This is a genomic window from Paenibacillus sp. FSL R5-192 (genome assembly GCF_000517845.1).
GTDB classification, from domain to species: Bacteria; Bacillota; Bacilli; order Paenibacillales; family Paenibacillaceae; genus Paenibacillus; species Paenibacillus amylolyticus.
In genome coordinates, this window is record NZ_ASPR01000012.1 from 57,672 (window position 1) to 115,342 (window position 57,671).

Below are 57,671 nucleotides of genomic sequence, written 5' to 3' on the forward strand. Positions count from 1 at the left end.
AAGGTTTTTGGCCTTTTCCTCGGGAATAGCGTTGCTCAGATTCTTTAGATTGGGAAACCGGCAGTATTCGTTCAAATAAGTGCTGTCATGTTCGTTAGCGCAAGATAACGTCTTATAAGGGCGATGCTGCCACGTAAGGATTGGATCTAATATAGAATAAAAAGTGGACACCTGTTGATGTATTTTTACTCTTCACTACCGTTTTCTTTCGCCCAGATATTCAGTAATTTATCGGATGGAAGCAGGAATGTGAAGATCCCGAGCAGTGGCAGGAAGCTGCACATCTGCATTACCGGTGATACGCCGAAGACATCAATCCAGTTGCCCAGAACAAGTGCGCCCAGACCTCCCATACCAAATGCCAGACCTGTGATCAGGCCGGAGACCGTTCCGATTTTGCCCGGAATCAGCATCTGTGCGTACACAACCGTAACTGAGAAGCTGGATAACATGATAAAACCAATAATGGTTAGCAGTACGCCTGTCCAGAACAGATTCGCATAGGGCAGCAACAGAGCCAGCGGAGCAGCTCCAGCCATGGACAGGAAGATCAGGTTACGTTTGCCGAATCGGTCCGCCAAGGGGCCTCCGAAGAACGTACCAAGTGCTCCAGCAGCCAGGAACAAGAAGATATAGATCTGCGCGTCTTCTGTGGACAATCCAAAAGTATCTTTCAGATTAAACGCATAGAAGCTGCCAATGGAAGCGATATACCAGGAACGAACAAAGACAAGCAAAATCAATAGCGTAATGGCGGCAGTAATCTTTTTGCGCAAAGCAGGATTGGGTGCACGACGGGCAGCAGCCTGTCTACGCAGGTATCCTCCCGATTGCAGCATGCGTCCATACCAACGGGCGATGTAGATCTGAACTGCAATTCCCATAGCAGCAATGCCTGTAAATCCAATGGCACCGAACAGTCCAAACGGGATAAAGATCCAGCGTGTAAGCAATGGGGCAAGGGACTGCCCGGCGTTACCACCAACTTGGAAGATGGACTGTGCCAGTCCACGGCGTTGACCAGCAGCCATATGGGATACCCGTGAACCTTCCGGATGGAAAGCGGCGGAACCCAGACCGACAAAGATAACGGAGATCAGGACAGCCATATAACTGTCGGCGAAGGCCAACAGCAACATGCCGGTAAATGTAAAACCCATGCCAATGGGCAGGATAGATGGTGTCGGTTTTTTATCAGCAAACCAGCCTACGACAGGCTGCATAATGGATGCGGTAAAGTTAATAGCAAATGAGATCCATCCGATCTGAGTATACGTGAGATGCATGGAATCTTTTAGAATCGGAAAAATGGCTGGAATAACCGACTGGATCGAATCATTGAAGAGATGAACCAAACTGATGGCAATGAGTATCCGGTAAACGGTGCTTTGGGCATCCGATCCGGGTGGGGCTTTCGAACGCGCTGTGGCGTCCTTGGTTAAAGTGGATTGAGTAGACATGTACAATTCTCCTTTGGTCGCGGTCACGAGGGATCAGCGCCTGATGTTGTAATATATGCGTGTAAGCATATTGTTACATAATAGGATAGATTGATTGGACCGACAAGGGGAACAAGAGAAAACGTTGAGAGATGAAGTTTGTGTGTCACATCAGTACATATAATTTCACAAAAGAGGATTCATAGATCAACCTTGCACTTGTTGTACTTTCTGGATTCTAACAGCTATAAAAAGCTTTGAACACAGGAGTAGACCTTATAAAGATAGCCGCAGAAGTCGCAGCTACATTGTAAATGATGGAATCGTTCAATATGCAAATAGATATCATTCCAAAGTGTACGCGGTCACTATGATTATAGATTTTGAGCCTGATGCCTTGAAACCTAAATACAGTTAGGTGACTCTTTCTTTGTATACAAAGTAAAAACTACTTAATATAATTGGTTTTTAAAGTGATATCATAAATATTTGAAGAGGGGATTAGAATTTGAGAAGACACAAACATAATAGAGCGCCTAATAAGAGGCATTCAGGTATTAAAGAAGCAGAAAGCGAATTGAGTTTTTCAAATCGTGCAACTAGACTGGTAATAGTTTTAACGGTGATGGGAACAATACTAGGAGTGGGATTAAAAGTCTATTTTAATATTTTTGTTTCTTTTTTTTCCTCGTCTATATATTTAGAATTGTACATTAGGCAGAAACACATATTAATTCTGTGTATCGGATCGTATATAACATGCATTGTTCTACATTTAGTTCTTTATGTTGTAGCAGAGTTTCAAAGTTTTAATATTATCCCCACAGAATATATGAAAAATCAGACTAAACTCAAGAAATCTGTGAAACGGTATGATGAGATATTTAAATCCTTAATTATCTATTTTGTAATTGCAATTCTTATTTTTGTATCTTACTTTTTAATAGAAGCAATTTACTTTAAAAACCGTATTGTTATTATTGCTTCAGTGATTTTTGTTTTAGTGTTTGTGTTAGCTGCCTTAGTAAGTTTCTTAATTTCAAAGAGAAAGAGCTTAGATTGGATAATTACCCTAAAAAAAATTCCATATAAACATGTAGGATTTTTTTTAATCAGTTTGTTTATTTGGTTCCTTGTTGGTGCGGCTTCCATGTTCCAAGAAGGGCCAGTAAATGTAGAAATTCAAAATGATTTAATTGTGATTGAAAGTGAAATGACTGTTCCACGAAATGTGGAAATTTCCTTTTTACATAGGAATAACAAGAAACAGATGGAGACTATTAAAACTATTAAAGTAATTAAAGAAGATTTTAATGTCTCTTTTCAAGAAACGATTAGTGATGATAATCCCGGAAATGATTTCTTTACAAAATTAAGTAAATTACCTCCTGAAAGTAGGAAATCAATTCAGATAAAAAACTCCAAATATAGATACATGTATCAAACAAGTATTACAGATTATTTTAAAGAAGGACAAAATTATATTATTCTTTCTTTCAGTAGAGATAGCTTTGTTGGGGAAACTAATACGAAAATTGTTATTCCAGCATTATTGGAAAAAGGGGAAATCAAGGCTCAACAAAATGAGTTTCATGTCAAATAATGATAAAATAGATGGACTAAAAAAGAGGCCGCAGCTTATTAATGTGCGGCCTCTTTTTTAGAGTGTTATTTATAATTAACGATTATCAATCGTCTCCGGATACATATCATGATTCATCATGCGGTGGTCGGCCATCTGCTCGTACTTTGTTCCCGGCTTACCATAGTTCGTATACGGGTCAATGGAGATGCCGCCGCGCGGTGTGAATTTGCCCCATACTTCGATGTAGCGGGGGTCCATCAGCTTGATGAGGTCGTTCATGATAATATTTACACAATCCTCGTGGAAATCACCATGGTTACGGAAGCTGAACAGGTACAGCTTGAGTGATTTGCTCTCGACCATCTTCACATCAGGAATGTAACTGATATAGATCGTTGCAAAGTCCGGCTGACCTGTAATTGGGCACAGGCTAGTGAACTCCGGGCAGTTGAATTTCACAAAATAATCGCGGTACGGATGTTTGTTATCAAAGTTCTCCAGGATTCCCGGATCATATTCAAACGTATATTTTACGTTCTGGTTGCCCAGCAACGTCACATCTTGCATCTCATCAGGTTGTCTCATCGGTTATTAAACGCTCCTTGTTTCCGTCAAAGCCCAAAGCCTCGCGGTATATATGAATAGGCAATTTCGCCTGTTTAATTCTCTTGTTTTCTAAGGACATTTCGTCCTCATCCTTACATCATGCCGCCCATTCCACCCATACTACCCATCACACGCCGCGTTTGTTGCCCCATACCAATGTATGAAGCTGTGGAAGCACACGAACATCATTCAGGTCATTGGAGGCACTGACTTGGTCAATCAGCCACTCATAACGAGCAAGCAGCGAGGACGCCAGATCTGGCGTATCAGCGGAAGTCACATCCGGGTTCCCGGTTTGTAAAAATAGATCCGTGCCCGGATACCGTGCATGCACACGGCGGGCATAGTCCAAGTCTGTCTCATCGAAGATCACGATCTTCAGACTGTGACTTCGTTCTACCGGGCCAGCGGCCAGCCGTTCGATCAGATCATCCAGCACGGCCCAATCGGTGTCCATGCCGGAGCTCGGTGGCTTGGGCGAGACGGTGACTTCGTCAATGTTCGCCAGCCAAGGCTGCCAGCGGGAGCCCTGTGTCTCCACCGCAGTGCGGATGCCGTTCTCCCGCAGCAGGGCAACCAAACCGCCCAGCGAAGCGAGCAGGGCGGGATTACCGCCAGAGATTGTAACATGGGAGAAACGGGTGCCGCCAACGCGGCGCAATTCTTCCCATACATCCTCTGGCGTAATCATTCGAATCAGGTCCTTGCCACTGCCGTCCCAGGTAAAGGCCGAGTCGCACCAAGAGCAGCGATAATCGCAGCCGGCGGTACGAACAAACATCGTTTTTTGTCCGATGACCATACCTTCGCCTTGAACCGTCGGACCAAAAATCTCCATCACGGGAATACGAGCCTCTTTGCGAGAGCCCGTCTCATTCACCTGGTGTGTCACACTACTCATCGATCATCCACTCCCGTCTCACTTCCGCGTAACTGGTGGGTGTCTCGAAGAGTCGGACAAACTCCGTCCGCCCACCATCGGTCAGCCCGGCATAGGGTTCCGTATGGAGCGCATGTTCCATCTGTTCGAACAGCCAAACGACCATATTTTCAGCCGTTGTGTTCATTAAAGGAAGTGTCTCGTTGAGGTACTGATGATCCAGATATCCCTCAATCTGAGTTTTCCATATATCTTTGATATGTCCAAAATCAACTGTCAGCCCGGTTTCACCCGGATAACCGCTGATACCAAAAATAACTTTATACGTATGACCGTGCAGGTTCTTGCACTTGCCTTCATAACAATGCAGGTGATGTGCTGCGTCAAAGGTGAATTCTTTGCTTACAAGCACACGTTTGCGGTGATAGCGCAGCTGGGTGGGTAGAATATCTTCTCCGATACGTTGCAGATGCTCAACAATACGGAATGTTCCCGGCTCTCTCATCGTACATCCACTCCCGCCGATTCAGCAGCAGTACGTTGCTGTACATAGCGATCCAGTCCGGCTTTGCGCAGTTTGCAAGCGGGGCAATCTCCGCATCCATCGCCGATCACGCCGTTATAACAGGTCAGAGTACGCTCACGGACATAATCAAAAGCACCAAGGTCATCGGCCATCTTCCACGTTTGGGCTTTGTCCAGCCACATGAGCGGGGTATGAATGACAAATGGATAGTCCATCGACAGGTTAAGTGTCACATTCATCGATTTCACAAATGAATCCCGGCAATCCGGGTATCCGCTGAAATCCGTCTCACATACACCTGTAACCAGGTGACGTGCTCCTTTTTGCTTGGCCATAATGGCTGCAAAACTGAGGAACAGCAGATTCCGTCCATCCACAAATGTACTCGGCAGTTCACCTTCTTCATGCGTAATCTCCACATCCGTGCGAGTGAGCGCATTGGGGGCAAGCTGATTTAACAGACTCATATCCAGTACCGTTTGCTGTACGCCCAGATCACGTGCGATCTCTATTGCACATTCAATCTCTAACTTGTGGCGCTGACCATAATCAAACGTAACGACCTCTACTTCGGCAAACTGTTGTTTGGCCCAGAACAGACACGTGGTACTATCCTGACCGCCGCTGAATACAACGACTGCTTTTTCTTCGTTCAACATAAAAAAACCTCTCTATCTTCTTGAGATCAAACCATGCACATAGGCATAGAGTGTCGGAAGAACAGAGAAGTTCATGAACTGGCATCCATCAAAAAACACACCTTCTCAATAACCGCTTCAAAAAAGCAGGCAAGAGTAAGTGTCCTTAGTTTTTTACGTACATTCCGTTAAACAAAGTGTACGCAAGACTTATACTCACCATCACATGGTCAAGTCTTATAGAGGGAGTTCGCGAACCTCTCCCATGCCACAGGCATGGATTTTCTTCTTCAATTGTCTGAACCATTATAACATGAAACGGTGTGGTGACCACCCCACTGGAGCATAGTGGCAGCTAATTGGTCGGCTCCATCAACTAACAGCTTATTTGATCAATACATTGCCGAAAGGGATCACTTCTTTCAGAATTCGTTTGAACAGTCCCTCATCGTTAAGATCCTGTTCCAAGCGGTGATTCTCACGTCCAGCCTGAAAGAGTACAGATCCATGTCCTGTCATCTTCCAATGATAATTCATATGCTGACTGGCAAGGTTGTTACCATATACGGTGAGTTCCAGATGTGCATTTTCAGGATAGGCAATAATACTGCCAGCATCCACATAGAGTGGCGCTGTTGGATGAAGTTCCTGTTGGCAGACCTGGCCTTGAGTGAGCAATCCGATTTTGCCTTTGCCGGAAAATTTCATTTTGACTGCATCACGGGTGATCAGCATGTTTTTGATTTTCTGGATTTTGGTATGCATGGTTACACCATCAGAGTAGAAGAACAGGTGGCGGAAGTCATAGAGCAGATCACTGTCCTCCGTGAGCTCCACTTCCTTCATCGTGAATCCGGGAGGCAGGGCAGCCACAAATTGGCAAGGTCCGGTGATTTCGGATTTAATCAGCTTTTTTTTGCGATATATGCCCGTGATATTCATGAATTTATCATTGCGACTCCCACTTGGACCGCGGAAGGCCACAATTTGCTGCGGATGCAAAATATGAAGGCGGTCATCTTTAATGAGTGAAAATGTGACGACTTGTCCTGCTCCGCCTGCTTCAGCATTGTTCAGGTGTATGTTCATGCAGTTGCTCCTGTTCTTTTATACTCGGCCCGAACGGCGACGCATTCCCCAGCGCATCACACGAATCAGAACAAAGTAACCCAATATGAGAGAAACGACAGTGATGATCGTCGTCTGAATTCGTTTGGTGGTAGCTGCTTTGGCATTCTGGTCGTCCTGTAATTTACTTACCATTTCAGTGAGTTTCTGGTTCTGAGCCAGCAGTTGTTCGTTCTGGGTCTTAAATGCTTCGACATTGGCCTGGGCTTGTCCCAACTGAGCAGACGTTTGATTTAATTGCTCCATCGTTTGCTTATAACTTTCCTGCAGAGCGTTCACTTCTCCGGGCAATTCGGAGACTCGCTCCCATCCGCTGTATATATCCGTAAAAATATTGGCACTGGCTGCACTTACTGTCGAAGCGATCGAAACGGTAAATAGAATGCATGTGGTGAATAACACCCGAATGAAATAACCCTGAATGGATTTTGGCATCGTTAACACCTCTTTCTTCGGTTAGATAGATCAATCGCCGAATTGGTCGTCTATTGTTGAAATACGGCTCTTACATTATACGTCAAAACCGGGACGATGGGTTCAAGATGATATCGTTTTATTACCCGAAATATATAAAATTATTTAGGAACAGGGCTGTTTAGCTTACAAATCTGCGGGGTAATAGAACGATAGGCAAGCATACCGGACCGTTTTACAGATCTTTTACTTCAGTTCCGGGTGCATGCTATTCACAAATGCGCAATTTAATGAACGATACCAATATATCCGATTGAATATAAGATCGTGAACATGAAGGAGTAGAAACATTATGTATACAGCAGATCAGAACACATCAACCAAAACGATTATGATCACTGTTAATGGAGAGCCAGTAGGGCGTAAGCTGGTCATTGACAGTGTCACCTATGCACCGGTAAACGAAGCAGATGGTGTACAATATTTACACAAAATGGGAATCGATCATCCTACTGTTTAATTTGGGACTTGTCATAGATAAGTGATTGATAAGCTTGGCATAATGCCAGGCTTTTTCGTCGTTTATTGTCGTATTGAGACGGATTTAGGGATATAAAACTAATATATTGGAAAAATTTAATGAGAACATGTGTTCCGTGACAATATAGTGTCCATTCACCCTGATAACTTAGAAGATAATACATATAAATCGGGGGAGAGACTACCAGTGAACTCAGTCTTTGAAGTATCTTATTCGTGGAATAAAGAGGCCATACCGACAGGGGGAGCCGACCCCGTATATATGATGGTAGAGTGGCGTAACGGTGCCCCTGCCAAAAGACTTAGGAAAATAGCACCCAAAATTGTATCAAGAGATTTGGAACTTTTGCTCAAACCGGAATATGGAGTACAGCTAAAAGGCATTTATGGATGTCGTTCCAAAGAAACGGATATTGGCTGGTTATTGAGGCTTGGGGATATGTACAAGGGAGAAAGTAAACAAATTTTGCTTGAATTCGTCATGGGACCCCGTGTATCAGGAAAAGCTGCCGTATGTTCAGCCTACTGGAGCACAAGGAAGTTGAAGCAAAGTCAACGTGTATTGTTACGAAGAGAACAGTTGTATATTCAGTACACCAGTCATCTGGGCATGCTGCGACAGCCGGAAGATCCCAAGGTGGAGAAGACGATCAAATTAAGTGAAACCGTGCCCCTGATCAAACAAGCCCTGCGCGCCTACGAAAGAGGCCGGGTTCAAGAGGGAAGTAATATGTTACGTCGTCATGCTGATGCCTTGTTAATTGAAGCTGCGCGGAAGCAAGATCTGGACTATTACGCGGAAGCCGAGATCGTTGAAAAGTTGCGTTATCACTATGAGATCACGTTTACAACAGGATATCATGATCGTGAAAAAAAGATATTAGGGGAATAGGGTTGATTTCAGGTGGTAACGGTATAGAGAGAGTCTACATATTTGAAGGTGAAGTTTAGGAGAAGGTCGAATGTATGTATCAATATCATATTAAACAATGGATGGAGTTGTATCAAATTTATTGAAACAACATCGTGGAGGGTCCGGCAAAATGACAGACCGACTAATCCGATTAATGCGCATTATAACGCTGGTGCAGGCGAAGCCAGGCATACTGGCACGTGAGCTCGCCCAGCGATGCGAGACGACGGAAAGGACGATATACCGCGACATGGAGGCCCTCAGTGCAATGCATATCCCGATCGCCAATATGGGACACGGGCAAGGGTACATGTTTATCAGCCAATTTGCCATGTATCCGCTAAATTGGTCTGATGAAGAAGCCCAAGCCTTCATGCATCTTGCTGAAGTTATGGAGAATATTCGTCCTTTGCTGAAACCTGCTTTTGAGAGCGCTTATGAGAAAGTGGTTGCTGCGAGTCAGAAAAACAAAACAGAACGAGTGGAATGGTCGGAGCAAATTAGTGGATTGTTCAAAGCGGGATTGCCCGCATGGCAAAATGAAAACAACGATTCGCAGAATCAATCCATGATTACCCTGCTTCAGGCTGGCATTTCACAGAACACCATTGAAGGGGAGTATCTGTCTCAAGGTAAAAAAGGGATCGTACGTATAGATCCTTACTGTCTTATCCCTCGTGAATACAGATTTGAGCTGTTAGGGTATTGTCACCTGTCGGAGAAACTTCGAATATTTCAGGTGAGCCGGCTGCAAAAGATACGAATATTGCCACGCACGTTTCGCAAAGAGGATTATCTGATGCAATCGCACTTCCGCATTCCTTGGGCATACGAGGGAAGTACGGAGTGGACTGCGTTCAAAATTCGATTTGCACCCCATGCTGTGGAGCGTGTGATGCAGGAGCAATTTTTTTTACGACCCATCCTAACCATTGAACCGGAAGGTAGCCTGTTATTTGAAGCCATATTAAGTGATGTTGACGAATTTCTTGTATGGATATCTAAATATGGACCTGATGCGGAAATTCTCGAACCGGAGATCTGCCGCATCAAGATGAAAGAACGTCTAAACTATTGGCAACAAATGTACAATAAAAGTTGAGATTAGAATGCCACCTATCCTAAGCCAAAACACGATTAAGTACTGTGCTGTGGACGGTTACTCTTTGGTTTTGAAAAGGCTTGCCAGATTGCCAAATGGAGATTCTTTTTCTTCATCTTCTGTGGAGCTGGAATAAACAACCTTGGATGTAATGCCCTCATCATCGGCTGCACAGTTGTTTTCCAGAGTGAAACGGTCAAATTGATGCATAAACACCTTGGCTGTATTGATGGCATCATCCAAGGCACGATGCTGGGTACCATCAAATTCAATTCCGCAGATTTCAAGAGCTTGAGCGAGTCCGAGTTGACGGAACTTGCCTTCTTTACGAACGGTGCGGGACCATTGTTGCTGGAGATCGTTATGATTGGTGATCCAGGCCACATCAAGTTGATGGGTGCGACAATGAGAGATCAGTTTGCTGCGGTCATCGGGTCCCCAGGAACACATGTAATAGGGATCACTTCCCATCCAGGCAATGAATTGGTTCAATGCTGCCGGAAAAAGAGGGGCTGCATCAATATCTTTCTGCGTGATACCTGTAAACTGAATCGTGTCAGTGGACAGAACAGACTTATTGGAAGGACGAACATACGTATGGAACGTATCCGTTACGACCAATCCATCCGCACTTTCCGTAACTTTGACGGCACCGATATCAATAATTTCAGAAGAATAGCGAGTATTGCGGCTTACCGTGAATTCAAGATCATATATGATATATGGCATAGGACAAGCTCCTTTATCGATTAATACCTGTGATAGATTTCTATTTCTCTATATTACAGGGAACGTGCTGCCATGTCAGCCATCGCCAGAGAATTGATTGTAGCCAGGATGAACGAACAGTCTGAGTGTTTAGTGATCTTTCTAATGCATTTCCGGTTTTGGTAAGTCTTTACTTCGCCAAAAGTGGTCGTTATAATGAGGAAAGTTAGGGACTTTCCTATGTTTTAGTTTGTATTTATGGCAACATAAAAGTAGAATTTTCCGTCTTATTATCAGAACTTCCTAACACCGTTTGAAGTGTTGGGGAGTTTTTTATTATTTATAGCATACTCATGTAGGAAAGGAGAAAAAGTTAGTCGGTTGTTGGTATAACAGTAATAAAACTACTTCACGAGTTAGTATTATTGAATTTAAAGTACATATGGAGGTTTGTTTCTTTGATTAGTAGAAAATTGAAAATAACAGCAATTATAGCCAGTGTGTTTATTGTTTTAATGAGCGCTGCATATGGTGCATTCTATATTTGGAACAAGAATTATAAATTTAATAATAATTATGTATGGCAGCCTTTGGAGGACGTGCAATCTACACTAAACCTGAAAAATTCCTATAACGTTATTGTAGCTGGAACGGATCCGGAAGGTATTACTGCTGCCTTATCAGCTGCTCGTAATGGGATGCGTGTATTGCTGGTGGAAGCAAGAGATCGCAACATGTTGGGAGGATTGTTGACCGAGGGAGGCCTTAATACACTGGATCTAAATTATTCCCCTGAACAACCGCAGTTATTGAGTAGTTTGCGGCAGCCTGACTTTTTGAACAAAGGTATCTTCCAGGAATGGTTTGACCAGATCGAGGGTAGTTCATTTGATACCAATACAGCGGCTAACATTTTCTATCGGATGGTTCGTTCTGAACCTAATATTGACCTGTTGATGAATGTTAAGGAATTAGTCCCCCTTACTGAACAATCTACGGGAGATCATACGACAATAACGGGTATGAGCATAACTAAAGAAGATGGAACAACTGTTCAGATTTCAACCCGCTCCATCATTGATGCAACGCAAGATGCGGATATTGCAGCCGCTGCAGGAGTTCCATACTCCATAGGTAGACAAGATATTGGAGATGGTAAATCCAAAATGGTCTCTACGCTTGTATTCAAGTTAAGCGGTGTTACTGATGAGGTATGGCAAAAGTTTAGGGAAAGAGAGGGAACCGGGGTTGATAAGATGAGTGCTTGGGGGTACGGTGATGCTAGAAAATATGAATCCTCCAATCCACAACATATTAAGATTCGAAGTCTGAATATCGGAAGACAAAATGATGATACAATCTTGATTAATACGATGCAAATCTTTGGGGTAGATCCGTTAGATCCGATATCTGTGAAAAAAGGTCTGGAAATCGGGCGTAAAGAAGCCCCACTAATTGTTGATTTTCTGAAGAAAAATTATGATGAATTTGCAGGGCTAAAATATGCTGGAACAGCAGACGAGCTTTACGTGAGAGAATCACGTCATATCTATGGCGAGTACCGATTAACATTAGCTGATGTCATGGAAAATCGTGATCATTGGGATGCTATTGGATACGGCTCATACGATATTGATATTCAGAGCACGAGTGTTGGAAATCCCGGCACGATTATGTTGAGTCCGATTCAATATGGTGTACCTTTTCGCTCGCTTGTACCGCTAAAGGTTGATGGTTTGCTCGTCGTTGGACGTGCAGCAAGTTTTGATACAATCCCACACGGTAGTGCAAGAGTTGTCCCACTGGGAATGGCAGAGGGAGAAGCAGCAGGAGCGGCGGTCAAGCTGGCATATATCCATAAGGAGTCCTTCCGCGAACTCTCAACTTCCGAAGAGCGAGCATCTGAACTACGTAAGATGCTGGAGAATCAGGGGATGGAGCTGAAAGTACATCGTTTCGAACAGCCTGATTATATGGAGCATAAGGATTACAAGGGATTGCTGGCTGCAGCGAGTATGTATATGACTTCAGGCAATTATAATAACGATGGTTGGGAACTGGATAAAGGAATGAATCCAGAACGATTTTTAAGTAAATTGAAAAGAATGCAAGCGATGTTTCCAGAAGCCTACACAGGTAGTGCTGACCAAGCTCTAGCAAATATGGAGAATGCCGTAACCCTACCTTTAACGTTGGATCAGGCTGCGTATATGTTATGTCTGGCAATGGGATCTTCAGAAACGGAAACTTCACTTGAACAGGCACTTGCTCATTTGCAAACACAAAACTTTATAAGTGCCGACACGCTTGCTGGCATTGCTGACAAGAACAATCTTACAAATGGGGATGCGTTTATGCTCATTCGTGATGTAGTGGAGTATTATTCTGGAGTTGTATTCGACTAATTGGTTGACAATTACTTGTAAATGAACTAATGTGGTCAAAAATGATAACAGCGTTATAACGAGGACATGATTGTGCAAGCCAGCTTCAACAGAGAGGGAACAGTGTGGTGCAAGGTTCCTGTAGCTGCTTCATAAATTCCTACCTCGCGAGCTGCGGAAGAGAATGCCCATACAGGGTTGCAACCTCCGCCGGCAGGGCCCGTTATGCCCCGTAGGACTGCATGTTACAGATCGCATAGGTTGCGAACGGATTAATTTGCAGTTAAATAAGGGTGGTACCACGACACATTCGTCCCTTGACGGATGTGTCTTTTTGCTGTTTATGCGCCGTATTTGATAACAAAAAAAGGAAGATTAGGAGTGTGTTATGATGCGTCAAAGTGAAATGCTTGTCCCAACATTACGTGAGGCGCCAGCGGAGGCAGATGCAGCGGGACATCGCTGGTTACTGCGTTCCGGTATGATTCGCCAACTTGCTGCGGGAATTTACAGTTATCTGCCCCTTGGACGGCGTATATTGTTAAATGTTGAACGGATCGTTCGTGAAGAGATGGATCGTGCGGGATGTCAGGAAGTGTTGCTGCCGATTATGCAGCCTGCGGAGTTGTGGGAAGAATCCGGAAGATACACACAGTATGGTCCCGAATTGATGCGTCTGAAGGATCGTCATGCACGGGAATTTGCTCTTGGACCAACACATGAAGAAGTCGTAACCGCTTTAGCGCGGGACGAGGTGAGCTCGTATCGTAAGCTGCCATTCACCCTGTACCAGATCGGAACCAAGTTCCGGGATGAGCGCCGTCCTCGATTTGGATTGCTGCGCGGTCGTGAGTTCATCATGAAGGATGCGTACTCTTTTGCTTCGGACTGGGAAGAGCTTGATCGGACTTATCAGGCTATGAACACGGCGTATAGTCGCATTCTGGAGCGTTGTGGTCTGGACTATATCCGTGTTGAGGCTGACGCAGGAACGATTGGCGGTCAAGGAGAAACACATGAGTTCATGGCTCTTGCTGATGTGGGTGAGGACACAATTGTAACCTGCAAACATTGTGGATATGCTGCGAATCTGGAGAAAGCGGATTATCAGACTTCTGGAGATATGGAGAAAAAAGAAGGAAGCTTGGAAGTTCCAGCTGATTCTGCGAATGCAGACTCCGCGCTTCAAACGGATCAACATTCAGGAGTGGAAAACGTAGTACGTATCTCGACACCTGGCGTTCGTACGATCGCAGAGTTAACCTCTTTTGTGGGCAAAGGTGCTGAACATATGATCAAAACGCTGCTTTATGTGGCGGATGGTCAGCTCGTCGCTGCCCTTGTGCGTGGAGATCATGAATTGAATGACATCGCATTGAAACAGGTGTTGGGGGCAGAGGAACTGATCCTTGCAGACGATGCAGCCATTGCGGCACATCCAAATCTGAAGGTAGGATTCCTGGGTCCGATTGGACTAAATCTGCCGATGGTGGTGGACGCTGACGTGGCAGTGATGAAGAGTGCAATTACAGGAGCCAATGAAGTGGATGTGCATGTTTCCGGTGTACGCCCAGGGATTGATTTTGCATTGGAGCGAGTAGAACGAATCCGCTTTGCTGCGGAGGGGGATGCTTGTCCAACATGTGGATCACCACTTGTGTTTACCAAAGGTATTGAGGTTGGACACATATTCAAATTGGGAACGAAATATAGTGATGCCATGGGCGCTTCATTCCTGGATCGTAATGGTCGCCAGTGTGCGCCCGTCATGGGGTGTTACGGCATTGGCGTATCCCGCCTGATGGCCGCTATAGCTGAGCAGTATGCCGGAGATGAGGGCATTCGTTGGCCGGCCGCTGTGGCGCCATATGATGTGCATCTGATTACAGTAAGTTGGAAGGATGAGCAGCAGCGTCAACTCACCCTCGAACTGGAACAACAATTGATCGATGGCGGTTACACGGTATTGGTTGATGACCGGGATGAACGTCCAGGTGTGAAATTCAAGGATGCGGAGCTGATCGGATTGCCTGTGCAGATCGTTATTGGCCGAGGAGCAGCAGAAGGACAGGTTGAATTGGGATCACACGCACTTGCAGCAACAGGTGAATCGAAACGAATCGGGTTGACTGCACAGGAGGCTGTGCTTTATGTGAAGGAACAGCTCACTTCCTAAATTCAGGGGATTTTCTAATTATATGAGTTCATATAATAGTACCGAATATGATGCGGTAGCTGATTTTGATTGCTGAAATTCCAATGTGAGCATGAAAAAGAGGGCTATAGGCATGCAATTTGGTAGGATTTTATGAGTGATATCATACGAAATAACTATATTTGGATAGTTGTATTTAGTATACACATGATTTTATGATTAAGGATTTGAAGATGATCATACTCAGGTGGATTTATGTGCAAGTATGCAATTTTGAGAAGATAGAGATGTCGAAATAAAAGTACAATAACCGCATGAACACGGTCATTCCGGAGAGTTTTTATATAGTTCGGTGTGGAAGGCACATGATGAAGTTGGTCCGTAAAGGCCTGGCTGGGGTTTATTTTTGCCTCAGATGATTGTCAGGATCAGCAGGATATGTCCACAGGAAATGTTCAATTATCTGATATGGATTGATGTTTAAGAACGGAGATACAAAAGGGTGTCCCCTTAACCAGTAATCTGGCCTGAGGGACACCCTTTTGGTTATGACAAGATTGATTCGTTATGTTGTTGCGCCTTATAAGCGGATCATGCCTATATGCACTTTGCTTTGCTGAGCTTAAGAAGCTGCAGGCAATTTCAATTGTTGACCTGGATAAATCCAGTGTGGGTTTTTGATATTGTTCAGCTTTTGCAATGCCTGCCAAGTTGTGCCGTATTGTTTGGAGATAGAGTACAGGGAGTCTCCGGATTTCACAACATGCAGTTTGGCTGGAGCTGGTTTACTTGGCGTTGGTTTAGACGGTTTTTCTGGTTTTGGTGTTTCTGGTTTTGGCTTGGTTGGAGTTGGTGTTTCTGTTGCCGGAGTTTCCGGCTCTACTGCAGGTTTTTTCGCTTCACTGATCCGACCATCTGTTTTGATGTCTACAGCGCCAAGCTTCTGCATGTAATTGATTAATGCTTCGTCCAGCGCGCCATACATACCCGTAGTTGGATATTTGGCAAACATGGTGTATTCGTCACCACCAACAGCTGTGAAATCATTCGTTGCCAGTGTATACGTTGCTTCCGGATCAAGGGCTTTATCGCCCACGGTTACGGAATGTACACGGCTACCTTCTGCAGCGGAAGTGTCGATTTTGAACTTGATACCAGATACTTGCGGGAATCCACCGCTTGGTTCAGGGTAGGAAGCTACACCGACTTCAAGGGCTGCCAGAATATCGGACCCTTTCACTTCAAGCGTTACCACTTGATTACCAAAAGGAAGTACTGTGATGATATCACCTTTGGTTACGATCCCTTTTTCGATGGAAGCACGGATACCCCCACCGTTTGTCAGTGCAATATCGGCTTTGCTGACATCACGAATGGCATCTGCAAGCAGGTCACCCAGATTAGTTTCTCCTGCACGTACCTGTTCACGTTTACCATCCAGCAGAATAGCTGTATTGGCTACTTCTTCTTTCAAGATAGGTTCTTGTTCTTTTTGAATGGAGTTTACGAGAGTCGCGACTTTCTCATTTGGTTTGATGTCTTTTGCTTCCGTTTCATCAATTAATGTTGCTTGTTTCTTCGTTACTTTACCACCATCTACCCACAGATCGATGACACCTACGTAGTTAGTGTATTCTCCTGCACTTGCAATCAATGTTCCGTTATCGGATACAAGGCCATCTTGCAGTACAGTGTGGCTGTGACCATCGATGAATACATCGATGCCAGGAACTTCTTTAACAACTTTAAAGCTAGTATCCGTGCTGGATGCATCTTGTCCAAGGTGTCCCAATACCACAACAACATCTACTTTGCTGCGGATTTCGTTTACCAGAACTTTGGCTTCCGCAGATGGATCTGTAATATCAAGACCTTCTACGTTTTTAGGATTCGTTTTATACAACGTTTCCGGTGTAGTCAAAGCGATGATACCAATCTTCACGCCATCCACCTCTTTAATGAGGTAAGGATCGAAGAGACGTGTTCCGTCTTTTTTCTTCACGTTGGCACTCAGCATGGGGAAGTTCATCATGTCTGCCAGTTCGATCAGGCGATCCGAACCATAGTTGAATTCGTGGTTACCCGGTACGATGGCCTGGTATCCCATTTCATTCATGACTTTCACGATGCTCTCACCATTCACAAGAGTGGCAAATGTTGTACCATGCACAGCATCTCCAGCATCTAGCAAGAGTGTGTTCGGGTTTTCGCTACGATATTTGTCAGCGATTCCAGCTACTTTGGCAAAACCCATAGCAGGTGAAGATTCAACTGCCCGGGCATGCGTATCATTCGTATGTAGAATGGTAATGTGTTTACCTGTGCCCGGAGTGGTATCCGTTGCAGCTGCGGCAATACCTACACTGCCAAACAGCAAACAGACCGTTAGCAGAAGTGAAACGTAATTCTTCCAGATTTTCATATGATTCCGAAACCTCCCAAAATAATAATCTACTTGAGCATTTACACAGCTCAAATAGTATTTTAACAGACTATTATTAGGAAATCTCGCGAATTACGTAAAAATAAGTAACCTGAAAGTGACATGTAAATCTGCTGTTGGAAAATATAATCTTCGGAAAGAACATATGTTCTTAAAGAGTGTAAAAAAAATGCTGCGCTTCACGCGGCAGTCCGGTACGCAAACAAAATTTCTCCAAAGATTCATCCGGTTCAGGCATCACTCCGGAGGTCAGCAATTGAATGGCAAAACGGTTAGCCTGTCTTTCCAGCTTGCCTGGAGCAAAATAGGAATGTTCCTCCAGAAAGAATCGATTAATCCCTTTATGAAGTCGGTCGTGTCCAAGCTCATGGGCGCACACGAACCGTTGCCATTCCGGCGGCAAATCATTGTGTATGACGATAAACCTGCGCCGGAGCTTACGAAAGTACATTCCCTTGGTGGACTTCCCCAAATTGGTGAAACGAATCTGTATTCCAACCGCGCGGGCAATGCTGAACGGGCAGTTGGTCCGGTGTTTTCGAATCAGCTTTGTTACGATGTCATCCATATGATCTCACCTGCTGCCTTATTAAATTCAGTGGGTCATGCCTCATGGGCGATTGTCCGATTCGTCTGTCTTTTTGCGTTTGTTCATCTGTTTGGCTTCCCAGAACAGACCTGTCAGCACATCCTTGATTCGTTTCTTGTCCTCTTCATCGAGTGGAATGCCGTCAAACATCAGATCATCATCGTCCTCAAGCATCTTTTTGAAATCACGACGGTCTTTGTATGTAGCCCATTCCGGTACGTCCTGAAGTTCAGCGGCACTCCCTGGTTCAATATAACCAGCCTGCTTCATCATCTCTGTATAGGGCACCGAGAGTGCATCTGAAATCTTGCGGATGGTCGCTGGTTTCGGGACACCCCGGACCCCATTCTCAATACGTGAAATCTGTGAGTTGCTTATTCCGGCTGCTTCGGCGAGCTGATTGATGCTGTATCCTTGTTGCTCGCGCAGTTGTTTCATATAAGGACCAAAAGCGTGCTCCACAATTATGCCAACTCCTTTGATTCGTACAAGTGCTTGAGTTATAAAGAAGACAGTTGGATGGGGGGGAGGTAGATGTGCGTTCTATGCGCCGTTCCGGATTCGGATCGTTCTTTTGATCGCTGTTATCCCCAGATTTCCTATTTCCCTCTCTAAAGGGAGAAATCCGGGGATAAAGGCGAACGCTTCGCTTCTTCAGAATCGATTCCGTCTCCTTCACTGCGTATGCGCGTGATACACACCTAAGTCCCTTCCCTAAAAATCTCAGTGGCTTCTTTATAAAAATCAAATGACTTGTACGGAAGTTCATTAATTAAACAGTACTATAACGTATATATACCATTAGGTAAAGAGATATGAAACAATTATGCCAAAAGGCATAGTAAATGAGAGCGAAGGTTTTATTTTATCGTCAAAACGAACCAAAATGAAGGTTTACTCCGATCTCCAGAAAGTGGTATCCTCAAATAGAAATACGAACACTATACGAACAAAATGTAACAATGACACAGGTTGGTTTTTAGAAATGACTCTTTGAAGAAGGTAATTCCCCGGATTATACAGATTTGGAGTGATTCCAAAAGGCAACAGCGGGAAATTGAAGACATGTCGTTATTTATTTAGGAAACTGGACAACTCTATGAATAAGAGCGTTTTTCCATCGTGCAAAGAATGATGGCAAAACAACATGACGTGAACGATAGAGTGAGAGATATGAATGGAGTAAAAAATATTAGAGGAGGAAGATAAATATGGAATTGATGCTGCCTGAATTGGACCGACGCAAAACGCAAACAGCTGTTGAAGCTGCGCTGGAAAAATACCGTATCTATAAAACCATTGCATTTGAAGAACGAGAGGTTATGGTGACGGCAAGTTATGCCGAGCGTTTCCACGGTGCAACCAATGTAACGGGGGATTCCACGGCGAGAACGGCAATCTACAATGTGGACGTGCAGCGCGCGCGTCAGGCATATTGCGATACGATTGATTTTGTTGTGTCCCGGCTGAGTGAAAAGGAACGTGTACTCGTCTGTGAACGATATTTGAAAGACGATGATGTGTTTGACTATAAAGTGTATAACCATGTGTTTGATCCGCCTGTCAGCAAGGATACGTATACGAAGATTCGTACACGTGCTTTCTACAAAATGGCGCTGGCTCTGTCAGATAGAGGTCTGATTAATATGGAGCCTTTGTCTGTGTCCCGCAAAGAGCGACAGAAGCTGGGCTGAGTGAGCGATTGAAGAAGTTGATCCTTTAATATCCAAGATGGATTGGTTACAATAGTTGAACAAACCACAGTTGGTACAGCCAAAGGAGAGAATTCTGCGATGTCGGAAGAAGTCGGAATGCAGGAAATGGTCACGTTGAAGACAATCGCGGAAACGCTCAATACGTCCAATGATCTGAACTTAATGCTGGATACCGTGGTCGGGAAATTACTGGAGTTGACCGGATTAACGGCAGGCTGGATGTTTCTGATTAATGAACGTGGAGACTATACCTGTGTTTCGGATTATAATCTGCCCCCGGCATTACTGCGTGAAGATAAAGAGCCCATGCGAACGGGTACCTGCTGGTGTGTGAACCGCTTTAAGGACGGTCAGCTCAATCATGCGGTCAACATCATTAACTGTAAACGGCTGGAGGATGCCGTTGAATTCCAATGGGGAGATACCCATGATATTACCCACCATGCAACCGTCCCGTTAAGGTCAGGGGAGAAGATGCTAGGCCTGCTCAACGTGGCTGCGCCAGCCAAGGAACATTTCAGCGACAGTGAGCTGGCGCTGTTACAGGGCGTGGCGTACCAGATTGGGAGTGCGGTAGAACGGATGAGATTGTATCGTGCGGAGCAGCGACGAGCTGATCTGTATGCCAAGCTGGGGGAGTTCAGCACGGCTTTGGGTCTTGCAGTGAACGAATGCAGCAATTCTGATGCTTTTTGTTTAAAAGTTGTACAGCTGCTTGGGCAGCATTATGATTGGCCTTTTGCTACAATCATTCAGCAGAAAAATGGATTGTTCGTTGTGCAGGCAGCCCATGCAGATGATAAGGTTCGAGCGTTATCAAGTACTCCGTTATCTTCAGAAGTGACGAGCCACATTAACCATATAATCAATAGTCATCGTGTAACATCTTTGTCTGGGACAGAGATCGCTGAGATATTTACCCTGTGCAAGCCTGACCAGACTGCGAATTCCATTGCCTCGGGAATTGCTGCTCCACTTCCGTACCATACGCCAGGGGAAACGGGAATTCTGGTGATCGGAATAGGAACATCAGGTCCTGCGCAGGCAGACCGTGAAGTGCTGGAGGCATTGGCCGAACATATTGCGGCCTCATGGGAGAGTCTGAAGCTGGCGGAGAATCGCCGCGAACTTGCACGAATGGAAGAGAGAAACCGGTTGGCTCGCGATCTGCATGATTCGGTTAATCAGATTTTATTTTCACTATCGTTAACGGCTAAAGGCGCGGAAAGTATGTTATCCGACTCCGAGCAGTTGCACCCGGCAGCGGAAGCGATGAAGGATATTCGGGCTTTGTCTCAGGAGGCTCTCAAGGAAATGCGCGCATTGATTATGCAGCTCCGTCCCGCGGGACTGGAAGCAGGGCTGCTCCATGCGCTACAGGAATACGGTACCAGCCAGGGGCTTCAAGTGGTGATGAACCGGACGGGAATGCGGTCTTTACCGCGTAATATAGAAGAAGCATTGTGGCGAATCGGACAGGAAGCGCTGAATAATGTAAGAAAACACGCGGATGTTCCTTCTGCTGAGGTCACCCTCAAGTTAAGTGATCATGAAGTGGTGTTCACCATCACAGATCAGGGAAAAGGTGGTGCGAACAGGCCAAAAGCGTCGTCTGGAAGCTCCCTTGGCCTGTCCATTATGAAGGAACGGGCTCAATCGCTCGGTGGCAGCTTAGAAATAGTGAGTTATTCCCGCAAGGGAACGACAATAACGGCAGTCATTCCACTTCCGTTCGAATCTGTATAAAGTCAGGGGGAAGAAGAGATGCCGATTACGATTTTGCTCGCAGACGATCATGCGATGGTGAGACGGGGGCTGCACGTTTTTTTGACGACACAGCAGGACATGAAGGTTGTGGGCGAAGCATCGAACGGACAGGAAGCACTGGCTCAGGCGGAAGCGTTAAAACCTGACGTGGTATTAATGGATCTGCATATGCCGATCATGGACGGAATTGAAACAGCCAGAAGGCTGCGCACGTTATTGCCAGCAACGCGAATCATTGTGCTCACCTCGTTTTCGGATCAGGATCATGTCGTTCCTGCTGTTCGCGCAGGGGTGAAAGGATATCTGCTCAAGGATATTGAACCGGAGGATCTGGCCGTAGCCATTCGTAATGTGCATGCAGGTCAGGTGGAATTGCATCCCGCCGCAGCAGGTCAATTGATGCATGTGATGGCTTCATCCGATTGGTCTATAAATGAACAGCAACCACAGGATATACCGACAGATCAGTCAGCAGACAGTCAACATCAGGAGCCAAAGCAGAAGGGTAAATCAACTGAAGCGTCTCTTGGCGGACTGGATATGCTCACTCGCCGTGAACAAGAAGTCTTGGGGCTGATTGCTCAAGGATTGAGCAACAAGGAAATTGCAGTTCAATTGGTCATCACCGAAAAAACGGTCAAAACCCATGTCAGTCATCTGCTCGACAAACTGGGACTGGCGGATCGGACACAAGCGGCTCTTCATGCCGTAAGAAATGGCTGGGTCGTGTGACCAATTCCGACATATGTTCATACTTAAGTCGTATAAACTCAACCTAAAGGTTGAGTTTTTTGGCATTTCAAGTTAAGTCTATCTGCTGACGATTTGGATGCAAAAGAAAGGTAAGATAAGAGTAGAAATAACAGATCGGTTGAAACATGAGAGTTTGAATTATTAAAAAACCAAGGAGAGTGACATGAATGAATATTGTTATTTTGGCAGGAAGCAATCGGAACAATGCAACCAGTACACGTCTGGGAGAGTATGCTGTGGAGATTATTCGCGGTCAGGGACATCAGGCAAGCCTGTTTGATCTGTATCAGACACCACTTCCATTCTACGCGCCAGATGAAAAACAAGCGGATCATGAACATCTGGCAGACCTGAATACACGTATGCTCGCGGCCGATGCGATCATCCTGTCTACACCAGAGTATCACGGCAGTATTAGCGGTGTGCTCAAAAATGCACTGGATCACCTGAGTCAGGTTCATTTCAGCGGCAAGCCCGTCCTGTCCATCAGCTCCTCTGGTGGAGCGGTGGGGGTAAGTTCGCTTTTACAACTGCAAGCGATTGTTCGCAATCTGCATGGCATCAATGCCCAAGAGTGGATTTCTATTGGTGGTGCGCAGCGCAGACGATTCGAAGCAACATTTGACGGATACGAGGAGTACGAAGGCAGTCAGGATATAGAGGACCGGGTGCAGCGGGTCATTGGATCGTTTTTAAATCTGGCCCAGACGTTAACGAATGCGCGGAATTCATCCATGAGTTGAGAACCAAGGAAGATAAAATGGGAAAAGGAAAAGAGGTTGAGCATTATGATTACAGGCATATTTGAAACACATCTAAACGTGACGGATCTGGAGAGATCCCATCATTTCTATGAAACGGTCCTGGGTTTACCTCATGCCTACGGGCAGAAAGAACGTGGGAACTCCTTCTACTGGATTGGTGGAAAAGGCAATGCCATGCTGGGATTGTGGCAAAAGGAACCTTCCGAGGTGAAACGTCAGCACTTTGCTTTTCATGTATCTCTGGAGGATATGAAACATGCGGTGGCTCACTTGGAGAACAAAGGGATCAAGACACAGAACTTCCTGAATGATGATATCGGTGAACTGTACGTCTTTGGCTGGATGCCTGCGGTATCTGTATATTTTAACGATCCGGATGGTCATATGCTTGAATTCATCGCCATGCTCCCGGATGAAGCGAAGCCTGAACTTGGCATGGTGCCGTGGAGTCAGTGGGAGGAGATGCAGGAGAAGACCGTATGATGATTGAAGAATTACAGTTATATACAACACGGCTGGAGGACCTCAAGCATTTTTATCGTGATACGTTGGGAATGGAGGTCTCCAATGCCACGGATCAGGCCTTCAACCTGCAGGTTGGAGGGACAAAGATGATTTTCAAACCGTGTGAAACAGATCGTGAGCCCTTTTATCATGTGGCCTGGTCGATTCCGACGAATCGGTTCAAGGAAGCGAAGCAGTGGGCTGCATCACGTGTTGTTTTAAGCAGAGAAGGAGATCGGGATGAGACGTACTCTACTAATTGGAACTCTCATTCTCTCTATTTCGAAGATCCAGCAGGCAATATTATTGAGCTGATTGCTCATCATCGTATTCCGAACGAGAGTGACCATGACTTCTCGACTCAAGATATATTACAGGTGTGTGAAGTTGGACTGGTGACGGAGGATGTTCTGTCTACGGTGAATGAGCTTCAGCAGATTGGACTCACGAGCTGGGGTGAGGTTAGTGATACCTTTGCTCCTGTAGGAGATGTGCACGGTCTGTTTATTGTGGTGAGGAAGGATCGGACATGGTTTTTCTCCAAGCAAAAAGCACAGATCTATCCGTTGGAAGTATCCATCCTTGGCGTGGGCAAGCTTCGAATTGGCTAAACTTTGCATTCCGGGGCAAAACGGGCATATGTGGAGCATTTCCATCATGTTATAGAAGTAAACGCTTTATTTATTAATTAGGATATATAGGTTGAACTAAATTTACACGATAACGGAGAGGACAGATCTTAGTTCAACTTATATAGTTTCTCTGATGGGTTTACATATAATGAAGGGTGGTGGCAAGCTTGGATCGACGTTTGTTGGAAGATGGACTAGCGATTATCGTTTCCAGTCGGGAACGTACAGGGGATCTGTGGCACGCCCATTATGGGGCGGGTGCGATTGCGGCATATTTTTGGTTGCGGGAAAATCGTCTCACTGCCCTTGCCGCCGGCAGTGTTACGGCCGAAGCAAAAGCCATGCTTCGCCAGCATGGAATCAGCCCTGGCCAGTCCTCTCCGATTGGTGAAATGATGCCCAGGGAAGATGCCGAGGCGTGTATTACGGACGCATTGGATCGAACGATTGGAGAACTGCACTGGGTTGGACACCAGGCCATCTACGGGGCAATCAGTCTGAAAGCTATTCGCGAACTGGATGGATGGGGCACTGCGGAGGATATTGGTCGGCTGGTTGAACTGATCGATTCATTCGATCGAACCATTCCGGGAAGATCTTGGATGAACACAACGATGAAAGAAATTCGCAGTCTGAAGCCGGAAAAAAGCGATGGTTTCCCCGAGATTGAAAATCCAGTTCAGTTGTCACGCCTGATTCTGGATGAGCTTGGTGCGTTCCAGACTATCTATCACGCGGAAGCGCATCATGATCTAATCGGTCATATGCTGACCTATGGACATGCGCTTAACATATTATATGAATTGGGTTATCCGGCATTATTCCATAAAGGTATTCCGCCTTTCCTTACCATGGTGAAGGCACTGCGCTTAAGCCGAGATGTGGATATTGAACAGGAGATGCCGACATTGCAATCACCCGTAGATCTGTTGCCACTGGAACGGGCAGAACGATCAGTGGCGCTCCCTCATGAACTGGAATATTGGCTCACCGACAGACGTTCCCGTGACTGGAACGGAGGTCATGTATTCAAATTCCCGTTCAGTTTTTATCATCACGCCAAGAACGGAGAGCCCGTACCGGAAACATGGGAGAACTTTCGTTATATCATCGCGTGAGATAAAACATACATTTCAGAAGGGGTGTCCGACATGACGGACACCCCTTCTAGGCATTATTCTGGTCTACCGAATTGTAGGGTAGGCATCCTGTACCTTTTTAACGGGGCCAAATTTCAAGGATAAAAAGGATCAGCATGACTCTGGACACCAGCATGTATGGTGATTTTCGTATGGGCTGACGCGCTGCCCATATTCCCCAGGAACTCATAAGTGCAATACTCCCCCAGAACATCCATAAGGAGATGCCTTCGGGTGTAAATAGAAAGGACAGCTTGGGCAGTCCCCTGTTGCCAGCCCCAAGAAGAACAGTGGTCATATAGACGAGGATAAGGAAAAACAACTCGAAGAGCAGGGTTTGCAGCCATAAATAATAGATGTTGAACACTCGTAGCATGATGACTGTGATCAGGATAAACAGGATACCAACGGATAAGAATGTTGCCGCGGTCCATCCAATGAGAGATGTTGTTACAACATCTGTCTCCTGATATAAGATGTACATCGCCAACGCATACATAGCGGGACCCGCCATATAACTGGTGACAGCAATCCAAAGATAGAAGAAATATCTCTTTTTCATGGTCATATCCATCCTTTATTGTTCGTAGGATTTGAAAGCTACTTATGTCATATAAACATCATCAGAATGGGTTTGGTTGGACTATCAATAGGAGTTTTCTCCAAGAAATCGGCATTTAACCGCCATAGAGACAACTACATTCATGCGTAATTCATCCCGTTTACCATCAGCGCGAGTGGGGAAAGGCGGTAAAATGGTATTATCGGATCAGCAGCAAGGAAGACACACCGACAGCTCATACGCTAACGTATAGCCGGCCAGGGGGCCGGTTTTTTAATTCGGTGATTGCATCCTTGCCCTGATCGGGTATTAAAGACTAGATATATAAGTTGAACTAACGATTTACACGAGAACGAAGAGGACAGAAATAACCTGAAGAAGCGGAGCTAAAAGCTTTCTGCAAGAAAGCTACTTCGTAAGCATACACTGCGCCTTTATCCACGGATTTCTACCTTTATATAAGTGGATCAAGAAAATCTGGGGATAACAGCGATCGGAAGGTTGTTCTGTCATCGAAGTGGCAAGTGTAAATATTCTGTAGTTCAACTTATATAGATAACAGGAGGCTACGTGATATGAAAACAGTATTGTATGTTCCACTGGATGATCGTCCAGCGAATCTGGATGATGTGATTGTGCAAGGGAAAGCAGCCGGTATCCATATCGTTACACCGAACCTGAGTGATATTAAAAATCGTCTGGACTCGGAGAAAACCGTAGATGGCACAACGCTGCTCGGCACCTCCACGCCGGTTTATGGCAAACCGTCCAAGATTCATGACTTTATTCTGAAACATGCTGCCAAAGTCGACGGATTCATTATTTCATCCGATATGCTCGCTTATGGCGGCCTGATTGGTAGTCGTCAGCTCCGTGAAGATGGAGGAGGCGCCTATCCAGAATACGATGATGAGACGACGCGTTTGCTGGATGTGATCCGCGTGATCAAGCAGAAATACCCACGCAAACCTGTATTCGTAATGGATACCATCATGCGTTTGGCTACAACCTCGTTTGCAGATGGCTTGGCGCTTGATGCGTATAATGAGTCCCGTGCATTGATGCAGCAGCCACGTCAGACATACACTGAGTTTGAGGATATTATCGAAGGTTATAACCTGTCCCCGGATGGAGTGGAATATGGGACAACGACCTATTTTGATAAAGAACAGTATTACAATACAAGACAGCATAAATTTAAAACAAATCTGTACATTCTGGATCAACTGGCTCGCACAGGTTATATCGATTTCCTCGCAGTTGGAGTCGACGATGCTAACACGCAGGGTGTTCAGATCAATGAAATCAAATATGTAGAAGCGCGGATCAATGAATGGCTGGGTGGAACCAATGGGCAAAATCCGGATCGAGCTATCGTCTTGCCGGATGCGGATGGTCTGGGGCACGCTTTGGTTGCTCGCATGGCTAACCAGTTGTTCCGAGGCGGGGCGAGGACACGTTACGCAGTGAAATATTTTGGTCCTCACGGCAATACCATCATTAACACGTATGAATACATGGATGTACACGAGAATATGGTTCGTCATGTGGATATTGTAGGTGGTGTGCTTGTAGCGGATTCGGCATATCCTGAACCGGAAGTGGTGACGGATGTGGGTGCTGGCTTGGAAAATGAACAGCTAGTGGCTGTAGCAGCCGATCAAGTTGTCCCGTTTGACATGACCTCCGAACTGGATCGTATGACGAAGGGTCACCCAGGTAATTCCGGGGAGAACACGGGCATCGACATTGAGATTATTGCCATTACGGCTCTGGATCAGGTGCAGGCTGCGTTGGAGCAATTGACGCTGAATAGTGAGCAAGGTCTGCCTTCGGTGTTGATTGATTTTGTGGGTAAAGGACCAGCCAATGTTGATGTTGCCGAAGCATTGCTCAACAGTCCATATACCGGACGGGTTCTGGGTTATAGTGCATGGAATACACCAGGTAACAAGATCGGTATTGCTGTAGGTATGGGGCAGTCGAGGTACGCATTGATCACAACAGAGAAGCATGAGCATAAGTTGCGAGATGCGATGAATGCGCATGGCTCGCTGTTGTTTAAGCGTTTTCTGAAGGATTATTACTACAAAGCGGTAGCGATTGCGGACATCCGCACATATTCCCGAGCCCATGCGCTGTATACCAACGTGGCTACCCTTTCGGATCAAAATATGTTGCTGTTCAACTCGGAGGAAGACTATGCCCATTTGCAAACATTGCTCCGTGACTTGATGCAAACTTACACAACGGCACTTGCGAATAAAACAGCCTTCCAGACAGGCAATGTGGCGATTAAGCAGATCTGTAATGACGAATTGTCCTATGCGACGTATAGCAGTGCGCTGCTGGAATATGGGAATCCTGATTTCATCTGGGGCCGTGCATTTGAGATTACGTTGAACCCGCAAGTTACGTTGAACTAAACTGTTATTTTACCATGGGCTCCTCATGTTTGGGATCATCACTGGTATGACTGTACTGCTTAATCTCGCTGTTGTTAAAAATGATATATTGGTACTTCGCTTCGAGTTCATCCGCGAATGTTACTGAGGCACCGTAAGGTGCTTCAGAACTTTTTGAGGAGTAAGTACCTTGTACTTCGATAAGCTGTTCCGGTGAGTAACCTTTCTGTTCAATCAGGTAAGTGGTTACCTGTTGTTCAGCATCATTTTTCTTGAGCGGATTACCAAGCAGACCGAAGTAAGCCCAGCAGGATATCCCGAGTATAAATGCTAAGATGACAAGTGAAGTGATCTTGAATGTTTTACTCATAGGTATTTCTCCTTCTTTTACGTAAGAGACAATGAATTTGATAATAAAATATTAATATATTTGGATAAATTTATCAATTATTTAATCTTAAAGCTTACTTAGGTATTCTTTAAAATGATGATTCCAGAAATCGTCTTTTTTCCACCCGAACGACTCCCTTAATCGCACCGAAGTCGTACGGAACACCATCCGCGCTAGGAATGAAAGGGTGTAAGATTGTATTATCGGATCAATAACAAGGGACGCACCGAAAGCACATACGCTAATGTACAGACCGGCCAGGTGGCCGGTCTTTTTGATGCGGTGAATGTAGTCCCGGTATTGGTTCGGTCGGAATACAGACTCTGAGTTAAAAGGGGGAGTCTACTGCTGCTGCATTGTCGCTGCACGGTGTGGGCAGATCTCAAACTTGCAGCTAAAGGGGGCGAAATGAATGTGTCTATGAGAAATGAAATTAGCACTGCCGTGAGCAACAGTAAAATGAGTACGCTCATTAAAAAAACGCTGAAACAGAAGCTCGCGGTACTTGTTCCAGATTGGGACGGTCGTGTGCTGGATGTACCTGCGTCAGGCGAAGTATTGGCTTGGCCTTGTGCCGTGGTTGCGTTTGCCGAAGAAGTGCCGAAGTCTGCTTGGGCGGGATATCGAAGGATTATTAAAATCTCACCTTACGCTCGTCCGGAAGATGGTGGCGCTGAAAAGGTAGAAGCTTGGTCAGCTGATCTAATCGAAGGGTTGCATCAGGTAAGGCTGGTGGATGAAGCAGATGAGTCCTTCACTTGTATCTATCTGGGTTCTTCAGATAGTGACCGGGTGGATGCAGGGTCTGGAATGCTTACACGTAGTCTGCGGTTCGGAGTGTATGTTCCAGAAGACTCGGGAGCTGTCCTCGCTGAAACAGGCGACGCGTGGTTAGCTGCGCTTCAAGGCTGGACACAGTCGGAACTTGGTTCGGGCTGGTCGGTATATGGGGATATCTGGCCTGGAGGATATGAGATGCCGTCTGTGTTATGGCGATTGGCTGGATGCAGCACGTCTGTGGCGGGCACTTCAGCATTGGAGGTTCGACAACAGTGGATTGGGCATGTGCTCACCGATCATTCGGTGCTAACCCGGCACACCGTTACTCGGTTGGTGGAGCAACTTGCGGTCCAAGCTCGTCTTGCCGTAACTGAAACGGGTGGCGAAGAGCACAAAAGTAACACACGGTATGTGACGGTGGATGAGGTCACGGCAGATCTGCAGACCGATGCGTATCTGAATGGTCAGATTCGCCTGACGTTGCAACAGCGGATTCGTCGTCCGGGTACGAATGTACCTTTGATTCGTGAGATTCACCATAGCAAAGGCATGGAGTAAACGTTTAGTCGAGAGGAACCTTCTATTAGAGATTGTTCAAAAAGCCCGCTTTTGATTACAAAGGATGCCTGACGGCATCATCAGCATCGAATATGGAATTCAGCCGAAAAAGCATATGCTTACGATGATTGTTTCCTTCTGAAACATGTAGTTGCTCACGTAGTTTTCCCTACGCTCTGCTACTCCATTTCTAACTTCATCCCATCTTCTCGGTACTGAAAACCGATCTTTTTGAACATGCACTTTTAAGAGTGGTTCCAGATTATAGCTTTGAGATGATTGATATAGCTTCAACATTGTAGCTTCAAATTCATAGGTTCATAGGATCGAAAATTCATAGGTCAAGTTTAAAGATCAACGATTCACGAAATTAGTAGTCCAACAAATGAGGTGAGATGGCAATGGCAAGCTCAGTGAAAAAAAGAAAACAGACCGCTCCGCGTTATACACGGGCAGAACTGATGAATCATGCAGAAGCCCTCTTTGCCGTTAAGGCAGAGGTGCTGTACGGTGCGTTGTACGAAGCGGCGCAAGAGACGTTTTCCATTGAAGAAACGCAGGAACGAATTAACCAATTTATGAAAGCGAAGGTGAAGGGATAATGGCAGGCGGAACTTGGGAGCAAACGAATCGTCCGGTCCTTCCGGGCTTATATATGAATTTTCAGGCGGCAGCATCCTCGGCCATTCAAGCGGGAACGCGGGGAACGGTCGTTGTGCCAATCAAGGCCAACTGGGGTCCGGTGGGGACTTTTGTTGAAGTAGGTAGCGAAGCGGCGATTGAACGTATTTATGCGGCGAATGTGCTGGATAACGGTACGGCTTATACGTCCTTGAAGCTTGCCCTGTTGGGTGGACCGAAGAAGCTGCTCGCTTATCGGGTAGCAAGTGCTGCGGCCAAAGCAGCTACGCTTACTTTGAAGGACAGCAGTGATGCCAATGTGCTGCAACTGGATGCGAAGTATCCGGGGGATCGTGCAAATGGATTCTACGTCACCATCCAGCCAGGTGTGATTGATAATACGAAACATGAAGTGCGTCTCTTCGAAGGCAACCGGATGTTATATGCGCTCCTGACAGCTGATATTACAGCAGCTTCTCTGGCAAAAGAGATTAACGCGGATGAACAAAATGTCTGGGTAACGGCGCAGGCGATTGGCGATGGTGCAGGTGTAGTTGCAACAATTGCGGGTGCGGCATTCAAAGGCGGCGTAAGTGGCAACGATGACCTGACCAATGCAGAATACATTGCTGTACAGGGTGCGCTGGAAGGGGAGCAATTCGACGTCTTGGCTTTGGATCAGGCGGCAGATGCACCTCTGCTTGCGAGTTTTGCGGCATGGGTGAAACGTGTGCGTAGTGAAGGTAAACCGGTGGTGGCTGTATTTGGCGGTTCCGCAGCGGATGACACTTCTGCTACAGCAGCACAAAAAGCGGCAGCACGTTCTCTTACGCTCAACCATGAAGGTGTGATTAATGTCGGTACAGGTGTTCGCCTTGGAGATACATTCTACAGCTCGGCGGAAACGTCCGCCTATGTTGCGGGACTGATTGCCGGACAACGTCTGAACCAATCCACAACCTATGCAACTACTCCGTTCGATGATGTGACACGTCGCTGGACGCGTGCAGAACAGGAGCAGGCGGTACAGAATGGTGTATTTATTTTCTTCCATGATGGTCGTCAGGTGAAAGCACTTCGCGGTGTAAACACACTGGTAACGCCAGCCGCTGGACAGAATAATGCTTGGAAAAAAATCCGTTCCATTCGTGTGTTGGATGCGATCAACACGGATTTGCAGCGCTCCGCGGAAGATACGTATATCGGTAAAGTGAACAATACTGAAGAGGGTCGTCAGGCACTGATTAGTGCCATGAAGGCCTATTTGGCGTTGCTCGCACAGAGTAATGTGATTGAAGCTGACGGTTATGATGTCATTCTCGACCCGGCGTATTATGGTGCAGCACCAGTTCTTAAGCCGGAAGCGGATCAGGTATTCCTGCAATGGAATGTAAAGCTGACGGATGTGATGGAGCAGTTGTTTGGTACATTTTACGTGCAATAAGGTTTCTAGAATAATTACTATATGTTGAACTGATGGTTTACACGATAACGGAGAGGGCAGAAAAAATCTGAAGAAGCGAAGCGCTCGCCTTTATCACCGGATTTTCCCTTTTTGAAAAGGAATCAAAAAAATCTGGGGATAACAGCGATCGGAAGATTGTTCTGACTGCGGAGTTATACCGTGTAATATTTATTAGTTCAACGAACCCAAGGAGGAAAATATATGTTGGATGCGTCAAGAGTAATTCTCGGTACCCATGGTCAGTTGCATATCGATGGTGTGTGGCAGACAAACATTAACAAGTTGGAAGCGAGTGTGGAGATTGAAAAGCGTGAGCTGAACCTGGTCGGTAACGACTGGAAGGTGCACAAAAACGGCGCGAAAAAAGGAACAGGCACGATGACGGGCTACAAAGTCACTTCGGATATGATCCAGCGCGGCTTCACCAAATTCGAGATTATTTCCAAGCTAAACGACCCTGAATCGTATGGACATGAGAGTGTATTGCTTAGAGGTTGCATGGTGGACAAAATCCAGCTTGCCAACTGGACAGCGGGTGAGGAAGTACCTGAGGAAACGGGCTTTACGTTTGAAGGATTTGAATTGCTGAATCCGATTGTGGCGAACTAAACTTTCAAATAGGCAAGTGATTGAGCTAGTTTGCTCAAGCGTGATTGCATAGTTACTTCATTAATAATAAGGGCACCATTGCAGGCCGAGATGATCTCGGTCTCTTTGTTGTCTCTACAGGCTTGGAAGATGGCATAGATAAACCCATATGTGAAATAAGAAGGAGATAACACCCAATGAGTATGAATGAAAATATGTCCGAAGAACAGATTTTGGATCAGTTGTTTGAAGCAGCAGAACGTTTGCCAGAGGAGAATGTACGCATTCAGCGTCTGGATCTGCTGTTGACCTTGCGTGGACTGACGTCTTCCAAAGTGGATCACATTCGTGAACGCTGTACGATTCGTAAAACGACCAAAGGTCGCACCGAGGAAAAGGTGGATACCGAAACATTTAACGCGCTGCTCATTTCCGAAGCGACCGTGAAATTGAAAGTCCGCAGCCTGGAATTGTCCGGCTGGGGTGACACACGCATTACCGGCCGCATGAAGTTGTCCGGTGGCGAACAGGCAGTACGTCGTATGTTACTGGCTGGTGAATTGGATGCCGTAGGTGATAAAGTGCTGGAGCTGTCCGGCTTTGGTGTGGAGATTGAAGACCTAAAAAACTGATTCACTCCGGCGGGATGACCACGTTCCTGTATCACATGTGGGTACGTCATCATCTCCGGCCCGGAGAGTTCTGGTCTTTGCCACGCGGGGAGCGCTCGCTGTTAATTGCGTTCTCAGAAGAGGAAATGTCAGCGATAACTTCGCAAATGAATCGATAACGAAAAAGGGCAGGAGGTGAAGAAATGGCAGAAATGATTGTAGGTCTATCCAAATCTAATGCAGAAATGCGGACAACCCTTCGTTATCTGGATCAGATTCAGCGTTCTACGGAACGTCTGGGCAGAGTTCGTTATCAGAGTCTGATTAAGGTGAACAATGAACTGAGAACGACTGGACGCAGGTTAGAGCATATTTATAGTATGGCTGTGCGAATCAGCAGGCTGCGTATTACACCGACGGTTGATCTGGTTGACCGTGCTACTCCGGCATTAAATGGTTTGTTGAGAAAAATGAAGCAAATCCGATCTAAGATGTTGAATGCTACAGCTAGTGTGCAGCTCAAAGTCAGCCACCAGATTTCAGATGTATCCGTTAATGTGAATTCACAGCCACTGATCGATGCTTTGAATACAAATACCCAATCTATTAATATGCTGAGTACCAAGCTAGACTCTATCAATATTGGAGCGGCACCAGCGGCCGAAGCGAAACCTAAAACTTTTTTGCAGAAGATGAAAGGTATGTTTGATCGTGGGAAATCAATCTCATCTGGTGTGGGGAAAGTCTTTGATGCAAGAAATAGTGGGAAGAAGCTATGGAAAGAAATCACAACACCTGCCACACCGGGGAATAAATTGAAAAAGGCGTTCAAGGTTACAAAACGTGGGGCAAAATTTGTGAATGATTTCTCGTCCGCAGGGTCCGATTTGATCGGTGGATTCGATGGATTGTGGGGCGATGTAAAAGGTCTCTTTGGTGGAGGTGGAAGCGGAAGTGGGGCAGGAGGCAGTGGTGGGTCTGGCATCATAAGCAAGCTTGGTGGCAACCTCGTTAAAGGAGCGGGAAAATTGTTCGCACCACTCCGTATGTATAACAATATTAAAGAACTTGCAAGCGCCCCACCTGAGGATCGTGCCCGTGCTGTGGGTTCGGTTGCTGGTAACGCAGTAGGAACAGCTATTGGTACCGTACTTGGCAGTGTAATTCCAATTCCGGTGGTTGGGAACATGCTGGGCGGTTCAATAGGCGGTTGGCTGGGTGAAAAGGCAGGCGGTTGGCTTGGTGACAAGGTAGGTGGATTCCTAAAAAACAACGCGGAAGACATCTCAAAAGTAGCAAAATTTGCTTCTGAGGGAGCGAGTTACGTGGCGGAGAAAACGACGAATTTGTTCAATGGGGTTGCAGGTTTTTTTGGTTTCGGTTCTAAAAAGGAAGAGCAGACCGCCCCAGCCGCAGCGGTCATAACGTCACCCTCAACACCTGTAGCAACGCAGACACCACCCCCTCCACCGATAGCACCTCAGATGCCGCCTCCATACAGGCCGGCAGTTCTATCGATCACCGGTCCAGAAGCCTACATGAACAATCGATTTGGTTCACCGACGGCTGCGGGTCTTATGGGAACAAGTGTGATGCAATCCCAAGCGGTAGCAATGAATAACGCGGGTCAACCCAATGAGAAAGCTTCGCCGCTCACAGTGCGTATTTCCGAAGAACAGATGAGCAGTCTGGCAGGTTACCTTAAGGATTTCAAAACGGAAACGACGAACCAGATTGCTGTGAATATTGCACCGGGTACGGTACAAGTGACCGTTCGGGAGAACGCTATTGATTATGACGCAGTTTCTCATCAGGTGGGGCAACGTATCTCTGATGAGTTCCGCCGCGCGATGCAAAATCGCAAAACAATTATGGCCTAAGCAGAAAGGAGGCCGCAGATATGTCTGTACTTGAAGATAAAGTTGGTCCTAACAAAATGTCATTTACGTTGAAGGATGGCAATACTCCATTTCAATTTCCGGTAAACCCTGAAGAAGTTAATATTTCCAGATCTAAGGGATATGAAACGGTCAATATGTTGGAGCATGGCGAGTTTGATTTTGCACAAGGGGAGAAGGTGAAGGAGATCACCTTCTCTTCTTTTTTTCCGAAACGATATGATCCGTCCTATTGCATGGATGAAAAATATTTTCTGGATCCACGCGTGGCGATGAATGTGTTGAACACTTTTCTCATCTCCAAAAAGCCGCTGCGTTTCATCATTTCAGAGACGGGCGTGAACGTGCCTGTTTTTATTGTTTCGCTTAATTCGAGCTTTCGTGGGGGGGAGACAGGGGATATTTATTTCGACCTGACCCTACGCACATGGCGGGATTCCAAGGTGGAGAAGGTGGGCTCTGCGGCATCCGCGAGCAAGTCAGGTTCGCGTACCGATTTGAAAAAGAACAGCAAGACCTACACCGTCAAATCTGGCGACTCCCTGTCCAAAATAGCAAAGCTTGAGCTGGGTAGCAGTTCCAAATGGAACGAGATCTACAAGCTCAACGCAAAGATCATCGGGAGTGATCCGAACCGGATCAAGCCCGGACAAAAGCTGGTGATGCCATGACCTACAAGGTCATTGTCGACGACAAATACGACATCACCAAGTTGGTGGAGACGATTACGCTGAAGGACTCGCTTGACCAGATTGCCTATCAGGCTAACATCCGGCTGGCGGTGTCTGCATCTTCCGGTCTGCCTTCGATCTCACCGGGCATGGCGGTGCGGATTAGCGGGGTTCCTTTTGGCGAAAAATCCATGGTTCATCTGCTGCATCCTGCGGTCATCTGGGAGGTGGAAAGCTCGAACAGCGGCACTAAGCGGCTATCTCTCACGGTGTACGACCGAATGATATATCTGGAAAAATCAGAGGACGAGTTCCTGTTGCCTAAGGATCAGACCGCTACGCAACGACTCAAAACCTACGCCAAAGAGTGGAAGATTCCATACGCTACATTGCCAGAAACCAAGACAAAGCTGGGAAAAGCCGTGTATCGGTCACAGACGATCTTCTCGATGATGTTTGCCGATCTGAAAGAAACGGCGAAGTCCGGCGGGGAAATGTACCATCCACGGATGACGCCCGGTGGGTTGCAGCTCTTCCAGGTTGGAAGTAATGCAAAGGTGTATGAACTTGATCGACTAATTGATCTGACCCAGATGCGTACGCTCGAAGGGGCGGTCACCAAGGTTAAGGTGATGGCAGCGTCGGAGTCTGGCAGTGGCAAAGAAGTTCCTTCCAAAGTGCTCGCGATTGAGCAGGATAATGTGGAAGAACTGGGCACATTGCAAAAGCTGATCGAGGACGATCAGGTGAAATCCACAACCGCCGCGAAAAAACTGGCTAAAAGTCATCTGACGGGTATTCAGGAGACCTTTACGATATCAGCACCGGATATCAATACGATTCGCGCCGGGGACGCAGTGTTGTTAAAAGGGCTGAAGCTAATCGTCATGTCGGTTAGCCGTGATCTGTCTGCCGGACCTGGAACGATGACGTTGGAACTGGGGACGGCTGAGCTGGTGAAAAGGAGGTATTACCTTGAATAAAGATGATCCGTATGGGCATTTTGCCGACGTCATGCGGGGTGCGATGAGTACACATTCTCGTCAGGCTGTGAGCGGGCTGGGCGCGGTATTGGGTACGATGACCTCGTCCGGCGTGAAGCTGGATGATTTCAAGCACGAAGTGCAGGACTATCTCGTGGCCGAGTTGCCGGGCACGCTTGGACTGCCGGAGCGCGAGGCTGCTGGCGCGATTTCGGGTATACCTGACGTGGCAAACGGCGGAACAACGGGCACGGGACGGTTTCTATTGCAAGAAGAGGAAGTGGAAGAAACGGTGTTGTCTCTTGGCAAAGGTCTGAAAGCCGGAGATCGCGTACTGGCGATGCGAGTGAATGGCGGTAACGACATTGTGGTGCTGTGTAAGGTGGTGAGTGCGCATGCCTAGTTTGTTCCCGGAAACGGGTGTGGTCTGGGGAGATGAGGAGGATCTGTCGGGGGCGGTTTCGGAAGAGGTACGCTTTGGACGGAGCTGGCGATTCGATTACGATGCAGGGGATTTTGTACTGACCCCAAGTGGTAAAGTCGCTGCGGCTGGTGGGCATGAAGCCTGGGTACAGTGGTGCATTAAGGCCGTGAAAACGCCAAGATACAGACATGTGATCTATTCCCGAAACTACGGTTCGGAGCTGGAGGATCTGGTGGGTCAGGGTGACAGCCGGGGTGTGATGGAAAGTGAGATTACCCGGATGGTGACGGAAACGTTGCTGGCTGATCCGCGCACGGAATCGGTAGACCAGTTCACGTTTGATTGGAATCGGGAGCAGTGCATGTTCTCGTGCCGGGTGGCGAGTGTGCAGGAAGAGATGTTTATTCTGGAAAGTGAGGTGATCTGACGGGATGGCTGAGATTCCGCGTTATTTGGAGGACCAGACGGAGGAACAGATTATGCAGCGTATGCTGGATCGTCTGCCCGCGGATCTGGATAAGTCGGAAGGATCGTTTCTGTGGGATGCGGAGGCTCCGGTTGCGTTTATGCTGTCTGAGGCTGCATTGTGGGCACAGGAGTTACTTCGGCGGGGGTTTGCAAGTACGGCTGCGAGCAGTGATCCGAATTTTCGTTCGGAAGAGCTGGATCTGCGGGCAGGAGAGCATGGCATTACGCGGCGGGCTGCGGTAGTTGCACAAGGTTCGGTTAGATTCGTGGGTACGCCGGGCAAGGTGATTCCTGCGGGAACGGTCGTGGCTACACTCGCGGATGAAGTATCTGCTGAAGCTTCGCTCGAATATGAAACGGTGGGGCGTTTGGAATTGGATGCAGAGGGCTCCGGGGTGGTAGGTGTGCGAGCGCTTGTTGCCGGAAAAGAGAGCAATGTGCCTGCGGGCACGGTAACTGTGCTGTCTACACCTGTAAGTGGCGTGACTTCTGTCACGAACGTTGATGTGATCAAAGGCGGTGCAGATATTGAGGCAGACACGGCGTTGCTGGAACGCTTTTATGCCAAAGTCCGCAATCAGGGGACCAGTGGCAACAAGTCGCAATATGTGCAATGGGCCAGTGAAGTACCAGGTGTAGGCGCAACGCGTGTCATTCCTTTATGGCAGGGGCCAGGCACGGTGGGATTGTATCTGTTAGACACGGACAAACGTGCTGCGGGTACCGATCTGGTGGCGGCTGTGCAGAAGTACGTTGACCCCACGCAGGATGGACAGGGTGAAGGCGTTGCACCGGCGGGGCCAGTAGTGTCTGTGATGTCGGCGGTGGAAGTGCCGATGAATATTCAGGTGAAACTGACTCTGGCAAGTGATGCGACACTCGCCGATGTACGAGCATTGATCGAACGCGGGGTGACCGCGTATCTGAAACAGTTGGCTTTTGCCGATCCACTCGTTCGTTACACTCGCATTGCTGCGATCCTGCTGGACATTCCGCCCATTATCGACTATTCGGAGCTTACCGTGAACGGTGTGAACGACCAGAATATTGAGATAACCGCGAGTCAGGTGGCGGTTCTGGGGACGGTGGATGTGCATGAGTAGTGTTGGGCAGATGGTGGACGAAGAAGTAGTTTTGGAGTGCGGAGACCAAGGAAGATTGGGAGAAGTACGCCGATCTGAGTTAGAGCTGGTGAGCGAGACGTTTCATGATGATGTGCAAGGAAGGGAGGGGACAGGGCATGAGTGCTCCTTCTATTGTAGATGTTGGACTGACGAGTGAGAAAGGGCGGGAGCTGTTCTCGTATTTGCCAAGGTATTACGAGACTTCGCGTGTCATGCAGGCCGATATGCAGGCCAAAGGCAGTGAAATGGATCTGCTGTACAAGGCGCTGGATGAGACGCTGGAGCAGTTTTTTGTCCGCACGGCGACGTGGGGGCTGGACTTCTGGGAAGAAGAGCTTGGCATTGAGACGGATCGTCTCAAACCTGTGGAACAGAGGCGTGCCGTAGTGGAGTCGAAGCTGCGTGGTGCCGGGAAGTTCTCTGGCAGGTTGGTTTCGAATGTGGCTGAGGCATATGCCGGGGGCAAGGTGGATGTAACTTTTCAGCCGGGAGCATGGAGTTTTACGGTGAGCTTTGTGGATACGATGGGTATCCCGCCCAATATCGACGATCTCAAACGTGCGATTGAAGAGTTGAAACCGGCCCATATGGCCGTGGAATATGAGTATCGTTATCTGATCTGGGACGATCTGGACGACAAACAGATGACTTGGGATGAACTGGACACCGCGTCCTTGACGTGGAATGAACTGGAGGTGTGGGCGTAATGCCACAAGAAACCGATCGATTGAAATTACCTCTTCCTTTGGGGAACGAAAGAGTGACCCGGGATAGTATTAGTATGATTTTCGAAAAGATTGATGCTGGTGTTGCAACGCAAGAGGATTTGGATGCGCTCCGTGAAGCGGTGAGTCATATGGATATTCCTGATGCGTCGTTGACGCAAAAAGGGAAGGTGCAGTTGTCAAGCAAGACGGACGGTACGTCCGAGACGGTGGCTGCGACGGAAAAGGCAGTGAAAGCGGCTGTGGACAGTGCCATTCCAAGACTGATTCCAGATACTCGTGGAGTAGCTACAAAGCCGAGCGATTATCGTAAAAACATCGCATACTCATTTAAATCAGGCTCAATGATTGGCTTACCCGCCGAACTCTATGTCGTATTACATGGATTAAAGGGCTGGAATGATGACAGCGGAGGTGTCACTCACGAATATGCTTCTGGCGGAACGACAGGAGGAATGTACCATCGTACTGGTACGACTGCTAACGATACCTGGGGGCCGTGGATGCAGATTGTTGATCAAGGTGCACCGTGGCAAAAGCGTAAGTTAACTGAAGATAATGGTCTTTCAATCAACGTCAGTAATGGGAATGCCAATAATTTAGTCGCTGCAGGGTTCTATGTTGGTGAGAATATTGCCCATGCACCAACAACCGCGAGTGGTGCATGGTGGTATATCGAAGTTCAGGCAATGTCTTCTGATAGTTGGGTTATTCAAAAAGCCTATGATTTATTTAGTGCAGGATCATTCAGAATGCGAATTAAAAGCAATGGAACTTGGACAGCATGGTCACAAGACCTTTTTCAATCTTTACTTGATGCTAAGAACAGGCACATTATTTCATCTGCTGCACCTTCTGGCGGAAACGATGGCGACATCTGGTATCAATACTCATGATAAAGGGGAGGAGAATAACGCATGGCTTTAGGCGCTAAGGTGGGTGGCACGTGGAAAATGCCCAATAGAGTGTCTGTCAAGGTTTCGGGGACTTGGCGGGGTGTCCAACAAATTTATGCGAGAGTCGGGGGAGTATGGCGTCCCATTTGGTCCACTGTACAGACTATGCGGAAAGGTTCCGTATGGGGCAGCAATTCATATGTGGCCAAACAATCGGACCATGTGGAATGTTACGCATACAACCCAAGCACAGGCGGCGGTGAGGCGGCCGTAGTGACAAGCACACCAGTGGATCTGACCAACGTAACTAACGTTGTATTTGATTTTGCATTGGAAGGTTCATCCCACATCCAATCAGATGGGATTTTCATAGCGTCAACGGACCAAATGGGAGGCGGCGGTACATATAACGCCCGAACATATCGGGGTTCACTGACGACAAGGACCACAATCAGCTTGAGTGTTTCCAACCTGTCCGGGTCCTACTATTTGCGGGCGCACGCTTCAAACAACAGCGGCGTAGCCACATGGAAATGCGTTCGCCTTTACCGGATCTTGCTGGATAACAAAGAGATTTGGAACGCCAGTGTGGGCGGTTCTTACTCTTAATAAGGAGGCATGATCATGTCTGATTATAATTATGTGCAATACCCAAGGAAACCGGTAACGCTGTGAGATTGATATCCGGTGCCCAAGACGGAGAAGTAAAGTCAGCGACGAGTTCACATACACGGGTATTAATTGTAGATGATGAAAACGGGGGTGGCGCCAATTACGTCTTTCATATGGCATGTGAACTTACATTTAAAGCCGTTAGTCTGGATATCGAATCTTGGTAGATAGGAAAAACTTAACTAATCTCAATCTCACCAATAAAAAGGAGGTGAACCATGACAACAAACCAATTAACCGACTCTATCGCTACAACACTCACGCAGCACTTTCCGAAAATCCCGATCCTCCCGCAAACGGGCACTAGTTCCACCCCGGGCATCTCCTACCGCCTGCTGTACGCCCAACTCACCCGGGAACGCAGCGATCGCTTCGTGCAATATCACGCCTATGAAATTCGCTGGCTAGGAGCAGACAATATCCCGGGTACCCTACCAGACCAGCTGTTCGAAGCATTGGAAACCATCGACGTGGAGGGCACTCCCTATCGTGCAACGGAAATGCGTTGGGAAACGGAAACCGATATGCCGCGAATGCTGGTGTACTATACCATGCGAACCACCAAAGTGTCGGAGTCCGCCGCTACCATGCGACAATTGGAACAGCGACCTACCGCACTTAAAGCTACGAGAGAATAACTATATAAGTTCAATGTAACGAAGGTTGTTCTGCAATTGGAGTGGCTAGTGTAATTTTTCTTTAAATGAACTTAAACAACCAAATGAGGGGATCAACATGAAAGGAATAGGAGGCGCATTGGCAATGTTTACGAAAAAAGAACCGGAACCTAAAAATCTGGAAGCTCAACAGAAAAACAACCAAAAATACAGCAAAGCACAGTTCGCCGAATCCCGGCAACTCAGCCGGATCGAGAAAGATATTTTGGCAGCAGTTCTGCTGGAACAACAAACATATACCTTACAAGAAGCACAGCAACACATCCAACAATTTATGAATGGGGAGGCACAATAATGGCTGGAGGAACATGGACTACACAAAACAAGGTACGCCCCGGCGTATATATGAATTTTGCATCAGAGGGCACATTGCCGGGTACGGTAGGAGAGCGAGGAACGGTGGCTTTGGCATTGCCATTGTCATGGGGACAAGCTGGCACCATCTTGACCGTACAAGCAGGTGAAGATGTACAAGCCAAATTGGGCTATGACTGGACAGCACCGCAATTACTACTGATCCGCGAGGCATTGAAACGGGCGCAGACCTTACTTCTTTACCGACTCAATGCTGGGACCAAAGCCAAGGCAACCTTGGACAAACTGACAGTGACAGCCCATCACGGTGGTGTACGTGGTAATGATCTGTCTGTTGTAATCTCCGCAAATATCAATGAACCAGAACAATTGGATGTCTCCACTTTGCTTGCTGGTAAAGAAGTGGACAAACAAACCGCGTCTACCATCGAAGCTTTGGAATCCAACGCATACGTCACATTTACTGGTGAAGGTGCACTCACAGCTACAGCTTCACTTCCACTAACAGGTGGATTGGATGGTACAGCAACCAACCAAGAGCATGCCGATTTTCTGACCAAGCTAGAGGTGCTGGATTTTAACACGGTCGGTCTAGTCTCAGACGATGCCACACTCAAGTCAGTCTACACAGCTTACATCAAGCGTTTGCGTGATACCGAGGGCAAGAAAGTGCAACTCGTTCTGTCCGATTATCCTGCTGCAGATCATGAAGGCATTATCAGTATCAAAAATGGTGTTGTGCTCGCAGATGGTACGGTCCTGTCACCAAAACAAACCGTAGCATGGACTGCCGGTGCAACAGCGGGTGCTAACCTGAATGAATCCCTGACGTTCCGTGCGTATGATGATGCCGTGGATGTGAATGGCAGATTGACACATAGCGAGACAGAAGTAGCATTGCGTAATGGCGAGTTTGTCTTTACCGCGAGCAGCAACCGTGCAGTGGTGGAGCAGGATGTGAATACATTCCGTTCCATTACACCGGATAAGGCACGTCATTTTGCCAAAAACCGTGTAGTCCGTGTACTTGATGGTATCGCTAACGATATGAAACGGATTTTTGAGTCCTATTACATCGGAAAAGTGAACAACAACGAAGATGGGCGCAGCCTGTTCCGTTCCCAATGTGTCACTTACCTGAAGCAGCTTCAGGATATTGGGGCGATTCAAAATTTTGATTCCAAAACAGATATTACTGTTGCTCCGGGCAATGAAACCGACAGCATTCTGATCGAGATTCAGGTCCAACCTGTGGATTCCGTTGAAAAAGTATATATGAAAGTGAAGGTGGTTTAAGATGGCATTTTTGAAAGCAAGCGACACAATCTCCGGCCAGGAAGGCCGCGCATACGCAACGATTAACGGACAGACGGAAGAAATGTTCTATGTGAAGACGCTGGAAGCAACAGTGGAGAAACAAAAAGCAGAGGTCAAAACCTTGGGCCGTCGCGGTGTACAGCACAAAGCAACCGGTTGGTCCGGTTCGGGTTCCATGACAATCTTTTATACCACTTCACGTTTCCGCGAGCTGATGCTCCAGTACATGCAGAATGGTGTGGACACGTACTTCGACATTGAAGTGACCAACGAAGATCCTTCGTCCACGATTGGTAAACAGACGGTAACCCTCAAAGGTGTCAATCTCGACAGTGTGATCATGGCATCCCTGGATACCGAGGCGGAGGCGTTGGAGGAAGAAGTGAGCTTTACCTTTGAAGATGTCGATATGCCTGTATCGTTCAATTTACCGAAGTAATGTAGCGTAGAAAGCATAATGATTTGAGATTTATAAAGAGTATAAATTTACAGCGGGTTTGTAAAAGAAACCTGTTCAACTTGCCTGTGTTATGGGCTATTTGGCGTGCCAAAATACTGTTCTTCGCCGCTTCGTGCGGCGGGGGACCTAACTTTAGAGGAGGAACAATACATGAGTGGATTGAGTATGTTTTTTGCCCAAAATGCAGCAACAGATACAACGGAGGAGTTTACCGTATCCCCCCGATTTAAAGATGAGAAAGGCGAGCCGGTTGCTTGGAAACTGCGTAGCATGACCGAGGACGAAAATCAGGAATGCCGCAAGGCAGCTACTCGCAAAATCAAGGGCAAGAACGGTGTCTACACACCCGACATCGATGCGAATGATTACATGGCTCGCCTGATGAGCGCAAGTGTCGTGTACCCCGATCTGAAAAACGCAGAACTCCAGCGTTCATATGGCGTGATGGGGGCGGAATCGCTTTTGCGGAAAATGCTGCTGCCTGGGGAATTTGCTTCGCTCGGTGAACAAGTTCAGAAGCTGAACGGCTTCAATCAGGATATGAACGAACTGGTGGATGACGTAAAAAACTAATTAAAGAGGGCGATTCCGAAGCCAATCTGGCTTATTACGCTCTCCACGAATTAAACATTTTGCCGCATGAATTAATGGCTTTCTCCATGCGAGAACGAGCAGCGATCTATGCGATGATCTCCATCCGGGTGGAGGAAGAGAAGAAAGAACGGTCCAAAAATCGCGCCCGGAAGAAATAAAAAGGAAAGGAGGGAGAAATAGATGTCCGATACAAGTATCGATGTAATTAATCCTCCGTCCATGAATACCCTGATCAATAATCTAAATCTGGTTCAAGTAAGAACAACCGAGATCCTTAATAATTTCAACCAGATTAACCGGATTAATCTGAACCAATTCAACCAGACGAATATATCCAACCATTTTAATGAAGTAAATCAACAACTGAATGTAACGATTAATCTGATGGAAAAGTTGGAGGATACGGCTGATGATACAAGCAATGCTTTGGGTGATAATCTGAGCAAACTCTCCAAGTGGGTGCAAATGGTAAAGTCCGCTGGAAGTGTTGTGTTAAAAGCTGCTGCTGAACAAGAAGACTTCAAATATCGTTACATGGTTGCCGCAGAAGATCCGGTACTCGGGGAAAGCATCTATAATAAGTATCGAGATCAAGCCTCCAAGAGTGGTCAGGATGTTAATGATTCGCTTAAATCTTCTCTAGGCTTCTTGCCGTTGGCACAAAATACAGGGCAGGTAGATCAGTTAAATGAAATGACTCAAAGATTGAGTATGTTATCACCGGATAATAAAAGTCTGTCAGATGCATCCAAGGCTATTGTTAGTGCCATGAATGGAAAGAATACTGATTTGGCGAGTCAATTCAACATACCGGAAAGTGCATTGACCGGGGCTGGATTGGGTGAATTTATACAGACTAAAGACCTTGACGGTTTTATACAAGGTTTGCAGACGGTTCTTGAAATGCAAGGTTACACACAAGAAGCCTTTGATACGATGCTGGATTCTCCATTGCAAAAATGGACGGCTCTCGTGAATCAGTTCAATGGAATACTATCTGAAATCGGGACAAGAGCTTTGGAAGTTTTATCTCCTGTACTTGACCGATTAAACGAAGCCATAAGCTCAGGTCAGTTCAGTGTTTTCATCGAATGGATTGGTGGGGCCTTCGCAATTATTGCTCAAGTGGTGGCATTTATCGTGGATGGGTTCATCAATTTTGCTACAGTTGTGCAAGAAAATTGGGCTATCATCGGACCTATATTAACAGCCATTGCTTTAGTGCTCCTAGCCAATATAATTATTACGCTCGGAGTTGTAATCGCGCAGGTTTATTTACTGGCAGCGGCATGGTTGGTAGCTAACTGGCCTATCTTGCTTGTAATTGTTGCCATTGCAGGACTCATCTTTATTTTGCAATTATGTGGAGTTACAGCTGGGGATATGGTGGGAGCGATTATAGGTTATTTTTATATGGTTTACGAGCATATGAAATCAATTTTTGCATCCATTCTGAATTATTTCATGTCTTGGGCTGAATTTGTCATCAATGTATTCAGAGATCCAGCATATGCATTCCAAAAGTTGTTTGTTGACATGGGACTCATTGTACTCCAAATTCTGTTCAACATTACAAAGGGAATTGAGGATTTCGCAGGTGGTTTCAAAGATCAGATCAACTGGATGATCGGTGGTATAAACAAATTAATACCCTATCTGAATAAAATTTTCGGTACCAATTGGGGCGGTATTAAACTAGTGGATGATGCTAACATTCATTCAATGAGTGGTAAGATACAGGGTTTAATGAGTGACCTTGAAGCGAGTGCTCCTGAGAGCCAAAAGGACGTTGTTAGTCTGTGGAGAATGGATGCTTCTGCGGATTATAAGGATGCATTTGATAAGGGATTTGGCCAGGGGAATGATTTGATGGATACCACCAAAGGCCTATTTCCCAACGGCTCTGATAAATTACCCGGGAAATTCGGCGGTTCAACTCCCAAAACACCTCCCATACCATCGATGCCAACTGCACCTGCTCCCACCGTTGTTCCCAATAGCAACATGAGTAACATCAACAAAATCAACAATATCGGACAGGTGGACAAGATCGGTGACGTGGATGGAACAGTCGATGTAACCAGCGAGGACTTGAAATTGATGCGTGAGCTTGCAGAGATGCAGGCGATTCAGCGATTTGTCAGCCTTACTCCAACCGTTCAGGTCACCACAGGGGATATCAACAGCGGACATGACGTGGACAGCATCATCAGCAAAATCACCGATGGACTGAACAGTCAGATCGTCTCCAGTGCTCAGGGGGTGTATGGATAAGTGGAATATTATATTCAACTAAGCTTCAATAATCGCTCCGAATACATGTTTTTCCCGGTCACACCAGAGAGCATTGAGTTTTCGGATTCGGGAGACGGCAGTACGTTTAACGTTAGCGCTTTGGGTGAAATTAACGTGATCAAGTCGCCGAAGCTACGTGAAGTCAGTTTCAGCGGGATTTTTCCGGCAGACTACAGCCCGTATCATCTGAACTACGATGCAAGACATCCGGCAATTCAGAAGCAGTTTTACCGTGATCCCTATGAATATGTGAAAAAGATCATCCGTTGGATGCAGACGGGTAGACCCGTCAGACTGTTCTTTTCCAGTGCAAGGTACACCATTAATATGGCGGTTTCCATTGAGAGCTTCGACTGGAAGGAGACAGCGGGTACGGTGGGCGATATCCAGTATGATATCAAGCTGAAGCAGTTCATTTTTTATGCCGCCAAAAAAGTAGTGCCACTCAAGGACAGCAAGGATACGGCTGCTTCGAAAACAAAAACCAAAGCCTCCCGGCCCAATGAAAAAATCCAGCCCAAGACCGTCACACTCAAAGCCGGAGACTCCTTGTGGTCTGTAGCCAAAGCCCATTTGGGAGATGGATCTCGCTGGAAAGAGCTGCAAAAGCTGAATAGCATCAAAGATGCACAACTGAAGAAGCTGCCGATTGGACTTGTGATCAAGCTTCCGTGAAAGGAGAGGGAATATGCAAGAGCAGATCAGGCTGGATGATAAGCTGGCAAACATGAAGGAACGGTTATTGCTGGATGACAAGCAGGGCAACATCTGGGACATTAGCGAAATTGCCGGTGACATTACGTACAAAACCTCCCGTATCGGCAAGCCTTCCTCTCTGGAATTCACGTTGATCAAGGGCAGTCTGTACCAGAATAAGAAATTCACATATGAGAATGGATATGTCGTGAAATATATCAGCAACGAGGTAGGCATATTTTACGGATATATCTTCTCGGTGGATAGCGGTAAGGACGAAAGTGTCAAAATCAAGGCCTACGACCAGACTCGTTATCTAACCGCGAATCAGACGTACAAGTTCGTTAATGCCACTGCTGCGGATGTAATTAAACGAATTTCAAAGGATTTCCTGTTGAAGACTGGTGATCTGATTCAGCCGAAATATGTTATTCCGCGTATGTTATTCGATAACAAAAAGCTGATTGACATGATCTGTGAGGCGTTGGATCGAACGCTGATCTATGGCGGTAAAAACTATATCTTCTACGATGATTTCGGCAAGCTTGTGCTTCGGGATGTGGAAGAGATGCCTTATGGTTTTGTCATTGGGGATAACAGTCTGCTTACGGATTACAGTTATACGCGGTCAATTGACGACCAGACATATAATAAGATCAAGCTATATCGGGATAACAAGGATACGGGAAAAAGAGAAACATTTGTTCATCAGGACTCAGGCAGCATCCGTCAATGGGGGCTGCTTTTTTTGTACCAGAAAGCGGATGACGGCCTGAATGAAGGTCAGATTGATGAAATGCTCAAGACCCTGATGACCCTCCGTAACCGCGAGACGCAGACGTTGAAAGTAGATGCACTTGGTGATTTCAAGGTGAGGGCAGGTAGTTTTGTCAACATCCAGATCGATGAACTCAAGATTAATCAATATTTTCTGGTAGACGAATGTACGCATAAGGTACAGGGCGGCGTGCACACGATGTCACTGGATTTGAAGGTGGTGTAACGATAAATGATGCTGGACGTGATTAAAAAGGCGGCGGTGGCCGCTGTAGATGCCAAGTCTCCCGTTCAGGTAATGTACGGAAGCGTGACAAACACCCAGCCTCTGGAGATCACCGTTGAACAACGGCTGGCATTGGCTGAACCTTTCTTGGTACTGCCGGAATCCGTAGTGAACAAAGCTTGGACCGTGGGTGACCATGCTTTGTTATTACGTGTTCAAGGTGGAGACAGCTTTGTTGTGCTGGATCGGCTGGTGAATCCATGATTCCACAGGGTGCGCATATTAGTGCAGAAGATCTGGAAGAAGCTGCTGTGCTTCCAAGTCTGACGTATGTATTTCAAGCTTCGGGACAACGAATTGGAAGGTTGCAATTGGAAGGAAAAGATGCGGTAAAACAGGCGGTGTATAAAGCGTTGTCCACACGCCGCTATGAGCATCTAATCTATTCTTCGGATTACGGCATGGAATGGTCCTGGGAAGGAATGGCCGGGAGATCCATGGTTGAATCTGAACTGGAACGCTGGATTCGCGAAGCGTTGCTTCCGGATGATCGCATTTCGGATGTAACCGAGTTCGATTTTGTCCACGAGGCCGATGGAGTGCGGGTGTCTTTTACCGTGGAAACAGATTTTGGCAGCTTCAGGGAGGAGACGGAGGTGAACATGGATGTATGAAGAGCAGACGTTTGAAGTTATTTTAAACCGAATGCTGGATAGGGTACCAGATGGTGTGGATAAACGTGAAGGCAGCATTATCTATGATGCGCTTGCGCCAGCGGCTGTGGAAATGGCTCAGATGTATATCGAGCTGGATGTGAACGCCAACCTGAAGTTTGCAGATACAGCTTCTGGAGAGTATCTGGATCGCGCGGTGGCTTGGTCTGGTATTAGTCGAAAAGCGGCCACGAAGGCACGTTGGGTTGGCAGTTTCCGGGATAACGAAGGGAAGCCTGTTGAGGTTCCATTGGAGAGTCGTTTTTCTACGGGGGATCGGGTGTATGTTGTTGTGGAACGCATCGCGGCAGGGCGATATGTGTTGGAATGTGAGGTTGCCGGAGCGGAAGGTAATGAATATACAGGGGCGTTGCTGCCCATCGATTATATAGCCGGACTGACGACAGCTGAATTGACACAGTTGCTGGTTCCTGGCGAAGACGAGGAAACGGATCAGGCCTTATATGATCGTTATCAGGACAAAGTTTCCCGTCCGGTCACGAGTGCGAACAAATATCAGTATGAGCTATGGGCACGGGAAAACTCCGGTGTGGGCAAAGCAAAAGCTTTTCCACTGTGGGATGGTCCGGGTACTGTCAAAGTGGCATTGCTGAATAACGAAATGCAAACACCTGCTGAGGCGGTCATTGCGGCGGTGCAGGAATATATCGATCCAACCCAGGATGGAATGGGCGAAGGTGCTGCTCCAATCGGACCTGTGGTTACGGTGGTGGGGGCGGAAGAGGTACCTATTGATGTGGAGGTGCAGGTCACGCTTGCTTCTGGTTCAACGTACGAGGGCGTGAAGACACTGATTGAAACGGGAGTTACGGCGTATCTGAAAGAACTGGCTTTTGCCGATCCGTTGGTTCGTTGGACACGTATTGCCAATGTGATTCTGGATATTCCACCCGTGATCGATTATAGCGATCTGCTGGTGAATGGTGGTATGTCCAATCTGGAGATCGCCCCCGGCGCAGTAGCTGTTCTTGGGACGGTGAAGGTGACATGAGTAAAGCAGAGGTGTTAATGACTCTTTTGCCCCCATTGTATGAAAATGTGCTTGAGATGCAGCTTCTTACAGAGTCCGAAGGTGTTGAGCTGGACAAGCTTACGTTAGGTTTGGAAAGTGTACTGGACCAATTCTACCCGGAGTCTGCGACCTGGGCATTGGAACGTTATGAGCGGGATTTGCAGATTCCTACCAATCAAGCCAAGCCGGATGACCAGCGGAGATCCGTAATCATTTCCAAAATGCGCGGAAGTGGTAAGGTTTCCGGTTCGATGCTCAAGAACGTGGCGCAGGCGTACGAAAGTGGCGGGATTGATGTATCCGTGTCACCTGAGGAATACTTGATCCGAATTCGCTTTATCGACACATGGGGCTTACCGCCCAATCTGGACGATCTGAAGGCCGCGATTGAGGATATAAAACCGGCACATATGACCGTGGACTACCGTCTACGGTATTTGACGATTGCGGAGGTTGAAAGCATGACGCGGGATGAGATTGAACAGACTCGGCAGGATAAATTTGCAGGAGGTGGAGCTTAAATGAATGAACCAAAAACACAAAATTTGGGGTTGAATAAGATTGATCGTTCCTCACCATCGACAACCTATTTTGATCTGGATAAGTATTTGGATCAGAACTGGGAGAAGGTTGATGAGGGTGTAGCGACTAAGCAAGATTTAGAGGAACTTCTTGAAGCGGTGGGTGAGATAGATGTTCCCGATGCGTCTTTGACGCAGAAGGGGAAGGTACAATTGTCTAGTAAGACGGACGGATTGTCCGAAACAGTGGCTGCGACGGAGAAGGCGGTAAGGGATGTTAGTATGGAGATAATATCAAATTATGTACGCCAACCAGGTTACGCTAGGACAACTGGTACGAGCTCAGCTTATGCGGCAAAGCTAATCCCTATTCCTGCAAATTTTGCTGATGGGTTTGGCATCACCATTGTACCACATGTAACAAATGGAGTTGCTCCTACGCTAAATGTGAATGGATTAGGTGCTATACCGCTAAAAAAACAAGATGGTACAGCATACTCTGCAGGTGATCTTTTGGCTGGGAAGCCTTACAGTTTTAGACGTGTAGGATCAGATTTTTTAGCAGTTAGTGGGGAACGGGAGGTGATAAAAGGATCAATTAAGTCTACAGCATTATTTACAGAGAACATATCTAAAGGTGAAATGGTCTCAATTGTTGATTACATGCGGTTTGTCGAGGTAACTGAAATCGCAGTTGGTTCGCATATTGAAATCAGTCAAGATGGTAGATTCTTGGTGGGGTATGGTGGTAATAGAGCAACAATTTATTTGATCAATTCCAATGGAACTCCAGCTTTTAAACAACTAATCTCCGTAGCTTCAGGTAGTGAGAGTATACTTTCCGTGTCGATATATGGTGATTTCATTGCGATAGGTACAAGTGCTAGTGGTTCTTTTCTTCGTATTTTTAAATGGGATGGAATATCATTTAATAGATTACCAGATCCGCAAATAAAACCATCAACTATCGTACATGGTGTGACGTTTTCTCCAGACGGAAAATTCCTAGTTGTCACTCAGCAGGCAACGTCATGGTTGGTGTATAGACGTAGCGGAGATACATTCACTAAACTTAACAATTTTACAGGAATACCCAGAGAATCTACAGATGTGCATGTTGCGTTTACCCCCGACGGCAAGTATGTATTTATGCCAACGGTGACGACAGCAGGAGTCTCTGTATTTAAAATTAGCGGAGAAATATTCACTAAACTATCAGCAACATTTGAACCGTTATCAATACAGCAGCGCGAAATGTGTATCACCCCCGACTCAAGGTATATTGTATTTTCAAGTCTTTCCCTTAAGAGTGGTCCGCTTGTTTGGAAAATTAATGGGGATGATACTTTCACTCCAACTGGCAAGGTTAAATACGCGAAGGGGCTGTCAGTACCTTCCGACATATACTACAGTGCTCACATGTCACCGGATGGAAAAATAATTGCCTTCACTGACTGGGGGGTAACGTTTAACAACTCGTACCTAATGAGTATTTTTGATGATGGTGCTTCTATCGTTTCATACATTAACATACCAGATATTCATGCACGTTACATTCATGATGTGAAATTTAGCCCTGATGGTAAATATATATATTTATTAGATGGTAATAGACGAACTATTGAACAATTTGATCGCATTAATACCAATAGTAAGGTATCGTTATTGAGAAGCGTCTCTGATATGAAAGGTGACGAAATGGGTATAGGGTATGCAGTTGAAGATGGTAAACAAAATGAAATAAAACAAATTATGAGACTGTTATAGCAATAGTGTAAACCTTTTAGTCATGGCTTTTGTTTACTTTCAAGGTGAAATTAAACATCCTACAATTCAAGAATTCTATTATAAAATAAGAGGAGGTGAAACCATGGAACGATGGGACAACCTATGGAAATGGGGAATCGCGCTTATGAGCAGCTCAGTAACCTACTTTTTCGGTGGCTGGTCAGGCGTGCTCGGTGTACTACTCGTGTTTGTCATCCTCGACTACCTAACCGGCATCGCGGCGGCGGGTATGAGTGGCAAGTTAGAAAGTAACGTAGGTATGTTCGGCATCGCACGAAAGGTATTTATATTTGCAATGGTATCGGTGGCTCATCTGGTGGACGGTGTTCTGGGAGACGGACATTTGTTCAGGGATGCGGTCGCCTTTTTTTATATCGCAAATGAGTTGTTGTCCATCATCGAAAACGGGGGAAAGTTGGGCGCACCTATTCCGCCAGTGATTCGGCAAGCTATTGAAGTGCTCAAGGGCAAAGGGGGAACCGGGGAACTTCCCGGTAACTTCTCCCCGAAGGGCAAAGATTCTTTCTCCAATCTAGAAACAGAGGATGTTGAACCTTCTGAAACTCAAGATAACGTTAAATAGTTTGAAATATTTTTAGTGTCTTCTTTACTATACCGTTGCTGAACATCGCAAGTGTAGTTTTTTTGAACTATATACATCTATACAGATTGAACTTAACATTTTCACACAATAACGGAGAGGACAGAAAAAACCTGAAAAAGCGAAGCTAAAAGCTTTCTGAAAGAAAGCTACTTCGTAAGCATAATCTCGCCTTTACCCCCGGATTTTCCCCTTTATAAAGAGAATCAAAAAATCCGGGGATAACAGCGATTGGAAGGTTATTCTGTCATCGGAGTGTCCGTGTGAACAAGGCTCAGTTCATTTCCAACACATTAGGGACACGCACACAAGCAACCCCTAATCCAACCGCATTAACTATAGGAGCATTTTGCATCAATCCAGAGAGTGACATCCAATCAGCAATGTATAGATCAGAATGCTCTAATCTGTCTATACTTGTACCCGGGAACGCTTGAATCGAATGATGTAAAATGCTGATACAAACGGCAATTTGCCGCATAAAGGGTGTGAGAAACATGCAAACGAGAAGTTCGGGCAACACACAGGGCATTGACGTCTCCCGATACCAGGGCAATATTGACTGGGCAAAGGTGAAGGCGAGTGGCATGACATTTGTGTTCATCAAGGCGACTGAGGGACAGACGTATACCGATCCGAATTATCAGAAAAACGTAACAGGCGCACTGGCGGCGGGTATGCTGGTCGGAACGTATCACTTCTTCCGCGCGACCTCTACCGATGTTGCCAAGGCAGAAGCGGCACATTATGCCAATACACTTAACAAAGTTGGAGGGGCCAAAGCGTTACAACTGCCACCCGTCATGGACTACGAGAACAATCCCGGCAACCTGAGCAAAGCGCAGATGAATACGGTTGCCAAAGCTTTTTTAACTGAATTACAACGTCTGACAGGTGTAAAACCGATCATATACACGGGCAATTCATTTGCCGGTAATTTTGACACATCACTCAGCTCATACGATCTGTGGATCGCGCGTTACAGCAACACCCGTGTACCGGACGACCAGCTGGCATGGAAGCGTTGGACGTTCTGGCAGTATACGGATTCGGGCAAGGTGAATGGTATTAGTGGCAACGTGGATATGAATGAATTCGAGGGAACAGCGGCACAGCTCAGAGCAAGATACGCAGCAGCCACTCCAAAACCACCGGAGCCATCCAATCCAACGAATCCAAGTCATCCGAATCCACCAACTGAACCACCGAAAGGGGGCGAACCGATGACAGCCGAAGAGAAAGCAACGTTTGATGCGCTCAAATCCCAGGTCGACAAACTACAGGCGCGTCAGCAAATGGAAGTTCCAGTATGGGCGAAGGCAGCTGTGGATGCAGCACTGGCATATGACACCAAAAATCCATTGTTCAGCATCGATAATGGGGCGAGTTATGATTTTTACCGTTTTATTACCGTGATGCATCGCAGAGGTTTGTTTAAAAAGTGAGCTGATTGTTAGCGAATTAAAATGTGGATTTTATCTGAATGTGGATTGAGTGGAGAAGGGACATGGGACGCTTTTTGTCGAACTGTGTTCCTTTTTTGTCTTTTGTGTAAGTAATATTAACGCATATAATAAAGTTAAAGACTTATGTCTGTAAATCTCTTGTCTAATTGATTAATGTGATGTAAAGTAAGTTACACGAAATTGTTTTTCACCACAGTTTATTTACACAATCCTCCTCATCATGACAAAACCATAACACATGAAGTTATTGTAATGTCTCCCTGTTGTACAATCCAACATCTCAAGATGACTCGTTCATACATTTTACACATCCAATCTGCAAGAGAAAGCCACCGATTTAAACAACTTACACGATTCATCAAACAACCTAGCCTTTGTTGAGTTTCTTTCATCCGTATTGCTAACGAACGATAACGATACCTAATCCGGTCTCCACACTCCATGCTCAACACGACACGCTCAAGGAACAGACTTTATTGCGTAGCCAGCAGCGTAGTATCCATATGCCCATCAGTATTTTTAATCTACCAACTTAAACTTGCTCTTACCAGTCCATACCCACTCGCTGTTGCTTATTGACCCAAGTTCAAATAAAACGCAACAAATTCATTCAATTTCATAGATTCATCTCACAAGATACGTTGTAGAACCTTTTTCTTTTTCTATAAAAGTAATCAAACGACGTCCTAAATCCATATGCACGATCTGATATTTACCTGTACTCCATACGTATCCCATGCTGTTTTTACATTTCATATACATGCCGTAATTTTCCCAGAACCTTAATACAGGTATCGCAGGCATCTAAAGCCTTTTATATGATACATAGCACCAAACCGATTGCCAACATTGGAGATCTTTCATGCCAGCATCACACACATTATGAGACAGGGAAGGGTGTTGTACGTATGCGAATGAGAAAAAAATGGATGTCCGGTGTTCTAACGATGGCTTTGAGTACCGTATTGGTGTTGTCTGGTTGCTCCAGTAACGAGAGTGGAGAGACTACGCCTGCCCCGGCAGAAGGAACTGACCCTCCAACCGAAACGGTAGCGCAGGATACGATGATTATGGGGCGTGGTGGGGATTCCGTAGCACTCGACCCGGCGATTGTAACCGATGGGGAGTCGCTGAAGATTGGGCATCAGGTGTTTGATTCATTGCTGGACTACAAGGAAGGCGGAACAGAAGTCATTCCTGGACTAGCAGAGAGCTGGGAGATTTCGGCGGATGGGCTCAAGTATGTGTTTAAGCTGAAGTCCGGTGTGAAATTCCATGATGGAACTGACTTCAACGCAGAGGCTGTTGTGTTCAACTTCAACCGCTGGGGTGATCCGGCGAGTGAATTTAAATTCGAGGGAGATTCCTTCGATTATTACGATTCCATGTTTGGTCCAGAGGACGGTCGTGTGATTAAGGAAGTGAAGGCGACGGACGAAACTACGGTGGAGTTCACATTGAACCAGCCACAAGCGCCTTTCCTGCAAAATATTGCGATGACGCCATTTGGCATTGCCAGCCCAACCGCGATTCAGGAGAAAAAAGAGAACTTTAAGAGCGAGCCTGTGGGCACCGGCCCATTTGTATTCAAAGAGTGGAAGCGTAACGACTCCATTACCCTGGAGAAAAACGCGGATTATTGGAAAGAAGGACTGCCAAAGCTGAACAAAGTAATCGTGCGTTCCATTCCGGATAATACCGCTCGCTTCAATGCCCTGCAAAACGGCGAGATTGATGTCATGGAAGACCTGAACCCGGACGATCTGTCCATTCTTGAGGGCAACAGCGAGTTACAGAAGATCGAGCGTCCACCGTTCAACGTGGCGTATATCGGCTTTAACTTTAAGAAGAAACCATTTGATAATGTCAAAGTCAGACAAGCCCTCAACCATGCGGTGAACAAGCAGGCCCTTATTGATGCGTTCTTTGCTGGACAAGCTGAGCCTGCCGTGAACCCGATGCCTCCAACGCTGTGGGGATACAACGATACCATTGAGGATTACCCATATGATCTGGAAAAAGCAAAAGCTTTACTGGCCGAAGCTGGCTTCCCTGACGGATTGCCTGATCCAGTAACCTTCTATGCAATGCCGGTATCCCGCCCGTATATGCCTGATGGCAAGAAGGTTGCGGAAGCGATCCAGGCCGATTTTGAGAAAATCGGAGTGACCGTCACCATCGAATCACCGGAGTGGGCAACGTATCTTGAAGATACAAAGGCCGGGGAGAAGGACGACATTTACATGCTCGGCTGGACAGGTGACAATGGTGACCCAGATAACTTCCTGTATACACTGCTGGATAAAGATGCCATTCCAAGCAACAACCGCAGTTATTATGTAAACGAAGAGTTGCATGTGTTGCTGACGGATGCGCAGAAAGAAACAGATCAGGAGAAACGTGCGGAGCTTTACAAACAAGCGCAGGCAATTATCAAGGAAGACGCACCGTGGATTCCTCTGGTACACACGACGCCAATTCTGGCGGGTAAAGCAAACCTGAAAGGTTTCGTTCCTTCTCCACTGGGCACCGAATCCTATGCCGGTGCTTATTTCGAGTAAGCTGTAAGCTGAACTTATCCATTTCAGGATAACTGCGATCTGAAGATGGCACTACAGTTCGGAGTGATTACGTTTTAATTCTTTCTATCAAAGCGCTGGTGAGACGAAATGCTTGGCAGAACCCACATCCGGACGTAACTATCCAAAGCATGCGTTTTTGCCGGCGCTTTTTATTTTGCACGATATGTCGAAGGCAGGTGAACAGGATTGAACAGCTATATTGTCAAACGTGTGCTTGTGTTGCTGCCCGTACTTCTGGGCATGACCCTGATTGTTTTTTCCATCATCCACGCCATTCCGGGTGACCCGGCCGAGACCATACTTGGGCAAAAGGCAACCGAACAATCCAAGCAGGCCCTTCGTGACCAGCTCGGTCTGGATAAACCCTGGTTCCAGCAATATTTCGCCTACTTGGGTGATTTGCTCAAAGGTGACCTGGGAACATCCATCCGCACCAAGGTGCCT

58 protein-coding genes (1 of these 58 only partly in view) are annotated in these 57,671 nt (G+C 46.5%); 45 read left to right on the forward strand and 13 right to left on the reverse strand.

Annotation, left to right across the window (positions count from 1 at the left end; translation table 11 throughout):
- Nucleotides 1-185: 185 nt before the first annotated feature.
- Nucleotides 186-1,460 (reverse strand): MFS transporter, encoded by a 1,275-nt coding sequence (locus C161_RS06215; RefSeq protein ID WP_036668794.1) that lies wholly within the window; start codon nt 1,458-1,460, stop codon nt 186-188.
- Nucleotides 1,461-1,947: 487 nt separating this feature from the next.
- Between C161_RS06215 and C161_RS06220 the strand changes: the two genes are divergently transcribed.
- Entirely contained in the window at nt 1,948-3,042 is a 1,095-nt protein-coding gene (locus C161_RS06220; protein WP_036668796.1) for a DUF2975 domain-containing protein, read from the forward strand.
- A 75-nt stretch (nt 3,043-3,117) separates the two neighbouring features.
- On the opposite strand, the gene queF is transcribed toward C161_RS06220, so the two are convergent.
- The 6 genes from queF to C161_RS06250 form a co-directional block, all read right to left on the reverse strand.
- Entirely contained in the window at nt 3,118-3,609 is a 492-nt protein-coding gene (gene queF, locus C161_RS06225) for a preQ(1) synthase (protein ID WP_036668798.1), read from the reverse strand.
- A 148-nt stretch (nt 3,610-3,757) separates the two neighbouring features.
- Nucleotides 3,758-4,531 carry a 7-carboxy-7-deazaguanine synthase QueE gene (queE, locus tag C161_RS06230; RefSeq protein WP_036668799.1) on the reverse strand — a complete coding sequence of 258 codons (774 nt, stop codon included), beginning with the start codon at nt 4,529-4,531 and terminating at the stop codon, nt 3,758-3,760.
- On the reverse strand, nt 4,524-5,015 hold the full coding sequence (gene queD, locus C161_RS06235; protein WP_036668801.1) for a 6-carboxytetrahydropterin synthase QueD: 492 nt from the start codon (nt 5,013-5,015) through the stop codon (nt 4,524-4,526). Before queD ends, queE begins: the two co-directional genes overlap by 8 nt.
- Nucleotides 5,012-5,692 carry a 7-cyano-7-deazaguanine synthase QueC gene (gene queC / locus C161_RS06240; protein ID WP_036669183.1) on the reverse strand — a complete coding sequence of 227 codons (681 nt, stop codon included), beginning with the start codon at nt 5,690-5,692 and terminating at the stop codon, nt 5,012-5,014. Before queC ends, queD begins: the two co-directional genes overlap by 4 nt.
- 366 nt (nt 5,693-6,058) lie before the next feature.
- Nucleotides 6,059-6,763: an AIM24 family protein gene (locus C161_RS06245; protein WP_036668803.1), complete on the reverse strand. Its 705-nt coding sequence runs from the start codon at nt 6,761-6,763 to the stop codon at nt 6,059-6,061.
- A gap of 18 nt (nt 6,764-6,781) precedes the next feature.
- The gene (locus C161_RS06250; protein ID WP_036611459.1) at nt 6,782-7,237 is read right to left on the reverse strand and encodes a hypothetical protein; all 456 of its coding nucleotides are present in this window, start codon (nt 7,235-7,237) and stop codon (nt 6,782-6,784) included.
- 331 nt (nt 7,238-7,568) lie between these two features.
- Between C161_RS06250 and C161_RS32735 the strand changes: the two genes are divergently transcribed.
- From C161_RS32735 to C161_RS06260, 3 genes are all read left to right on the forward strand, one after another.
- Nucleotides 7,569-7,736, forward strand: a complete 168-nt coding sequence (locus C161_RS32735) for a hypothetical protein (RefSeq protein ID WP_200869404.1) — start codon at nt 7,569-7,571, stop codon at nt 7,734-7,736.
- Between the two features lie 207 nt (nt 7,737-7,943).
- Entirely contained in the window at nt 7,944-8,648 is a 705-nt protein-coding gene (locus tag C161_RS06255) for a hypothetical protein (RefSeq protein WP_017690195.1), read from the forward strand.
- Between the two features lie 151 nt (nt 8,649-8,799).
- On the forward strand, nt 8,800-9,771 hold the full coding sequence (locus tag C161_RS06260) for a helix-turn-helix transcriptional regulator (RefSeq protein ID WP_036669185.1): 972 nt from the start codon (nt 8,800-8,802) through the stop codon (nt 9,769-9,771).
- A gap of 57 nt (nt 9,772-9,828) precedes the next feature.
- Here C161_RS06260 and C161_RS06265 read toward each other — a convergent pair whose 3' ends face one another.
- Entirely contained in the window at nt 9,829-10,500 is a 672-nt protein-coding gene (locus C161_RS06265) for a 3'-5' exonuclease (protein ID WP_017690193.1), read from the reverse strand.
- 437 nt (nt 10,501-10,937) lie between these two features.
- Between C161_RS06265 and C161_RS06270 the strand changes: the two genes are divergently transcribed.
- Nucleotides 10,938-12,884 (forward strand): FAD-dependent oxidoreductase, encoded by a 1,947-nt coding sequence (locus C161_RS06270; protein ID WP_036668805.1) that lies wholly within the window; start codon nt 10,938-10,940, stop codon nt 12,882-12,884.
- A 370-nt stretch (nt 12,885-13,254) separates the two neighbouring features.
- Complete coding sequence (locus tag C161_RS06275; RefSeq protein ID WP_036668806.1) at nt 13,255-15,039, forward strand: proline--tRNA ligase; 1,785 nt, start codon at nt 13,255-13,257, stop codon at nt 15,037-15,039.
- A gap of 601 nt (nt 15,040-15,640) precedes the next feature.
- On the opposite strand, the gene C161_RS06280 is transcribed toward C161_RS06275, so the two are convergent.
- The 3 genes from C161_RS06280 to C161_RS06290 all read right to left on the reverse strand — a co-directional run bounded on the left by C161_RS06280 (nt 15,641) and on the right by C161_RS06290 (nt 18,515).
- Nucleotides 15,641-17,440 carry a 5'-nucleotidase C-terminal domain-containing protein gene (locus C161_RS06280; protein WP_036668808.1) on the reverse strand — a complete coding sequence of 600 codons (1,800 nt, stop codon included), beginning with the start codon at nt 17,438-17,440 and terminating at the stop codon, nt 15,641-15,643.
- A gap of 172 nt (nt 17,441-17,612) precedes the next feature.
- A complete protein-coding gene (locus tag C161_RS06285; protein ID WP_036668810.1) occupies nt 17,613-18,029 on the reverse strand; it encodes an ImmA/IrrE family metallo-endopeptidase in 417 nt (138 codons plus the stop codon).
- 42 nt (nt 18,030-18,071) lie between these two features.
- Entirely contained in the window at nt 18,072-18,515 is a 444-nt protein-coding gene (locus tag C161_RS06290; RefSeq protein WP_082219000.1) for a helix-turn-helix domain-containing protein, read from the reverse strand.
- Between the two features lie 746 nt (nt 18,516-19,261).
- On the opposite strand from C161_RS06290, the gene C161_RS06295 reads away from it, so the two are divergent.
- The 7 genes from C161_RS06295 to C161_RS06325 all read left to right on the forward strand — a co-directional run bounded on the left by C161_RS06295 (nt 19,262) and on the right by C161_RS06325 (nt 25,303).
- Nucleotides 19,262-19,744 carry an ArpU family phage packaging/lysis transcriptional regulator gene (locus C161_RS06295; protein ID WP_017690187.1) on the forward strand — a complete coding sequence of 161 codons (483 nt, stop codon included), beginning with the start codon at nt 19,262-19,264 and terminating at the stop codon, nt 19,742-19,744.
- 99 nt (nt 19,745-19,843) lie between these two features.
- On the forward strand, nt 19,844-21,511 hold the full coding sequence (locus C161_RS06300; protein ID WP_036668814.1) for a GAF domain-containing sensor histidine kinase: 1,668 nt from the start codon (nt 19,844-19,846) through the stop codon (nt 21,509-21,511).
- Between the two features lie 18 nt (nt 21,512-21,529).
- Nucleotides 21,530-22,264, forward strand: a complete 735-nt coding sequence (locus C161_RS06305; RefSeq protein ID WP_036611442.1) for a response regulator — start codon at nt 21,530-21,532, stop codon at nt 22,262-22,264.
- 188 nt (nt 22,265-22,452) lie between these two features.
- Nucleotides 22,453-23,028: an NADPH-dependent FMN reductase gene (locus C161_RS06310; RefSeq protein WP_036668817.1), complete on the forward strand. Its 576-nt coding sequence runs from the start codon at nt 22,453-22,455 to the stop codon at nt 23,026-23,028.
- 45 nt (nt 23,029-23,073) lie between these two features.
- Nucleotides 23,074-23,532 (forward strand): VOC family protein, encoded by a 459-nt coding sequence (locus C161_RS06315; RefSeq protein ID WP_036611437.1) that lies wholly within the window; start codon nt 23,074-23,076, stop codon nt 23,530-23,532.
- Nucleotides 23,529-24,164 carry a VOC family protein gene (locus tag C161_RS06320; protein ID WP_036668820.1) on the forward strand — a complete coding sequence of 212 codons (636 nt, stop codon included), beginning with the start codon at nt 23,529-23,531 and terminating at the stop codon, nt 24,162-24,164. Before C161_RS06315 ends, C161_RS06320 begins: the two co-directional genes overlap by 4 nt.
- Before the next feature lie 179 nt (nt 24,165-24,343).
- On the forward strand, nt 24,344-25,303 hold the full coding sequence (locus C161_RS06325) for a hypothetical protein (protein WP_036668823.1): 960 nt from the start codon (nt 24,344-24,346) through the stop codon (nt 25,301-25,303).
- A 100-nt stretch (nt 25,304-25,403) separates the two neighbouring features.
- On the opposite strand, the gene C161_RS06330 is transcribed toward C161_RS06325, so the two are convergent.
- Nucleotides 25,404-25,886 (reverse strand): hypothetical protein, encoded by a 483-nt coding sequence (locus C161_RS06330; protein ID WP_036668826.1) that lies wholly within the window; start codon nt 25,884-25,886, stop codon nt 25,404-25,406.
- A 575-nt stretch (nt 25,887-26,461) separates the two neighbouring features.
- Between C161_RS06330 and C161_RS06335 the strand changes: the two genes are divergently transcribed.
- A complete protein-coding gene (locus C161_RS06335) occupies nt 26,462-28,312 on the forward strand; it encodes a DUF4127 family protein (protein ID WP_036668829.1) in 1,851 nt (616 codons plus the stop codon).
- Between the two features lie 4 nt (nt 28,313-28,316).
- Here C161_RS06335 and C161_RS06340 read toward each other — a convergent pair whose 3' ends face one another.
- A complete protein-coding gene (locus tag C161_RS06340) occupies nt 28,317-28,661 on the reverse strand; it encodes a YfjL-like protein (protein WP_036668830.1) in 345 nt (114 codons plus the stop codon).
- Nucleotides 28,662-29,096: 435 nt separating this feature from the next.
- Here C161_RS06340 and C161_RS06345 point away from each other — a divergent pair, with 435 nt between their 5' ends.
- The 31 genes from C161_RS06345 to C161_RS06500 all read left to right on the forward strand — a co-directional run.
- Nucleotides 29,097-30,020 (forward strand): hypothetical protein, encoded by a 924-nt coding sequence (locus C161_RS06345; RefSeq protein WP_156946084.1) that lies wholly within the window; start codon nt 29,097-29,099, stop codon nt 30,018-30,020.
- Nucleotides 30,021-30,433: 413 nt separating this feature from the next.
- The gene (locus C161_RS06350; protein WP_235193746.1) at nt 30,434-30,622 is read left to right on the forward strand and encodes a hypothetical protein; all 189 of its coding nucleotides are present in this window, start codon (nt 30,434-30,436) and stop codon (nt 30,620-30,622) included.
- Nucleotides 30,622-32,085, forward strand: a complete 1,464-nt coding sequence (locus C161_RS06355; RefSeq protein ID WP_036668833.1) for a phage tail sheath subtilisin-like domain-containing protein — start codon at nt 30,622-30,624, stop codon at nt 32,083-32,085. Before C161_RS06350 ends, C161_RS06355 begins: the two co-directional genes overlap by 1 nt.
- Before the next feature lie 222 nt (nt 32,086-32,307).
- A complete protein-coding gene (locus C161_RS06360) occupies nt 32,308-32,715 on the forward strand; it encodes a phage tail tube protein (protein ID WP_036611426.1) in 408 nt (135 codons plus the stop codon).
- Between the two features lie 176 nt (nt 32,716-32,891).
- Complete coding sequence (locus C161_RS06365) at nt 32,892-33,326, forward strand: phage tail assembly chaperone (RefSeq protein WP_017690174.1); 435 nt, start codon at nt 32,892-32,894, stop codon at nt 33,324-33,326.
- A 182-nt stretch (nt 33,327-33,508) separates the two neighbouring features.
- Nucleotides 33,509-35,185, forward strand: coding sequence for a hypothetical protein (locus C161_RS06370; RefSeq protein ID WP_036668835.1), 1,677 nt, complete (start codon nt 33,509-33,511; stop codon nt 35,183-35,185).
- Nucleotides 35,186-35,241: 56 nt separating this feature from the next.
- Nucleotides 35,242-35,874 (forward strand): LysM peptidoglycan-binding domain-containing protein, encoded by a 633-nt coding sequence (locus C161_RS06375; protein ID WP_036611596.1) that lies wholly within the window; start codon nt 35,242-35,244, stop codon nt 35,872-35,874.
- Nucleotides 35,871-36,857, forward strand: a complete 987-nt coding sequence (locus tag C161_RS06380) for an XkdQ/YqbQ family protein (protein ID WP_036668838.1) — start codon at nt 35,871-35,873, stop codon at nt 36,855-36,857. The genes C161_RS06375 and C161_RS06380 overlap by 4 nt, the downstream gene beginning before the upstream one ends.
- The gene (locus tag C161_RS06385; RefSeq protein ID WP_036668841.1) at nt 36,850-37,260 is read left to right on the forward strand and encodes a hypothetical protein; all 411 of its coding nucleotides are present in this window, start codon (nt 36,850-36,852) and stop codon (nt 37,258-37,260) included. The genes C161_RS06380 and C161_RS06385 overlap by 8 nt, the downstream gene beginning before the upstream one ends.
- A complete protein-coding gene (locus C161_RS06390; RefSeq protein WP_036668842.1) occupies nt 37,253-37,708 on the forward strand; it encodes a DUF2634 domain-containing protein in 456 nt (151 codons plus the stop codon). The genes C161_RS06385 and C161_RS06390 overlap by 8 nt, the downstream gene beginning before the upstream one ends.
- Nucleotides 37,709-37,712: 4 nt before the next feature.
- Nucleotides 37,713-38,852 (forward strand): baseplate J/gp47 family protein, encoded by a 1,140-nt coding sequence (locus tag C161_RS06395; protein ID WP_036668843.1) that lies wholly within the window; start codon nt 37,713-37,715, stop codon nt 38,850-38,852.
- Between the two features lie 137 nt (nt 38,853-38,989).
- Nucleotides 38,990-39,580 (forward strand): YmfQ family protein, encoded by a 591-nt coding sequence (locus C161_RS06400; protein ID WP_036668845.1) that lies wholly within the window; start codon nt 38,990-38,992, stop codon nt 39,578-39,580.
- Nucleotides 39,580-40,494 carry a pyocin knob domain-containing protein gene (locus C161_RS31415; protein WP_051449610.1) on the forward strand — a complete coding sequence of 305 codons (915 nt, stop codon included), beginning with the start codon at nt 39,580-39,582 and terminating at the stop codon, nt 40,492-40,494. Before C161_RS06400 ends, C161_RS31415 begins: the two co-directional genes overlap by 1 nt.
- 21 nt (nt 40,495-40,515) lie before the next feature.
- A complete protein-coding gene (locus C161_RS06410) occupies nt 40,516-41,103 on the forward strand; it encodes a hypothetical protein (protein WP_036668847.1) in 588 nt (195 codons plus the stop codon).
- A 281-nt stretch (nt 41,104-41,384) separates the two neighbouring features.
- Nucleotides 41,385-41,804 (forward strand): phage tail terminator family protein, encoded by a 420-nt coding sequence (locus C161_RS06415; protein WP_036668849.1) that lies wholly within the window; start codon nt 41,385-41,387, stop codon nt 41,802-41,804.
- 124 nt (nt 41,805-41,928) lie between these two features.
- On the forward strand, nt 41,929-42,138 hold the full coding sequence (locus tag C161_RS06420; RefSeq protein ID WP_036668853.1) for a hypothetical protein: 210 nt from the start codon (nt 41,929-41,931) through the stop codon (nt 42,136-42,138).
- Nucleotides 42,138-43,454 carry a phage tail sheath family protein gene (locus C161_RS06425; protein WP_036668855.1) on the forward strand — a complete coding sequence of 439 codons (1,317 nt, stop codon included), beginning with the start codon at nt 42,138-42,140 and terminating at the stop codon, nt 43,452-43,454. Before C161_RS06420 ends, C161_RS06425 begins: the two co-directional genes overlap by 1 nt.
- A 1-nt stretch (nt 43,455) precedes the next feature.
- Nucleotides 43,456-43,914, forward strand: a complete 459-nt coding sequence (locus C161_RS06430; RefSeq protein WP_017690162.1) for a phage tail tube protein — start codon at nt 43,456-43,458, stop codon at nt 43,912-43,914.
- Between the two features lie 171 nt (nt 43,915-44,085).
- Nucleotides 44,086-44,508, forward strand: a complete 423-nt coding sequence (locus C161_RS06435; RefSeq protein ID WP_036668857.1) for a phage tail assembly chaperone — start codon at nt 44,086-44,088, stop codon at nt 44,506-44,508.
- Between the two features lie 201 nt (nt 44,509-44,709).
- A complete protein-coding gene (locus tag C161_RS06440; protein WP_036668860.1) occupies nt 44,710-46,803 on the forward strand; it encodes a hypothetical protein in 2,094 nt (697 codons plus the stop codon).
- Nucleotides 46,804-47,499: a LysM peptidoglycan-binding domain-containing protein gene (locus C161_RS06445; protein ID WP_036668863.1), complete on the forward strand. Its 696-nt coding sequence runs from the start codon at nt 46,804-46,806 to the stop codon at nt 47,497-47,499.
- Nucleotides 47,500-47,512: 13 nt separating this feature from the next.
- Nucleotides 47,513-48,523, forward strand: coding sequence for an XkdQ/YqbQ family protein (locus C161_RS06450; protein ID WP_051449611.1), 1,011 nt, complete (start codon nt 47,513-47,515; stop codon nt 48,521-48,523).
- Between the two features lie 6 nt (nt 48,524-48,529).
- Nucleotides 48,530-48,787: a DUF2577 family protein gene (locus C161_RS06455; RefSeq protein ID WP_051449612.1), complete on the forward strand. Its 258-nt coding sequence runs from the start codon at nt 48,530-48,532 to the stop codon at nt 48,785-48,787.
- Entirely contained in the window at nt 48,784-49,197 is a 414-nt protein-coding gene (locus C161_RS06460; protein ID WP_036668865.1) for a DUF2634 domain-containing protein, read from the forward strand. The genes C161_RS06455 and C161_RS06460 overlap by 4 nt, the downstream gene beginning before the upstream one ends.
- Nucleotides 49,190-50,248, forward strand: a complete 1,059-nt coding sequence (locus C161_RS06465) for a baseplate J/gp47 family protein (RefSeq protein WP_036668867.1) — start codon at nt 49,190-49,192, stop codon at nt 50,246-50,248. Before C161_RS06460 ends, C161_RS06465 begins: the two co-directional genes overlap by 8 nt.
- Nucleotides 50,245-50,790: a putative phage tail protein gene (locus C161_RS06470; protein WP_036668870.1), complete on the forward strand. Its 546-nt coding sequence runs from the start codon at nt 50,245-50,247 to the stop codon at nt 50,788-50,790. The genes C161_RS06465 and C161_RS06470 overlap by 4 nt, the downstream gene beginning before the upstream one ends.
- On the forward strand, nt 50,791-52,557 hold the full coding sequence (locus C161_RS06475) for a tail fiber protein (RefSeq protein ID WP_036668872.1): 1,767 nt from the start codon (nt 50,791-50,793) through the stop codon (nt 52,555-52,557).
- 103 nt (nt 52,558-52,660) lie between these two features.
- The gene (locus C161_RS06480; protein WP_036668873.1) at nt 52,661-53,161 is read left to right on the forward strand and encodes a phage holin family protein; all 501 of its coding nucleotides are present in this window, start codon (nt 52,661-52,663) and stop codon (nt 53,159-53,161) included.
- A 515-nt stretch (nt 53,162-53,676) separates the two neighbouring features.
- Complete coding sequence (locus C161_RS06485) at nt 53,677-54,624, forward strand: glycoside hydrolase family 25 protein (protein ID WP_036668876.1); 948 nt, start codon at nt 53,677-53,679, stop codon at nt 54,622-54,624.
- 935 nt (nt 54,625-55,559) lie between these two features.
- Nucleotides 55,560-57,206, forward strand: coding sequence for an ABC transporter substrate-binding protein (locus C161_RS06495; protein ID WP_036669197.1), 1,647 nt, complete (start codon nt 55,560-55,562; stop codon nt 57,204-57,206).
- Between the two features lie 207 nt (nt 57,207-57,413).
- Nucleotides 57,414-57,671: the beginning of an ABC transporter permease gene (locus C161_RS06500; RefSeq protein ID WP_017690144.1), read on the forward strand. The gene runs 747 nt beyond the window's last position; 258 of the gene's 1,005 nt are visible here — the first part of the coding sequence; it begins with the start codon at nt 57,414-57,416; its stop codon lies beyond the right edge, outside the window.

What these genes read in the sequence shown, in the direction of transcription:
- C161_RS06215 (WP_036668794.1), bottom strand. Translation starts at nt 1,460, where the DNA reads ATGTCTACTCAATCCACTTTAACCAAGGACGCCACAGCGCGTTCGAAA.
- queF (WP_036668798.1), bottom strand. Translation starts at nt 3,609, where the DNA reads ATGAGACAACCTGATGAGATGCAAGATGTGACGTTGCTGGGCAACCAG.
- queE (WP_036668799.1), bottom strand. Translation starts at nt 4,531, where the DNA reads ATGAGTAGTGTGACACACCAGGTGAATGAGACGGGCTCTCGCAAAGAG.
- queD (WP_036668801.1), bottom strand. Translation starts at nt 5,015, where the DNA reads ATGAGAGAGCCGGGAACATTCCGTATTGTTGAGCATCTGCAACGTATC.
- C161_RS06245 (WP_036668803.1), bottom strand. Translation starts at nt 6,763, where the DNA reads ATGAACATACACCTGAACAATGCTGAAGCAGGCGGAGCAGGACAAGTC.
- C161_RS06250 (WP_036611459.1), bottom strand. Translation starts at nt 7,237, where the DNA reads ATGCCAAAATCCATTCAGGGTTATTTCATTCGGGTGTTATTCACCACA.
- C161_RS32735 (WP_200869404.1), top strand. Translation starts at nt 7,569, where the DNA reads ATGTATACAGCAGATCAGAACACATCAACCAAAACGATTATGATCACT.
- C161_RS06260 (WP_036669185.1), top strand. Translation starts at nt 8,800, where the DNA reads ATGACAGACCGACTAATCCGATTAATGCGCATTATAACGCTGGTGCAG.
- C161_RS06265 (WP_017690193.1), bottom strand. Translation starts at nt 10,500, where the DNA reads ATGCCATATATCATATATGATCTTGAATTCACGGTAAGCCGCAATACT.
- C161_RS06275 (WP_036668806.1), top strand. Translation starts at nt 13,255, where the DNA reads ATGCGTCAAAGTGAAATGCTTGTCCCAACATTACGTGAGGCGCCAGCG.
- C161_RS06280 (WP_036668808.1), bottom strand. Translation starts at nt 17,440, where the DNA reads ATGAAAATCTGGAAGAATTACGTTTCACTTCTGCTAACGGTCTGTTTG.
- C161_RS06285 (WP_036668810.1), bottom strand. Translation starts at nt 18,029, where the DNA reads ATGGATGACATCGTAACAAAGCTGATTCGAAAACACCGGACCAACTGC.
- C161_RS06295 (WP_017690187.1), top strand. Translation starts at nt 19,262, where the DNA reads ATGGAATTGATGCTGCCTGAATTGGACCGACGCAAAACGCAAACAGCT.
- C161_RS06300 (WP_036668814.1), top strand. Translation starts at nt 19,844, where the DNA reads ATGTCGGAAGAAGTCGGAATGCAGGAAATGGTCACGTTGAAGACAATC.
- C161_RS06305 (WP_036611442.1), top strand. Translation starts at nt 21,530, where the DNA reads ATGCCGATTACGATTTTGCTCGCAGACGATCATGCGATGGTGAGACGG.
- C161_RS06310 (WP_036668817.1), top strand. Translation starts at nt 22,453, where the DNA reads ATGAATATTGTTATTTTGGCAGGAAGCAATCGGAACAATGCAACCAGT.
- C161_RS06315 (WP_036611437.1), top strand. Translation starts at nt 23,074, where the DNA reads ATGATTACAGGCATATTTGAAACACATCTAAACGTGACGGATCTGGAG.
- C161_RS06320 (WP_036668820.1), top strand. Translation starts at nt 23,529, where the DNA reads ATGATGATTGAAGAATTACAGTTATATACAACACGGCTGGAGGACCTC.
- C161_RS06330 (WP_036668826.1), bottom strand. Translation starts at nt 25,886, where the DNA reads ATGAAAAAGAGATATTTCTTCTATCTTTGGATTGCTGTCACCAGTTAT.
- C161_RS06335 (WP_036668829.1), top strand. Translation starts at nt 26,462, where the DNA reads ATGAAAACAGTATTGTATGTTCCACTGGATGATCGTCCAGCGAATCTG.
- C161_RS06340 (WP_036668830.1), bottom strand. Translation starts at nt 28,661, where the DNA reads ATGAGTAAAACATTCAAGATCACTTCACTTGTCATCTTAGCATTTATA.
- C161_RS06355 (WP_036668833.1), top strand. Translation starts at nt 30,622, where the DNA reads ATGGCAGGCGGAACTTGGGAGCAAACGAATCGTCCGGTCCTTCCGGGC.
- C161_RS06360 (WP_036611426.1), top strand. Translation starts at nt 32,308, where the DNA reads ATGTTGGATGCGTCAAGAGTAATTCTCGGTACCCATGGTCAGTTGCAT.
- C161_RS06365 (WP_017690174.1), top strand. Translation starts at nt 32,892, where the DNA reads ATGAGTATGAATGAAAATATGTCCGAAGAACAGATTTTGGATCAGTTG.
- C161_RS06370 (WP_036668835.1), top strand. Translation starts at nt 33,509, where the DNA reads ATGGCAGAAATGATTGTAGGTCTATCCAAATCTAATGCAGAAATGCGG.
- C161_RS06375 (WP_036611596.1), top strand. Translation starts at nt 35,242, where the DNA reads ATGTCATTTACGTTGAAGGATGGCAATACTCCATTTCAATTTCCGGTA.
- C161_RS06380 (WP_036668838.1), top strand. Translation starts at nt 35,871, where the DNA reads ATGACCTACAAGGTCATTGTCGACGACAAATACGACATCACCAAGTTG.
- C161_RS06390 (WP_036668842.1), top strand. Translation starts at nt 37,253, where the DNA reads ATGCCTAGTTTGTTCCCGGAAACGGGTGTGGTCTGGGGAGATGAGGAG.
- C161_RS06395 (WP_036668843.1), top strand. Translation starts at nt 37,713, where the DNA reads ATGGCTGAGATTCCGCGTTATTTGGAGGACCAGACGGAGGAACAGATT.
- C161_RS06400 (WP_036668845.1), top strand. Translation starts at nt 38,990, where the DNA reads ATGAGTGCTCCTTCTATTGTAGATGTTGGACTGACGAGTGAGAAAGGG.
- C161_RS31415 (WP_051449610.1), top strand. Translation starts at nt 39,580, where the DNA reads ATGCCACAAGAAACCGATCGATTGAAATTACCTCTTCCTTTGGGGAAC.
- C161_RS06410 (WP_036668847.1), top strand. Translation starts at nt 40,516, where the DNA reads ATGGCTTTAGGCGCTAAGGTGGGTGGCACGTGGAAAATGCCCAATAGA.
- C161_RS06415 (WP_036668849.1), top strand. Translation starts at nt 41,385, where the DNA reads ATGACAACAAACCAATTAACCGACTCTATCGCTACAACACTCACGCAG.
- C161_RS06420 (WP_036668853.1), top strand. Translation starts at nt 41,929, where the DNA reads ATGTTTACGAAAAAAGAACCGGAACCTAAAAATCTGGAAGCTCAACAG.
- C161_RS06425 (WP_036668855.1), top strand. Translation starts at nt 42,138, where the DNA reads ATGGCTGGAGGAACATGGACTACACAAAACAAGGTACGCCCCGGCGTA.
- C161_RS06430 (WP_017690162.1), top strand. Translation starts at nt 43,456, where the DNA reads ATGGCATTTTTGAAAGCAAGCGACACAATCTCCGGCCAGGAAGGCCGC.
- C161_RS06435 (WP_036668857.1), top strand. Translation starts at nt 44,086, where the DNA reads ATGAGTGGATTGAGTATGTTTTTTGCCCAAAATGCAGCAACAGATACA.
- C161_RS06440 (WP_036668860.1), top strand. Translation starts at nt 44,710, where the DNA reads ATGTCCGATACAAGTATCGATGTAATTAATCCTCCGTCCATGAATACC.
- C161_RS06450 (WP_051449611.1), top strand. Translation starts at nt 47,513, where the DNA reads ATGCAAGAGCAGATCAGGCTGGATGATAAGCTGGCAAACATGAAGGAA.
- C161_RS06455 (WP_051449612.1), top strand. Translation starts at nt 48,530, where the DNA reads ATGATGCTGGACGTGATTAAAAAGGCGGCGGTGGCCGCTGTAGATGCC.
- C161_RS06460 (WP_036668865.1), top strand. Translation starts at nt 48,784, where the DNA reads ATGATTCCACAGGGTGCGCATATTAGTGCAGAAGATCTGGAAGAAGCT.
- C161_RS06465 (WP_036668867.1), top strand. Translation starts at nt 49,190, where the DNA reads ATGTATGAAGAGCAGACGTTTGAAGTTATTTTAAACCGAATGCTGGAT.
- C161_RS06470 (WP_036668870.1), top strand. Translation starts at nt 50,245, where the DNA reads ATGAGTAAAGCAGAGGTGTTAATGACTCTTTTGCCCCCATTGTATGAA.
- C161_RS06475 (WP_036668872.1), top strand. Translation starts at nt 50,791, where the DNA reads ATGAATGAACCAAAAACACAAAATTTGGGGTTGAATAAGATTGATCGT.
- C161_RS06480 (WP_036668873.1), top strand. Translation starts at nt 52,661, where the DNA reads ATGGAACGATGGGACAACCTATGGAAATGGGGAATCGCGCTTATGAGC.
- C161_RS06485 (WP_036668876.1), top strand. Translation starts at nt 53,677, where the DNA reads ATGCAAACGAGAAGTTCGGGCAACACACAGGGCATTGACGTCTCCCGA.
- C161_RS06495 (WP_036669197.1), top strand. Translation starts at nt 55,560, where the DNA reads ATGAGAAAAAAATGGATGTCCGGTGTTCTAACGATGGCTTTGAGTACC.